Raw genomic sequence first — 57,671 nt, forward strand, 5'->3', positions numbered from 1 at the left:
GGCCCAGGCCCGGCAGCACGACATCGAAATTACCCGCGGCAAGCTCGCGCATCGCCTTGCACATCGCGATCATCGGACGCGAAATGCCGGTGCCGAGCAGGAAAGCGAGGACCGCGCCGAGCAGCGTGCCGCCGACGGCCAGCATCAGCACCAGTTGCTCGGTCTTCCCGATCGTCGCTTCCGATTCGGACTCCAGCCGCTGCTGTTCGGCAACGAGGTCCGCCTTCATGGCGGTAGCACCCTGAAGGATCGCGCCGGCCGAACCGCTCATCTCGGTGACGAGATCGTCGATCATCTTGGCATTGGCGATCAGTTTCTCCAGCGATTCCCGATAGGCACCGAGTAATCCCTTGGCATCCTTCAGGCCGGCGACGATCTTGTCGTCCATGGAATAAACCGCGCCGAGCGAGTTCTCGACGAATTTCAGCCGCGCCAGCGCGCTGGTCGCAATCGCCTGATCGGATGTCAGCACGAAATTGGTCGCCGCCGCGTTCGCGGTCTGGAATTGGGCATTGACCTGCTTGGTCCCGAACTCGATCGCCTGCGCCTCGGAATCGGAGGCATTGTTGCCGATGTCGTCGAGCTTGTATTTCAGGAGGTTGGCGTTGCGCATGAGCTGGTTCTGCACCAGCAGCGCGCTGTCACGCTTGGCCTGGAGGACTTTTGCGAAGGTCGCGGAGAAGTTGGAGAACTCCTTGGCGAGCTTGCCCAGGCTCTCCTGGCGCGCCGGCTTCTTGGCGCTCTTGACCGCCTGGTCGATGGCGCTCTTCAGGCCGGTCTCCGCGTCCAGCGCCGTCTTGGCGTCGTCCTCCTTGCCGGTGACGACGAAATATTTGACGGCCGAGCGATAGGCGAGCAGCTCCCGGTCGATATTACGGGCGAGATCGGCCTCGGTGACGCTGCTGCGGTAGGACCCGACCCCGGACGAGACCCGCTCGAAGCCAAAATAGGAGAAAGCCATGCTGCCGGCGGAGATCACCAGCACGGCGGCAAAGCCCAGAATGATCTTGGCGCGGAACCTGAGGGTCGGCATTATGGTGCGCTTCGACGAAGACGCGATACGTCCGGACATTCCCACCCCCAACCCTCTGTTCTTGCAACGCTCAGCCGGCCCGGAAGCAGCCCTTCCCGAACCTGTGCGGAAAATTAAGGCAGAAACGTCAAGAGGCGGTAAATCCAGCCGGCCTGCACCCCGGGTGGCGAGACTATCCGTCCTCCCGGCGCTCGTTCAGCCTTGCCGGGCCGAGGGGCCGTGTTGCGGCCAACCGGAAAGCGCCTTACTCTTGGGGAACTTGTCGGACACTTATCAGGCACTTGGCGTTAGACCGGGCTGGTCCTCGAGGGGAGAAACGAGTGGGGCAAACCGATTTTCGGTTTGGCGGTGCGTCTGGCGTTGCCGTTGCCAAATCGAAGGCTGCGAGCGTCAATGAAGCCGTGGCCGAGCTCGTCGCCCAGCTCCCGTCCGACGAGCTGGCGCTGATTCTGGTTTTCCTCTCGCCCCGCTACGACCCCCATCACTTCATCGCCGAGATCACCCGGCAGTTCGATGAGACCCGGATCTGCGGTTGCACGACCGCGGGCGAGCTCGCCCCTGACGGCTGGGACGAGAACAGCGTCGTGGCGCTCGCGTTCAGCCGTGCCGATTTCTCGGCCGCGGTGCGGCCGATTTTCAACCTCGACAGTTTCCGCGTCGAGGACGGCCGCAGAATCGGCGGCGAGCTCCGGCACGAGCTGTTGCGGATCACCCCGCAAGTCGATCGCTGCAATGCCTTCGGCCTGGTGTTGATCGACGGCCTGTGCCGCCGCGAAGAGGCAGTTATGTCCGCGATCTATGCCTCGCTCGACGACATTCCGGTTGTCGGCGGCTCCGCGGGTGACGGGATGCGCTTCGAGAAGACCTGGGTGTTCTGCGACGGCACGGCACACACCAATGCCGCCCTCCTGATCCTGTTGAACACCTCGCTGCCGTTCCGGGTTTTCAAGTGCGACAATTTCGAGCCCAGTCCGCAGAAGATGGTGGTCACCGAAGCCGACATCGAAAATCGAACGGTCAGGGAGCTGAACGCGGAGCCAGCGGCCGAGGAATATTCGCGCATGGTCGGGATCCTGGACGCCAAGCTCGATCCGTTCTCCTTCGCGTCCCACCCGGTGCTGGTGCGGGTCGGCGGCGCCTATTACGCGCGGTCGATCCAGCGCGTCGAACCGGACGGCTCCTTGCATTTCTTCTGCGCCATCGACGAAGGCATGGTGCTGACGGCGGCGACGTCGCGCAGCCTGGTCGGCTCGACCCGCGACACCTTCACCGAAATCCGCGACCAGATCGGAGAGGTCTCGCTCTATATCGGCTTCGAGTGCCTGCTCCGGCGGCTCGACGCCGAGCAGCACCAGCTCACCCGCGACATGTCCGAACTGTACCGGCAGAACCGAGTCGTCGGCTTTCACACCTATGGCGAGCAGTTCGGCTCCATGCATGTGAACCAGACCTTCACCGGCGTCGCGATCGGAAGGCGCCCGTCGTGACGGACATGTGGCAGGGCCCTGATGCGACCGACCAGTTGCGGCGCGAGGCGGCGAAGCTGAAGAAGATCAACGCCGCCCTGATGTCGCGCGTCGAGCGCTCGATGGACCAGCAGCTCAACGCCTTCTCGCTGTTCGAGACTGCGATTGCGCTCGACCACAAGGTTCGCGACCGGACTCACCAGTTGCGCGGGGCGCTGCATTCGGTCGAGCGCGCCAATGAAGAGCTCTACCGCGCCAAGCAACAGGCTGAAGCCGCAAGCTCGCTGAAATCATCGGTGCTGATCTCGGTTACCCACGACCTGTTGCAGCCGCTCAACGCGGCGCGGCTGACGCTGTCGGCGCTGACCGAAATGATGGAGTCGCAGGAAGCGGGCCTGCTGATCGACCAGGCCGACCGCTCGCTGCTGATGCTGGAGGACCTGCTGCGGTCGCTGCTGGAGATCGCAAAGCTCGACGCCGGCGCACTCAAGCCCGACGTGCGCGCCATCGCGCTGGCGCCCCTGTTCGAGCAGCTTCGCAACGAATTCGAGCCGGTCGCGGCGCGGCAGGGGCTTGCCCTGCACATCCGCACCTCACCGCACGCGGTGAGGTCGGATGCGATGATGCTGCGACGGATCCTTCAGAATCTGCTTGCCAATGCGATCCGCTATACCCGCAGCGGCGGTGTCGTCATGGGATGCCGGCTGCGGGGCGACCGCATCTGCGTCCAGGTCTCCGACACCGGGCCTGGAATTGCGCAGGCGCAGCAGGAGGCAATCTTCCGCGAATTCCAGCGCGGCGAAGCAACCGCGACCGACCAGGCCGGCTTCGGGCTCGGCCTCTCCATCGTCCGCCGTTTCGCAACCGTGCTCGGTCACGGGGTGCAGTTGTCGTCCCGGATCGGCAAAGGATCGACCTTCACCCTGGAGCTGGAGCCGACCGACCTCGCGGAGGTCGGCGACGAGGTGCACGAGATCAAGCTCGACGAGCGGCACTATAGCGGGCTCGAAGGCGCCAAGATCCTGCTGATCGAGAACGACCCGAACGGCTCGGAGGCGATGGCCGCGCTGCTGGAAGGTTGGGGCTGCGACGTCGCGACCACGCGCTCGGCTGCCGATGCGCTGCTGCGCCTCAGCGAGCTCGGCGGCGCGCCGGATGCCGTGATCGCCGATCTGCACCTCGATCACGGCGAGAGCGGCCTGTCGGCCATCGCCGACGTCCGACAGCATCTGAAGCTCGACACGCCGGCCATGATCATCACCGCCGACTACTCCGACAAGGCTGCAAAGGAAGCGAGCCGCCACGGCCTCGAAGTGCTGAAGAAGCCGATCAAGCCCGCCGAGATGCGGGCGCTGCTATCGTTCCTGCTGAGCTAGTCCCGCGCGGATGGATCGGGCTGTGCCGCCTCGCGCCGGACCGTGGGGCCCTCGGCTGCCAGCGTCGCGAAGTCGATCCTGGACATTTCAACGATCGCCTTGGTGCGGCTGAGCACGTTGAGCTTGCGCAGGATCTCGGAGACGTGGACCTTCACCGTGGTCTCCGAAATCGTCAGCTCGTAGGCGATCTGCTTGTTTTGCAGGCCGCGCTGGAGCATTTCGAGCACGCGCAATTGCTGCGGCGTCAGCTCGTGCAGGCGCTTCAGGAGATCCTGCGCGGGGCCGGACGCCCGTTGCGGCCGGGCCCGTCCGCGATAGGCGGCGGGAACACAGACCGAGCCGCGCAGCACCTCGCCGATCGACTGTGCCAGCTCCTGCTTGGACGACGATTTGGGGATGTAGCCGGACACGCCGAGCGACAACGCGCCGGACACGATCTGCCGATCCTGATGTCCGGATACGATGACGACGGGAATTTTTGGAAACGCCTTGCGGATGCGGATGATGCCCGAAAGACCCGTGGTGCCCGGCATCGACAGATCGAGCAGGATCAGGTCGAGTTCGGTGCTCGCCGCGATCTGCTCCAGCGCGCCGTCGATCGACGTCGCCTGAACAATATCGGCCGCGGGCGCCACCATCCGGAGCGCGCCTTCGAGCGCCTCGCGAAACAGCGGATGGTCCTCGACGATCAGAAATCGCATCACGTAAGAGCCATTGTGAAGACCTTGCTGAAGACCTCGCCCAGGAGGCCGCCAGGGCCGGCGTCGAATTGAACGCGTTGAGAATGGCTCGGCACCGCCAAGCCGGCTTGATCCAGGTCAAGAACGACACTGCGCGTCATTGCGACCTGCCGCGATCGGGCCGCGCATAAGGCCGGCTGCGCGGATCGGGCAGCTCCATCTTGCCGATTTCGATGATCGCCTTGTTGCGGCTGAACAGGCCGAGCTTGCGCAGGATCTCGGTGATATGCGCCTTCACCGTGGATTCCGCGAGCTGAAGCTCCTGGGCGATCTGGCGGTTCGGATAGCCGCGACGCAGGAGGTCGAGCACGCGAAGCTGCTGCGGCGTGAGCTCGTGCAGCTTGACCTCGAGCGCCTTGCTGGCCTCGGCCCGCCGCTGCGGCGTCGCCACGAAATCCTTCGGCACCGACACCGACCCGCTCAGCACGCCCTCGATCGATTGCGCCAGCTCACGCTTCGACGTCGACTTGGGCAGATATCCGGCGGCACCCAGCGCCAGCGCCTCGCGGACGACGCGCTGGTCCTCCTCGCTCGACACGATGGCGACCGGCAGGCGCGGAAAGGCCTCGCGCAAGCGCAGAAAGCCGGAGAAGCCGGTCGCGTCCGGCAGCGAAAGATCGAGCAGCGCAAGGTCGATACCCTGCTCGGCCGACAGGATATGCAGCGCATCCGCGATCGACATCGCTTCGAAGATCCGCGCTTCCGGCAAGGCCAGCCGCACCGCATTGCCGAGCGCCTCGCGAAACAGCGGATGATCGTCGATGATCAGGAAGCTGGTCATGGCGCCTTCCCAACACTGCATCGCACGCGCACCTGCCGCGGCGGCGGAAGCGGCACATCCATGCGATCGCCGTCCGGCGCCGGGATGATGCCGGACGGACGCTACCACATCCTCCCGATCGCGCTCGGTCAAGATCGCTCAGTCGTTCGAGTCGGATTGGACCGTCAGCAGGAAGGAAAAGATGTGGTCGAACTGATCGTCGGTGAAGACCTCTTTCCAGGCCGGCATACCCTTGGTCGGCCGCCCCTCATGCACGGTGGTCCAGAATTTCTCGCGCATATCGTCACCGTAGCGATGACGCAGCAGCCGCAGGTCGATCTTCCGCTCGCTCTGGATCGCGTCCGGACCGTGGCAGTGCGCACAGGTTCCGTTGAATATCTCCTTGCCCGAACCGACGGCCTCGGTGCCGGGCGCGTCGCCCTTGGTCTCGGTGGCGACCACACTGGCGGTCTGCGTCGCGCCGGGCCCGGCCCCGATGGTCGTTCCCGCCGGCATCGCTGGGGCCGCACCGAAGCGAGCCGGCTGGCCGGTCGGCAAGCCATATTTGACCGCGAGCGCGCCGATCGTGGCCTGAAGCTGCGGCAGGACGGCATCGACGCGATCACGCAGCTCGGTGGATGTCTTCGCAAAGCCGATCGCCGCATCCCATGACAGGCCTTCGCCCTCGGTGAGCTGAATCTGATAGCGATCATTGTAGCTGGTCTTGTTCAGCCAGCCGGCGACCGGGCCCCAGATGAAGGCGACGTCGGCCTTGCCCTGATCGAGCGCCTGCATGCCTTCCTCGGGCGACAGCACCGTCACCATCCGGATGTCGGCGCGGCTCGCGAGCAGGTTTTGCGGCGTGCTGGCGAACTGCACGGCAACACGCTTGCCGTGGAGGCTGTCGAGGCTGTTGAGCACCTGCCCCTTGGCCGCCACGAGGCCATAGCCCTCCTTCGCGACCGTGCCGGAGAAGATCACGGCCGGTCCCATGAAATCCTCGGACCGCGGCAGCCCGATCATGGCGTCGCATTGCTTGCCGAGCAGCGTGACACGCACGGTGCGCTTGCCGAAATAGGATTTGTACCAGTCGTAGGCGACCGGCCGGCCGAGCGCCTGCGCCAGGGCCTGCCCGATCTCGACATAGAAGCCCGGCTGAGACGGATTATCGCTTGAGAATGGAAGATTGGTCGGGTCGGCGCAGAGACGCAGCGGCTGCGCCTCGTCCGCATGCAGCAAGGCGGGAACCACCAGCGCGGCGGCACATGCGAGCAGACCTGCGATGGCGCGATTTCGGCTCGCACCGATGCCAGAACGATTCGGACGCATCCTCGTCTCCCGTAGCTCTTGATTGGGCCGGAGCTCTGTTGAGCCAGGCGCTGCGGCACCAGGCATCGGCCGATGCCGCAGCTCGTGTCAGGAAAAGGCGCGCGCGTATCCCGTCACCTCGAGGATGCGCGCGCGAGTGCTCACTGGACGGAGAACACGAAGAGCGAACCGCCCTCGGGGGCTGCGGCCGTCATCTTCTTTCCTATCTCGCCCAGGAACGCCGGCAGCGCAGCGGTGCGGCCGACGACGATGGCGACATATTGCTTGCCGTCGACCTGATAGGTCACCGGACCTGCGCCGATGCCGGAGCCGAGATTCTTGCTCCACAACACCTTGCCGGACTTCGCATCGATGGCGCGGAAATCGCCATGGATGTTGCCGGCAAACACGAGGCCACCGCCGGTGGTCAGCGTGCCGCCGTTGAAGGGCAGGTCTTCCTTGATCGACCAGACCTTCTTCTGCGCGACCGGGTCCCAGGCCACGAGCTCGCCGAGGAAGCCGCCGGGACCTTCCTTGGTCGGGAATTCGGCGCCGAGATAGAACACACCGCGCTTGTAGGCGACGTCCGAGACCGACCAGTCCATGCAGACGTTGTTGGACGGGATGTAGACGAGACCGGTCTGCGGATTGAACGACATCGGCTGCCAGTTCTTGCCGCCGATCAGGTTCGGGCAGATGTCCTTGGCGGGATGATTCGGCCCGGGACGCTTGTCGGGATCCTCGACCGCGCGCATCGTGGCGACGTCCCACTTCTTGGCCCAGTTGGAGAACACGTATTTCTCCGCCGAAAGCACCTTGCCGGTCTCGCGGTTGGCGACGAAGAAGTAGCCGTTGCGATCCGCCTTCATCAGCGCCGGAACGGTGCTGCCGTCGATCTTCAGATCCGCGAGCACGGCTTCGTTGACGCCGTCATAGTCCCAGGCATCGGCCGGCGTGGTCTGGATGTGCCACTTGATCTTGCCGGTGTTGGGATCGAACGCCACCGTCGAGGCGGTGTAGAGGTTGGTCAGCTTGCCGAAATTGCCGTCGCCGGTCGAGCGCACCGCCGTATTCCAGGGTCCAGGATTGCTGGTGCCCCAATAAACCGTGTCGGTCTTCGGATCGTAGGAGCCGACCAGCCAGGGCGCGCCGCCGCCATGCTGGGCGGAGTCGCCCTTCCAGGTGTCGCCGCCGGGCTCATCCGGCGACGGAACGGTATAGGTCTGCCACAACTGCTTGCCGGTGCCGATGTCGAAGGCCTGGAGCGAGCCGCGTACGCCGTATTCGCCGCCGCCGAACCCGGTGATGACCTTGTCGCGCACGACGAGCGGCGGCGAGGTGATGACCGAACCCTGCTTGTAGTCGACCACCTTCGTCGTCCACAGCGACTTGCCGGTCGCGGCATCGAGCGCCGTCAGCTTGCCGTCGAGGCGACCGACGAAGATCTTGCCGTCGGCATAGGAGACGCCGCGATTGTTCACATCGCAGCAGGCGTATTGCAGCACGTCCTCGGGAATATCGGGCTCGTAGGTCCACTTGCGCGCGCCGGTGGCGGCATCGAGCGCGTAGACATATTTCGGGCCCCAGGAGCTCGAAACAAAGAGCGTGTTGCCGACGACGATCGGCGAGGATTCGTTCGAACGCAGCGACGCCAGCGAGAACGAATAGGCGAGCGTCAGCTTGCCGGCGTTCTCGGTGTTGATCTGCTTCAGCGGGCTGAAGCGCGTGTTGCCGTAGTCGTGGCCGGCAACGGCCCACTGGTTCGAATCGGATTGCGCCTTGAGCAGGGAGTCGTTGGCGCGAACGCCCGGCGTAGCGGCGGCGAGCATCGCAATCATCGAGATGCCAGCCAAGAAGCCCTTCGTTCCAAAGGTCATGTATTCCCTCCGCGATGTTGTTGTGCACGCCATGTTGGGCGCTTGAGCGCGCTGCGCTCGTGATGCGCAGTTTGTCTGCGAGCCATCGTTTGAAATTACAGCATCGCCGTTTCGCGCTTAGTATAGGCGGAAGGTAGTAGTGCGGATCATTAGCGAGTTGCGCCGCTCATCTCGTTGTTCAGGCTTGCGTCTTGCCCCTGCTTGCAGCTCGAAACGAGCCGTCGGATTTAGGCGCACCGCGCCGCAATCGGGCCACTCCCATCCGGCTTCGCGTCCGTCTGTCACGATGATGGCGCTACCACCACCGCAAATTTTTCGAAGACGTTCGCGGCAAGTTTTCGCGAGGTCGAGTCGGTCAGCCGCGCGCCGAGATGTGCGAGCTTGCCGCCGGTCTGCGCGTCGGCCTCGTCGTGCAGGATGGTGACGTCGGGCGATCGTTTCCAGCCGGACCGTGGCCCGACCTTGGCAAAGCCCGCGACGCCGCCCGCGCGGCGCCTTCACCGGACCGACCTTCAGCCCCACGGTCGCAGTCCTGGGCGCCCCGGCCGGCACGGCTCGCCGCCGGCATCGGGCCAGCACAGCTGCGCTGCACGGCCACGAACAAAATCAATGACTTAGCTTGCCGCCGTCTACTACCAAGATCGCGATTACAATGGCGCAAGCGCGTGCTCCTATTCATGTCAACGAACAAGACATCAAAGGGAGACATGACGCGCGAGGACCCCACGTCCAGGACCAGCGCCTCGCACCGGCGGTTGAATTAAGCCCGCCGCTGACCGAAGCGTGCATCGTTTTCGAAGGCTCCTTGCAAAGTCGCGCCACGCGCTGGCGGCGGCACGGGGCATCGCGACCGAATCGCCCACCCGCGACAACCGTCACGATGACCTTTCCATGACGCGCCGCCTGTAAAATCCCAGTTGCAAACTTCCGTTCGCGCTGTCTCTAATTGGAATAACTATAAACATTCGGGAGGTACTCACGTGTCTACAGTCAAACTGACGGTGAACGGCAAGGCTGTTGCCGTCGACGTCGAGGACCGCACGCTGCTGGTTCAGCTGCTGCGCGACCACCTCAACCTCACCGGAACCCATGTCGGCTGCGACACCAGCCAGTGCGGCGCCTGCGTCGTCCACATGGACGGCAAGGCGGTCAAATCCTGCACCATGCTGGCGGGACAGGCCGACGGCGCCAGCATCACCACGATCGAAGGCATCGCCAAGGGCGACGAGCTGCACCCGATGCAGGCAGCCTTCCGCGACAATCACGGCCTGCAGTGCGGCTATTGCACGCCGGGCATGATCATGTCAGCGATCGACATCGTGCACCGCTATGGCGGCCAGCTCGACGAGGCCACCGTCCGCCACGAGCTCGAAGGCAATATCTGCCGCTGCACCGGCTACCACAACATCGTCAAAGCCGTACTGGACGCGGCAGGCCGCATGAAGGTCTCGCAGGCGGCCGAGTAATCGGCGCGCCTCGAAACAAAAACCATCGCCGCCGCTTTCGAGGGAAAGCGCGGTCAAGACAAATTCCGGTCGGGAGGACCAGACATGGGTGTTGAAGGCATTGGCGCGCGCGTCGTGCGCAAGGAAGACAAGCGTTTCATTACCGGCAAGGGCCGCTACGTCGACGACATCAAATTGCAGGGCATGACCCATGCCCATTTCATCCGCAGCCCGCACGCGCATGCCAAGGTGAAGGGAATCGATTCCTCCGCCGCGCTGAAGATGCCGGGCGTGGTCGCGGTGCTGACGGGACAGGAGATCGTCGACGACAAGGTCGGCAACCTCATCTGCGGCTGGGCCATCACCTCCAAGGACGGCAGCCCGATGAAGATGGGCGCATGGCCGGCGATGGCGCCGGAGACGGTGCGCTTCGTCGGCCAGGCCGTCGCAGTCGTGATCGCCGAGACCAAAAATCTCGCACGCGACGCGGCCGAAGCCGTGGTCGTGAATTACGAAGAGCTGCCCGCGGTCGCCGACGTCCACGCCGCGATCAAGTCCGGCGCGCCGCAGCTGCATCCCGAAGCTCCCGGCAACCAGGTTTATGACTGGGTGATCGGCGACGAGGGCGCCACCGATGCCGCCTTCGCCAAGGCCGCCAACGTGGTGAAGCTCGACGTCACCAACAACCGCCTCGCGCCGAACGCGATGGAGCCGCGCGCCGCGATCGCCGACTACGATTCGGCGGAAGAGCATTTCACGCTCTACACGACGTCGCAGAATCCGCACGTCGCCCGCCTGGTGCTGTCGGCGTTCTACAACATCGCCCCCGAGCACAAGCTGCGCGTGATCGCGCCCGACGTGGGCGGCGGCTTCGGCTCGAAGATCTTCATCTACCCCGAAGAGATGGTGGCGCTGTGGGCCTCGAAGAAAGTCGGCCGTCCCGTGAAATGGACCGGCGACCGGACCGAGGCCTTCCTCACCGATGCGCATGGCCGCGACCACGTCACCCATGCCGAGATGGCGTTCGACGCCAACAACAAGATCACCGGGCTGAAGGTGAAGACCTACGCCAATTTCGGCGCCTACATGTCGCTGTTCTCGTCCTCGGTGCCGACCTATCTCTACGCGACGCTGCTGTCGGGCCAGTACAACATCCCGGCGATCCATGCCGAGGTGGTCGGGGTCTACACCAACACCACGCCGGTCGACGCCTATCGCGGCGCAGGCCGCCCCGAGGCGAGCTATCTGATCGAACGTCTGATGGAGACGGCGGCGCGGCAGTTGAAGGTCGATCCGGCCGCGCTGCGCCGGACCAACTTCATCACCCAGTTCCCGCACCAGACGCCGGTGATCATGGCTTATGACACCGGCGACTTTAATGCCTCGCTCGATGCCGCGATGAAGGCGATCGACTATGCCGGCTTTGCCGGGCGCAAGGCCAAGGCGAAGGCCGACGGCAAGCTGCGTGGCATCGGCATGTCCTGCTACATCGAGGCCTGCGGCATCGCGCCGTCGAAGGCCGTCGGCAGCCTGGGCGCCGGCGTCGGTCTTTGGGAGTCCGCCGAAGTCCGCGTCAACCCGGTCGGCACCATCGAGGTGCTGACGGGATCGCACAGCCACGGCCAGGGTCACGAGACCACGTTCTGCCAGCTCGTCGCGGAGCGGCTCGGCGTTCCCATCAGCCAGGTCTCGATCGTCCACGGCGACACCGACAAGGTGCAGTTCGGCATGGGCACCTACGGCTCGCGCTCGGCCGCCGTTGGCCTCACCGCGATCCTGAAAGCCATGGAGAAGATGGAATCCAAGGCCAAGAAGATCGCCGCGCATGCGCTGGAAGCTTCGGAAGGCGACATCGTCATCGAGAACGGCGAGTTCAAGGTGGCCGGAACCGACAAGGCGATCGCCTTCCCGATGGTCGCGCTCGCGGCCTACACCGCACACAATCTGCCTGACGGGATGGAGCCGGGCCTGAAGGAAAGCGCCTTCTACGACCCGACCAATTTCACCTTCCCGGCCGGCACCTATATCTGCGAGCTCGAGGTCGATCCCGGCACTGGCAAGACGTCTTTCGTCAACTTTGTCGCGGCCGACGATTTCGGCCGGCTGATCAACCCGATGATCGTCGAGGGCCAGGTCCATGGCGGTCTCGTGCAAGGCATCGGACAAGCGTTGCTCGAGCACGCGATCTACGACGCCAGCGGGCAGCCGGTCACGGCCTCGTTCATGGACTACGCCATGCCGCGCGCCGACGACGTTCCCTCGTTCAACCTCTCCCACACCACGACGCTGTGCCCGGGCAATCCGCTCGGCATCAAAGGGTGCGGTGAGGCCGGCGCGATCGGCGCGTCAGCGGCCGTGATCAACGCGATCACGGATGCGATCGGCAAGAACAATCTGGAAATGCCCGCAACCCCGGACCGGGTGTGGCGCACGATCCACGCGGCTTAAGGGAGGAACGAAGATGTACCAGACCGTTTATCGTCGCGCGTCCTCGGTTGACGAAGCCGTCGCCCTGTTCTCCAAGAGCAGCGAAGCAAAGTTCCTCGCCGGCGGCCAGACGCTGCTGCCGGTGATGAAGCAACGCCTCGCCAGTCCGTCCGACGTCATCGACCTCGGCAAGATCAAGGAGCTGCAGGGCGTCGAGCTCTCAGGCGACGTGCTGACCATCAAGGCCGGCACGACCTATTTCGACATCATGCAGAATGCCGATGTGAAGAAGGCGATCCCCGCAATCGCCTATCTTACCTCGGTGCTTGGGGACCCCGCCGTGCGCTATCGCGGCACGATCGGCGGCTCGATCGCCAACAACGATCCTGCCGCGGATTTTCCGGCCGCGCTGCTCGCGCTCGGCGCCACCGTGAAGACCAACAAGCGGTCGATTACGGCGGATGACTTCTTCCAGGGCCTGTTCACGACGGCGCTGGAAGACGGCGAGCTCATCACCGCCGTGTCGTTCCCGGTTCCGGCGAAGGCAGGCTACGAAAAGATGCGCCACCCGGCGTCTCGCTTCGCGCTGACCGGCGTGTTCGTCGCGCAGACGAAGTCGGGCGAGGTTCGGGTGGCCGCCACCGGCGCCTCGCAAAGCGGCGTGATGCGGGTCCCGGCCATCGAAACGGCGCTGAAGGCGAATTGGTCGCCGTCGGCGATCGACAGCGTGAGCATTTCGGCGAGCAATCTGCTGGCCGACATCCACGGAACGGCGGAGTACCGCGCCAACCTCATCAAGGTGATGGCGCAGCGCGCGGTGGCTGCCGCTCGCTGATCATCGCGCCTTAGCGCCTCAACACAAATTTTCCGCGGCGCGCACTTCGGTGCGCGCCGTTTTATTTGGCCGTGCGGGTGAAAAGCGCTTGCCTCACTGGCGTGGAGGCGAGAAAAGTTAATCGGCCAATTAACTTGCCCCGCAGAGGAACGCCTCGGCGCTTGCCGACCATCGGCAATATGCGCCTTGGATCCGAGGAAACAAACACGTGCTCGATCAATCAGCCCAAAACTCCTCCGTCCGCACCTCCGGCCCGCTCGCAGGTTTCCGCATCGTTGAATTCGCCGGCATTGGACCAGGCCCGTTCGCCTGCATGATGCTGGCCGACATGGGCGCCGAAATCGTCACGCTCGATCGGGTCGGCGCCAGGAAGAACATGAAGTCGGTCGCAGGCCGCGGCCGCAAGGTGGTCGAGCTCGACCTCAAGGACAAGGCGGCGATCGCGGAGGTGCTCGATCTGCTTGCGAATGCCGACGCACTGGTCGAGGGTTTTCGTCCCGGCGTGATGGAGCGGCTCGGCCTCGGGCCTGACGTGGTGCTCGCGCGCAATCCAAAGCTGGTCTACGGCCGCATGACCGGCTGGGGCCAGCAAGGCCCGCTCGCCAACGCCGCCGGCCACGACATCAACTACATCTCCATCACCGGCGCGCTCGCCGCGATCGGCACGAAGGAAGCGCCGGTGCCGCCGCTCAATTTGGTCGGCGATTTCGGCGGCGGCGCGCTCTACCTCGTGGTCGGCGTGCTCGCGGCGCTGCTGGAGGCCTCGCGGTCAGGCAAGGGCCAGGTCGTCGATGCCGCGATGTGCGACGGCGCGGCATCGCTGATGTCGTTCTTCTTCGACATGACCACGCTCGGCCGCTGGACCGAAGGCCGCAACGAGAACTTCCTCGACGGCGGCGCGCATTTCTACGGCGTCTACGAATGTGCCTGCGGCCATTTCGTCTCGATCGGCTCGATCGAGCCGCAGTTCTACGCGTTGCTGCGCGAACACGCCGGCCTGACCGACGCCGACTTCGACGCGCAGATGGACCGCAAGGCCTGGCCCGCGCTGAAGGAAAAATTGAAGACGGTATTCAAGAGCAAGACGCGCGAGGACTGGTGCAAGATCATGGAAGGCACCGACATCTGCTTTGCGCCGGTGCTGACCATGTCGGAAGCGACCGAGCATCCGCACATGGTCGCCCGCAACGTCTTCGTCGAGCGCCACGGCGTGAAGCAGCCGGCGCCGGCGCCACGCTTTTCGCGGACCCCATCGGCGGTGCGAGAGCCGGAAGTGGCCGAGATCGGCGCGGTGACGAGGGCGTGGGCGGAGCGTTAAGGCCTCCGCTGTCGCATCACACTCCGGGTCGTCCTGGCGAAAGCCAGGACCCATAGCCACCAAACGTGGTTTGACGAAGACTCGGAGTTACCAGTCCGCCCACCGAGCGCTCCATGGGGTAATGGGTCCTGGCTTTCGCCAGGACGACGGCTGTGTTTGACGCTGCGGCGTGCCTATAGGTAGCGCGCCTACGCCGCATCCACCTTCAACACCCCACGCCGGATCTGATCCTCCTCGATCGACTCGAACAGCGCCTTGAAATTACCCTCGCCAAAACCGTCGTCGCCCTTGCGCTGGATGAACTCGAAGAAGATGGGGCCGATCGCATTGGCCGAGAAGATCTGCAGCAGCACCTTGGTCTGGCCGCCGTCGACCACGCCCTCCCCGTCGATCAGGATGCCGTTTTTCTGAAGCCGCGCGACGTCCTCGCCATGCTTCGGCAGCCGCGCGTCGATCCGCTCGAAATAGGTCGCGGGCGGCGCCGGCATGAAGGGCAGGCCCGCTTCGCGCAAGTCCTCGATGGTGCGGTGGATGTCGCGGCAGCCGCAGGCGATGTGCTGGATGCCTTCGCCGCGATAGATATTCAGATATTCCTCGATCTGGCCGGAATCGCCGGCGTCCTCGTTGATCGGAATCCGGATCTTGCCGTCGGGGCTCGTCAGCGCCCGCGAGAACAGGCCCGAGGCGCGACCCTCGATGTCGAAGAAGCGGATCTGGCGGAAGTTGAAGAGCTTCTCGTAGAAGCCGGTCCAGACATCCATACGGCCGCGATGGACGTTGTGGGTGAGGTGATCGAGATAGAACAGGCCGGCGCCGGCGGGACGCGGATCGCGCACGCCGAGCCATTCGAACTCGCTGTCATAGGCCGATCCCTTGGCGCCATAGCGATCGACGAAGTAGAGCAGGCTGCCGCCGATGCCCTTGATCGCGGGGACATCGAGCGTCTTCTGCGCGGAGGACACATCGGCAGGTTCGGCGCCGAGCGAAATCGCGCGGCCATAGGCCGCCTTCGCATCGACGACGCGGAACGCCATCGACGGCGCGCACGGGCCGTGCGCGGCGACGAAGTCGAAGCCGTGGGTGCCGGGCTCCTCGTTGACGAGATAGTTGATGTCGCCCTGGCGATAGACCGTGATGGACTTGGTCCTGTGACGCGCGACGGGCGCATAGCCCATCAGCTTGAACAGCGCGTGCAACTCTTTCGGATCGGGATGCGCATATTCGACGAACTCGAACCCGTCGGTGCCCATCGGATTGTCGACGCTGATCGTGGCCGGCGGTGCATCGTGCGGAAACGGACCCATGCTGCTCTCCCAAATGGCTGCTGGAAGGAACTATCCTTCATGGGACGCGCAAGGGGCGTGCAAATGAGACGGCTTTTGACTAACATATGCACAGTCTGTGCATGAAGTGGATGAAACACGCATGATTCCGGTGGACGCCTTCGATCTCAAGATCCTTGCCGCGCTCCAGGACGACGGCCGCCTCACCAACCAGGAGCTCGCCGACCTCGCCGGGCTCTCCGCCTCGCAATGCTCGCGGCGGCGGATGCGGCTGGAGGAGGAGAAGGTGATCGCGGGCTATCATGCCGATCTCTCCAGCGAGGCGCTCGGCTTCGGCGTGATCGCCTTCATCCAGGTCACGCTGGCGACCCACTCGCCGGACAATTCCAAGCGGTTTCGGGCTCTGGTCAACCGCATCGACGAGATCCAGGAGGCGTATTCGCTCACCGGCGACGCCGACTACGTGCTCAAGGCCGTGCTGCGCGATCTGAAGGGTCTCTCCAATCTCGTCAACGACGTGCTGATGCCGCACCAGAGCGTGGCGCATGTGCGCTCCTCGATCGTGCTCGACCGGCTGAAGGAGAGCACGCGGCTGCCGCTGAAGGAATTGAAGGCTGGCTGAAATCGAGGGAACTACGGCATTCGCGCGCCACGCGCTGTCTGCGATGATCGCAGTCAATCTGCGGAGATTCGACTATGGCCCTCCAGCTTCGACCGAACTGCGAGTATTGCGACCGCGACCTGCCCCCGAACGCAACCGATGCGCGGATCTGCTCCTATGAATGCACGTTCTGCGCGGACTGTGTGGAGACGAAACTCTCCAACGTCTGCCCGAACTGCGGCGGCGGTTTTGCGCCGCGCCCGATCAGGCCAACGCAGGAATGGCGACCGGGCGTGTGCACGACCAACCAGGCGCCGTCGGACAAGCGGGTACATCTGAAGTACAGCCTGGAGGACGTCGCGGCGCATTGCGCGCGGGTCAAAGACGTGGCGCCGGAGAGGCGGTGAGCTGCCTCCCCGCCGTCATTGCGAGCGAAGCGAAGCAATCCAGACTGTCTCCGAGGAAGCAGTCCGGATTGCTTCGTCGCAAGGGCTCCTCGCAATGACGGAGAATATGGGGAGAGCTCGGCCCTACTCCGCCGGCAAAATCGTCCCTTCGACATCACCAAAACCGACGCGATAGCCCTTGCCCTGGCACCAGCCGCGCATGACGAGGCTGTCGCCGTCTTCCAGGAACGTCCGTTTGATGCCGCCGGGCAATTCGACCGGCTCGGTGCCGTTCCAGCTGATCTCCAGCAGGCTGCCGCGCTGGTTCTTCTCCGGGCCGGAGATGGTGCCGCTGCCGAGGAGATCACCGACATTCATGGCGCAGCCGGAGGAGGCGTGGTGCATCAGTTGCTGCACCGAGGACCAGTACATGTACTTGAAATTGGTGCGGCTGATGCCGCAAGGCGCGTTGGCGCCGGCGGCGCGCAAGGAGACGTCGAGCTCGAGATCGTAGTTCTGAGGCTTGCCCCGCTTGAGGTAATCAAGCGGCACCGGCTCCTGCTCCGGCCCGCTCAGACGAAACGGCTCCAGCGCCTCGCGCGTCACCACCCACGGGCTGATCGAGGTCGCGAACGCCTTGGCGAGGAACGGGCCAAGCGGCACATACTCCCATTGCTGGATGTCGCGCGCGCTCCAGTCGTTGAGCAGCACGAAGCCGAAGATCATCTCCTCGGCCTGCTGCTCCGTGAGCATCCCGCCCATGGGCGAAGGCTGCCCGACCACGACGCCCATCTCCAGCTCGAAATCGAGCCGCTTGCAGGGCGCAAAGCTCGGCACCTCGACAGAGGGCGGCTTCAGCTGCCCGCGCGGACGCTTCACCTTGGTGCCCGAGACCACGACGGTCGAGGCACGGCCGTTGTAGGCGATCGGCATGTGCAGCCAGTTCGGCTGCAGCGCATTGTCCTTGCCGCGGAACATGACGCCGACGTTGGTGGCGTGCTCCTTGGACGAATAGAAATCGGTGTAGCCGGAGACTGCGAATGGCAGATGCAGTTTCGCATCGCGCATCGGCACCAGAGCCTGCTTGCGCAGCTCCTCGTTGTCGCGCAGCTCGGGATGATCGTGGCGCAACAGCTCGCTGATCCGCGCCCGCGTCTTCGCCCAGACCTTTGGTCCCAGCGTCATGAAAGCATTGAGCGACGGCGTCGAGAACACGCCGAGCGGCCCGACGTCGAGCCGCGAATCCTGCTCGAGTTCCCAGAGATCGAGCACATAGTCGCCGATCGCCACGCCGACGCGCTGAGTCGGATTGGCCGCGGTCGAGAACACGCCGTAAGGCAGGTTCTGGATCGGGAAGTCGGAGGCGGGATCGACGTCGATGAAAGAGCGGAGGCTGGGATCGTTGGGGTGGGTTGTCACTTTTTCACTCGGTCCTTTTTCCTTCTCCCCTTGCAGGAGAAGGTGGCATAGGCGGCCTTTGGCCGCCGTTACTTAAGAGAACGCCGAAGCCAAGCTTCGGCTTTGGCGCCGGATGAGGGGTTGTATCTGCGTGTCCGAATGAGAGAGGCTTGTTCGCGGAGACAGACCCCTCACCCGTCTCGCCGCTACGCGGCGAGCCACCCTCTCCCACAAGGGGAGAGGGGAAGATCGCTACGGCTTGCTCGGATCGAACCGCTTTTCCAGGCCCTTCCAGCAATCCGCGTAGTCGTCCTGCAACGTCGCGGAATTCGCGGCGTGCGCGGTGACGCGCTGCGCGTAGCGGGTCTCGAACATGAAGGCCATGGTGCCAGTTAGCTTGACCGGCTTCAGCTCGCCATTACTGGCGTGCTCGAAAGCGTCGCGATCGGGGCCGTGCGGCAGCATGCAATTGTGCAGGCTCATGCCGCCCGGCACGAAACCTTGCGGCTTGGCGTCGTAGACGCCGTAGATCAGGCCCATGAACTCGCTCATGATGTTCATGTGATACCACGGCGGGCGGAAGGTGTTGTCGGCGACCATCCAGCGCTCGGGGAAGATCACGAAGTCGATATTCGCCGTGCCTGGGGTCTCCGACGGCGAGGTCAGCACGGTGAAGATCGAGGGATCGGGATGATCGAAGCCGATCGCGCCGACCGGCGAGAAGCTGCGCAGATCATATTTATACGGCGCATAATTGCCGTGCCAGGCGACGACGTCGATCGGCGAGTGCGGCAACGTCGTCTTGAACAGTGCGCCGCCCCATTTCACGAATAGCTCGGTCGGTGTGTCCTTGTCCTCGTAGTGCGCGACCGGCGTCAGGAAGTCGCGGGCATTGGCGAGGCAGTTGGCGCCGATCGGCCCGCGCTCCGGCAGGGTGAAGGCGCCGCCGTAGTTTTCGCAGAGATAGCCCCGCGCCGGTCCGCTCGGAATCTCCACCCGGAACTTGACGCCGCGCGGGATCACCACGATCTCGCCGGGCTCGGCATCGATCCGACCGAACTCGGTGACGATGCGAAGATTGCCCTGCTGCAGCACGAACATCAGCTCGCCGTCGGCATTGTAGAAGTGCTGGTCCACCATCGACTTGGTGATCAGATAAACATGGGCGGCCATGCCGGCCTGGGTGTTGACGTCACCGGCGGTGGTCATGGTCTGCACGCCCTGAAGGAAAGTCATGTCCTCCTTCGGGATCGGCGCCGGATCCCAGCGCAACTGCGCGATCGGCAGATCGTTTTCATGGCACGGTGCCGAGCGCCACAGGCCGCCGTCGGCCTTCTCGAAGCGACCCGAATGTTTCACCGACGGGCGAATACGATAAAGCCATGAGCGCTCGTTGCTGCCGCGCGGCGCCGTGAAGGGAGAGCCGGAGAGCTGCTCGGCATAGAGGCCGTAGGCACAGCGCTGCGGCGAGTTGCGCCCGATCGGCAGCGCGCCCGGCAGCGCCTCGGTCTCAAAACTGTTGCCAAAGCCGGACATGTAGCCCGGCGTGACCTGGGCCGTGCTGCGAATGATCTGATCGGGCGAGGTATTGATGTTCATGATGATCCTCCTCCTTGCAGGGCGGCCCACATCTCCTGGTCGCGCTTGTCGGTCCAGATCACGGGGTCGTCGATTCCCGACGCCTCGTCGAAGGCGCGCGACACGTTGAACGGCAGACAGTGCTCGTAGATCGCGAAGCTCGAAAATTTCGGATCCATGACCTCGCGCGTCGCGGCCATCGATTCCTTCAGCGTGCGGCCCTTGGCGACCGAGATTTCGGCGGCGCCATAGAGCGAGGTGACGAAGTCACGCGTCATCGCGATGGCTTCACGCACCGTGGCAACACCTTTGAGCGCATCGCCGCGGCCCGGCGCGATCGCCTTGGGATTGAAGTTGCGGATTTCGTTCAGCGTCAGCGGCCATTCGCGCAAATGCGCGTCGCCGCAATAGCAGGCCGAATGGTATTCGATCAGGTCGCCGGAGAACATCACCTCGGCATCGGGCACCCAGGCGACGATGTCGCCGGAGGTGTGGCCGGCGCCGAGCTGCATCAGGCGCACCTCGCGCTTGCCGAGATAGATCGACATCTCGCCTTCGAAGGTCAGCGTCGGCCAGGTCAGGCCGGGAATGCTCGATGCGTCCTGAAACAGGCGCGGGAAGCGGCCATACTCGGAATCCCAATCCTGCTGGCCGCGCTCCTCGATCAGGCGATAGGTCTCCTGCGAGGCGACGATGCCCTGCGCCTTGTAGGCGGAGGCACCGAGCACGCGCACGGCGTGATAATGCGACAGCACGACATATTTGATCGGCTTATCGGTGACGGTACGGACGCGCTCGATCACCTTGTTCGCCATCGCCGGCGTCGATTGCGCGTCGAACACCAGGCAGCCGTCGTCGCCGACGATGATCGCGGTGTTCGGATCGCCCTCCGCGGTGAAGGCGTAGAGATCGGTGCCGATCTCCGAGAAGGTAATCTTCTTTTCGGAGAGGTCGCCGGTGGATGCGAAGTTCTTCGCCATCAATTCATCCTTCAAGTCTTCGGGGTTATTGTTGTTGCTGTTGTTGTTGCTGCTGGCCGTCGATCATGCGCCGCCTGGCGAGGAGAATCGCCTCCCGCAGCACGTCGATATCGCCGATGTGATTGGCGAGGATCAGCACCAGCGCCGCGTCGAAATCGGCGCTTTGCTCGTCGGTGAAGCCACGATGCGCCTCCACGATGGCGCGAAAGGCGTCGTCGGGCCGCGCGAAGTTGGAACTGGTCGAGAGCGGCATGCGAATCCTCAATTCAAGCCTTGAGACCGCGACAGCGCGGTCGCAATCGCTTCGCGCGTTGGACGCCGGAAGCGCGCCGCAACGTAGCCGTCCGGCCTGAGTAAGTAGGCTGAGCCTGGTTCCGCATCATAGCGCTTTGCGGTGAGCGCTGCCGGATCTGCGAGCCCGTCCTTCCCGCCGATGCGGATATCCTTCACACCAACCGGCGCCTCAATCGCCGCGCCGTTGCTGAACGAAAGCAAGGTGAAGTCTGTCCCACCCTTGCGGAACGCATCCGTCAAATAGGCTTGCTCGCCCTTGGGCGTCGTAACGGGAGCATCGAGCATCGAACAACCCGGGAGCGGACCACCGCGCCACGCATCCGCATCCGGCGATGACAGCGGCGAGTCATAGCTGCACGGCACCGAGAGCCGCCCGCCATTGACCATGCGCTTGCCGAACTCCGTTTCCTTGGCCAGCGACAGCACCGCCTTACGCAGCCGCGCTTCCTGATGCGAGTTCGGTGCCATGAAGTCGGTCGAGCGGGTGGATTCGCGAATGTTCTCGTCGGCAGCCAGGCTGCGCTCGACATGATAGCTCTCGAGCAGGCTCGCGGGTGAAGCGCCGCGCAGCACGCGGTCGAGCTTCCAGGAGAGATTCTCGGCGTCCTCAAGTCCCGAGTTGGCGCCGCGCGCGCCGAAAGGCGACACCTGATGCGCGGAATCGCCTGCAAAGATCACGCGGCCATGGACGAAGCGGTCCATCCGTCGGCACTGGAATTTGTAGAGCGATATCCACTCGAACTCGAACTTGTCGTGGCCGAGCATGCGCGCAATCCGCGGCCGCACGTTCTCGGGCTTCTTCTCGACGATGGGGTCGGCATAGCGATTGAGCTGAAGGTCGATGCGCCAGACATCATCAGGCTGTCGGTGCAACAGCGCCGAACGTCCCGCATGAAACGGCGGATCGAACCAGAACCAGCGCTCCGTCGGGAATTCCGCGGTCATCTTGACGTCGGCGATCAGGAACTGGTCCTCGAACACCTGTCCCGCGAAGTCGGCGCCGACCATCTGCCGCAGCGAAGAGCGCGCGCCGTCGCAGGCGACGACATATTGCGCGTGCAGGCGATAGGCGCCCTCCGGCGTCTCGATTGTCAGCGCAACGGAATCGTTGCGGCGCTCCAGCGCCGTCACCTTGTTGCGCCAGCGCAGGTTGATCTCGGGCAGATCGCCGATGCGGTCGACCAGATAGGCTTCGGCGTAGTACTGCTGGAGATTGATGAAGGCCGGCCGCTTGTGACCGTCCTCCGGCAGCAGATTGAACTGGTAGAGCTGCTGCTCGCCGTGGAAGATGCGGCCGACGCTCCAGACCACGCCCTTGTCGACCATGCGGTCGCCGACGCCGAGCCGGTCCCAATATTCCAGCGACCGTTTCGAGAAGCAGATCGCACGGGAGCCCTCTCCGATACGGTCGGCATCATCCAGAAGGACGACGTGCTGGCCGCGCTGGGCAAGGTCGATCGCAAGCGACAGCCCGACCGGGCCCGCGCCGACGACCACCACGGGATGCTCGGCCGCGCTCTGGCCGGGACGATCCTGATCGGGGTGGCGGCGATAGCCGAACTGGGTTTTGGCCTGATGCGTATTGGCCTTCGCCATGCGCTAACCTCGGCTCTGGTCAGGAGAGGCCTGATCTGCTAATAGTCTCACGTGCAACTATTTTGGACCGGAGCCGGCCGGCCGTCAACTGGAATTCGGAGCGCTCTCCCTTGGCGAGGACATCCAGCGACATCGCGCTGAAGACACGCGAGGCCGACGAGGCCTCAGCGCGGCCAAAAACACGGCTCGACCTATTCAGGTTCGTGCCGTTCCGCCTGAACCGGCTCGCCGCGGAGGTGAGTTCCGCGCTCGCGGTCGAATATCAGGAACGTCACGGCCTCGACATCCCGGCCTGGCGCGTGATCGCGACGCTCGGCTTCCGCAACGATGCCTGCAGCGCGCAGTACGTCGCGCAATGCACCCGCACGCACAAATCCACCATCAGCCGCGCGGTGACCATGTTGCTGCACCAGGGTTTGATCGAGCGCGTCGAGAACGAAGCCGATCGCCGCGAATTCCGCCTGCGATTGACAAGGAAAGGCCGCACGCTCTACGAGGAGCTGTTTCCGCAATTGCTGCGGCGGGAAGACGAGATCCTCGCCTGCCTCTCGGCGCAGGAGCGCAAACAGCTATCGACGCTGCTCGGCAAGATCGAACAGAGCCTCGACCTGATCCAGACCAGCGAAGAGGCCGACGCCAAGCAGGCGTATTGATCACTTCGCAAACGATCGCGACGGCGGCAAATGCAGCGCCCAGACATCGCCGTCGCTGGCGCGCGGATAGATCTCCGTCACGATCGGATCATGCCCGGGAATGAACCGGTCAGGATGGCCGGCGAGACGCTCGATCGTCTCCCAGCCAACCGCCATGTCGCCGACATTGTAGACGATCGGGAATGGGCTTCGGCGCTGGAGATTGGCGTAATAATGCGCGGCATCCGACGCCAGCACCACCGGTCCGCGGGCGGTCTCGACCTTCACCACCTGCAGGCCGTCCGAATGGCCGCCGACGCGGTGCACGGTGACGCCGGGCGCGACCTCGCCGTCGCCGGAATAGAAATTGACGCGCTCGCCATAGACATGGCGGACCATCTGGGTGACGTGCTCGACCGAGAACGGATGTCGCAGCAGTCCGTTGCACATGCAGCGCCCCGTCGCGTAGGCCATCTCGCGCTCCTGGATATGGAAGCGCGCGTGCGGGAAACGGTCCAGATTGCCGGCGTGGTCGTAATGCAGATGCGTCACGATGATATCGCGAATGCTCGACGCCGCGACACCAAAGCGCTCCAGCGCGTCGACCGGATTGAGCGTCAGCTTGCGCGCCCGCGCGGACGCTTCCTCGGCATTGAAGCCGGTATCGACCAGAATGTCGCGGCCGTTGCCGCGGATCAGCCAGACGAAATAGTCGAGGTCCTGCGCCGCGCTGTCGTGCGGGTCGGGCGCGAGGAAGTTCATATTGGGCGTGCGCGGCGACATCGTCGCATAGCGCAGTGCGTAGATTTCGTAGGCGTTTCCCATGATTTTGATCTTGCTCTTTTGTGGATGCACCTTCAGGGGCGATCGCACCAAGCCATCGTCCACCGCAAAGGTCAAACACCGGAGGTTGCGAAGCAGGCCCGTCCGCAATGTGAGACCAATCACATTGTTGTAGCCACGGCTGCCCTAACGTGCAGCCGCAATGACAACCAGAATGCATCGCGTGCAATCGTGACCGCCCGTTTATTCCCCCCGCAACATGCCCATGCGTCGCGTTCAATTGTCGCGATAACGCCGAATCCGCAAGCGGTTGACGCCCCCCTTCCCCGGTTTGATAATGCACATTGCGTAAGTTAAGGTCGCCGCGGCGCAAGCTGGAAACGGCGCCTTTTTGGCTGGATCGCGCTAATTATGAAAATTCGCCTGCTTTTCGTTCTGTCCTTGCTCGTGTCGCTCGTCCCGACCGCTCCGTCACTTGCGGCCGGCGATCGCTTTGCGCTGGTCATCGGCAATGCCAAATATCCGGACGCGGACGCTCCCCTGAAGGAACCGCTCAACGACGCGCGCGACGTCGCAGACGAGCTCAAGCGCGACGGCTTTTCCGTCGAAACCGGTGAGAACCTGACCGGCGACGGCATGCGCCGCGCCTTCGACAAGCTCTACGGCAAGATCAAGCCGGGGTCTGTGGCACTGGTGTTCTTCAGCGGCTTCGGCATCCAGTCCGCGCGGCAGAGCTATTTGCTGCCGATCGATGCGCAGATCTGGACCGAATCCGATGTGCGCCGCGACGGCATCAGCCTCGAAACCGTGCTCGGCGAGCTCAACACCCGCGGCGCCGGCGTCAAGATCGCGCTGGTCGACGCCTCCAGGCGCAACCCGTTCGAGCGCCGGTTCCGCAGCTTCTCGGCCGGCCTCACCCCCGTCATCGCGCCGAACGGCACGCTGGTGATGTATTCGGCGGCGCTGGCGTCAGTGGTCTCGGACGCCGGCGGCGAGCACAGCCTGTTCGTCCAGGAACTCCTCAAGGAAATCCGCGTCCCCGACCTGATGGCCGAGGAGACGCTGAACCGCACCAAGATGGGCGTCACCCGCGCCTCGCGGGGCGAGCAGGTGCCGTGGATATCCTCATCATTGGCCGAGGATTTCTCGTTCATTCCAGGGGCCGGCGGGTCGCGCCCGACAATGACCCCGCCACCCCCGCCTCCCGCGCCGCCGGTCGTCGCCAATAACCCGCCGCCGGCTCCGCCCGCACCATCGCCTGTGCCGCCGAAACCGGCCGACACAGTGGCAGCACCGGCTCCGTCACCGAAGCCGCAGGTCGAGGCTGCCTTGCCGCCGGCACCGCCGCCGCCAGCGCCTGTGATTCCGGCCGATCCCGTCACCGCTCCGAGCATGGAGAGCGGGCCGAGTGCGGCCGTCCTGGCCGAGGACCCCACCATCAAGGGGCTGACCGCCAAGATCGCGGCCAATCCGGACGACGTGAACGCGCTTTACCGGCGCGGCCAGGTCTATGCCAGCAAGGGCGCCTACAGCTTGGCCATCAAGGATTTTGACGAGACGCTCCGGATCAACCCGAAGGACGTCGAGGCGCTGAACAATCGCTGCTGGACCCGCACCGTGGTCGGCGACCTCCAGGGCGCGCTGAAGGATTGCAACGAGGCCCTGCGGCTGCGGCCGAACTTCGTCGACGCGCTGGACAGCCGGGGGCTCGTCAATCTGAAATCGGGGGCGGTCAAGAACGCCATCGCCGATTTCGAGGCAGCCCTGAGGATCAATCCGCGCCTGACCTCCTCGCTGTTCGGACGCGGGATCGCCAAGCAGCGCAACGGCTCGGCCCAGGAAGGTGCACTCGACATCGCCAATGCCAAGGCGATGGACCCGAACATTGTTCAGGAATTCGCAAGCTACGGAGTGCGTTGATATTTTTTTGAATCGAGGCCGGTGTGCCTCGAACCCGCGGCGGCCCCGCGAAGACTAATCGAACGGATGCCGCAGGCCGTCCCTTCGGGGGCTTATTGCAGGGATTTTGGAACGACGCGAGCTGGCTGCGCAGGAGGGACTGGCTATGAGATTGGCTGCAAAGGGACTTACCGCAATCCTGTCCATCATCACCGTTGGCGCCGCGCTGTCGCTGACGATCCCGCCGGCATTCGCGGGCGACGACGGCAACAGCAAGAACGTCACCGAGGACGAGATCGTCCGCGCGCTGGCGCCGCCGCCGAAGAAGCCGCTGACCCGCGGCCTCTCGATCGCTCCGCAGGCCGATCCCGCACCGAGTGCGACGGAGACCAAGCTGATCCAGTCCGTGCGCGGCCGCTCGACAAGGTCGCTTTCATCGACCGAGCGTGAAGAAATCGCGTCGGCGGCCAAGGACAAGCCGAACATCGATCTCGAAATCACGTTCGACTACAACTCGGCCAATATCAGCGCCAAATCGCTTGCCTCGGTCCAGGCGCTCGGCCGCGCGCTGACCAGCCCCGACCTGAAGGGCTCGACCTTCGTGGTCGCCGGACATACTGACGCCGCCGGCGGCGAGAGCTATAATCAGGATCTGTCGGAGCGCCGCGCGGATTCGATCAAGCGCTATTTGGTCGACAAATACAGCATCTCCGCGACCGACCTCGTCACGGTCGGCTATGGCAAGAGCAAGCTGAAGGACCCGGCCCAGCCGATGGCGGAGGTCAACCGTCGCGTGCAGGTCGTCAACATGGAAAACAAGACCACCGCATCGAAGTGAGCACGACGTAATCCTTTGAAGTGACAAGTCGTGATGTGGTGTAAAGTCTCGCTTCCAGCACGCGTCCCGCAGGCTTGCGGGACGCTGCTTTATTTCAGGGAAACGCTCACCATGGGCCGCGCGCGGACGGCCGTGAGCCAGGCCAGGGCGATCCGGCAATGAACCTCTCCCAATATCTCAAGCCGGCCGGAACGGTGGTCTTCGTCGTCGCGCTCGGCGTCGGCTATTATCTGTTCGAGCACCGGCACCGCGCCGAGCCCAAGGAAACGCCGAGCGAGGCGCTGGTCATCGTGACCAAGTCGACCAATGCCTGCTTCTCCGACCTGGTCCGGGTGACCGGCTTCTTCGTGCCACGCCGCGAAGCCGTGGTCGTCGCCGACCAGGAGGGATCCAGGGTCACCGACCTCTTCGTCACCGAGGGCACCCTCGTCACCGACAATCAGGAGCTGGCGCGCCTGACCGCACCGCCCCAGATCCCGGGCCAGCCGCCGCGGCCCGGCCCGCAAGGTCCGGTCTCGCTGAAAGCCTCTGCGCCGGGCCTCGTCACCGAGGTCCGCACCATCGTCGGCGCACCGGCCTCGCCACAGGCCGGCCCGATGTTCCGTATCGCCGTCAACAACGAGATCGAGCTGGACGCGCAGGTCCCGGCGGTGCACATGGCCAAGCTCAGCTCCGGCGCGACCGTGCGCATCAGCCGCGACGACGCGCCCGATTTGATCGGGCGGGTCAGGCTGGTCGCGCCCGAAATCGATCGCGCCACCCAGCTCGGCCGCGTGCGCATCAGCGTCACCAACAATCCCTCGCTGAAAGTCGGCGTGTTCGCCCGCGCCTCGATCGACGCCAAGCGAAGCTGCGGCGTCGCGGTTCCCAAGACCGCGATCGACCATCTCACCGTGCAGGTCGTCAAGAGCAACATTGTCGAGACGCGCAAGGTACGGGTCGGGCTGTCATCGGACAGCGCGACGGAAATCCTGGAAGGCCTCAACGTCGGCGAGATCGTCGTCGCCGACGCCGGCTCTTCGCTGCATGACGGCGACCAGATCAAGACCATGTTCGCCGATGAACTCGATCGCACGCGGGTACGCTGATGGCTCTCAATATCTCGGCATGGTCGATCCGCAATCCGCTGCCATCGGTGGTTTTTTCCATCATCCTCCTGATCCTCGGCTGGGTGTCCTTCACCAAGCTCGCAGTGACGCGGCTACCCTCGGCCGACATTCCCGTGATTTCGGTCGCGGTATCGCAATTCGGCGCGGCACCCGCCGAGCTCGAATCCCAGGTCACCAAGACGGTTGAAGACGCCGTCTCCGGTGTCGAAGGCGTCAGGCACATCACCTCGCAGATCACCGACGGCCTGTCGGTGACGACGATCCAGTTCGCGCTGGAGACCAACACCGACCGCGCGCTCAACGACGTCAAGGACGCGGTGACGCGCGTGCGCTCCAACCTGCCGCAGAACGTCACCGAGCCGCTGATCCAGCGCGTCGACGTCATCGGCCTGCCGATCGTCACCTACGCCGCGATCTCGCCCGGCAAGACGCCGGAGCAGCTCTCCTATTTCGTCGACGACGTGGTCAAGCGCGCGCTGCAGGGCGTGCGCGGCGTCGCCCAGGTCGAGCGCATCGGCGGTGTCGAGCGCGAGATCCTGGTCTCGCTCGATCCCGACCGCCTGCAGTCGATGGGGTTGACGGCCGTCAATGTCAGCCAGAGCCTGCGCGGTACCAATGTCGACGTCGCCGGCGGTCGCGCCGAGATCGGCAAGAACGACCAGGCGATCCGCACCCTCGCCGGCGCCAAGACGCTGAGCGACCTCGCCGGCACCATGATTCCGCTGTTCGGCGGCGGCGAGGTCCGGCTCGACGATCTCGGCACCGTCACCGACACCATCGCCGACCGCCGTACCTTCGCCCGCTTCAACGGCGAGCCCATCGTCGCGCTCGGCATCAAACGCTCCAAGGGTGCCAGCGACGTGAAGGTCGCCGAGGCCGTGCAGAAGCGCATCGACACGCTCAAGGCCACCTATCCCGACGTCGACCTGAAGGTGATCGACACCTCGGTCGAATATACCAACGGCAATTACCACGCGGCGATCTCGACCCTGTTCGAGGGCGCCATCCTCGCCGTCGTCATCGTGCTGTTGTTCCTGCGCGACCTGCGCGCCACCATCATCGCCGCGATCTCGCTGCCGTTGTCGATCTTCCCGGCATTCTGGGCGATGGACCTGCTCGGCTTCTCGCTCAACCTCGTCAGCTTCCTCGCCATCACGTTGTCGACGGGTATTCTGGTCGACGACGCCATTGTCGAGATCGAGAACATCGTCAGGCACATGAACATGGGCAAGTCGCCCTATCGTGCCGCCCTGGAAGCCGCCGACGAGATCGGCCTCGCGGTGATCGCGATCTCGCTGACGATCATCGCGATCTTCGCACCCGCGAGCTTCATGTCGGGCATCGCCGGACAGTTCTTCAAGCAGTTCGGCATCACCGTCTCGGTGCAGGTGTTCTTCTCGCTGCTCGCGGCGCGCTTCGTCACGCCGGTGCTCGCCGCCTACTTCCTCAAACATGGCAATCACGAAGAGCCGCCGCCCGGCCGCGTGCTGCGCTCCTATCACAGGATCGTGGGCTGGTCGGTGAAGCACTATTTCATCACGGTGCTGGCCGGCTTCGGCGTCTTCGCCGCCTCGATCTGGAGCATCACGCTGCTGCCGCAGGGTTTCCTGCCGGCGCAGGACAGCTCGCGCTCGCTGGTTGCCCTCGAGCTGCCGCCGGGCACGCAGCTCGCTTACACCGAAAAAGTCACCGAAGACATCGTGGCGCGCCTGCGCAAGCGCCCTGAGGTGAAGAGCATCTTCGTCGATGGCGGCCGCGTTCCACCAGGGACCCAGGAAGTCCGGCGCGCCGCCTTGATCATCAACTACACGCCCAAGGACAGCCGCGATATCACGCAGCGCGAACTCGAATTCTCGATCAGCCAGGAACTGGAGAACATTCCGGACATCCGCTTCTGGTTCCTCGACGAGAACGGCCTGCGCGCCATCTCGCTGGTCGTGACCGGCGCAGACGCCAACATCGTCAACAACGTCGCCAGCGAACTCGCGACGCAGATGAAGCGGATTCCCACCATCTCCAACGTGATCTCGGAAACCACGCTGGAGCGGCCCGAGTTGCGCGTCGAACCGCGCGCCGATCTCGCCGCACGGCTCGGCGTGTCGACCGAAAGCCTGTCGCAGACCATCCGCGTCGCCACCATCGGCGACGTCGGCCCCGCACTCGCCAAGTTCGACGTTGGCGACCGTCTGGTACCGATCCGCGTGCAGCTCGAGGATGCCGCGCGCGGCAATCTGAAGACGCTCGAACAGTTGCGCGTCCCGCTCGGCGAGCACGGCGAGAAGGGCGGCGTGCCGCTCTCCGTCATCGCCGACGTCAAGCTCGACCAGGGTCCGACCAGCATCAACCGTTACGATCGCGAGCGACAGGCGACCGTGGCGGCCGATCTTGTCGGCTCCGCCGCGCTCGGCGACGCCACCAAGAAGATCTACGACCTCCCGGTCATGAAGAGCCGGCCGAAGGGCGTGAAGGTCTCCCCCTCCGGCGACGCCGAAAGCCTGAACGAACTGTCCGAAGGCTTTGCCACCGCGATCACGGCGGGCCTGATGATGGTCTACGCCGTGCTGGTGCTGCTGTTCGGCACCTTCCTGCAGCCGATCACCATTCTGTTCTCGCTGCCGCTCTCGATCGGCGGCGCGATCGCGGCCCTGCTGATCACCGGCAAGCAGCTCACGACACCGGTGTGGATCGGCATCCTGATGCTGATGGGCATCGTCACCAAGAACGCGATCATGCTGGTGGAATTCGCCATCGAGTCCATTCACGCCGGCACACCGCGCGAAGAAGCCATGATCGACGCAGGCATGAAACGCGCACGCCCGATCGTGATGACCACGATCGCGATGGCCGCGGGCATGATGCCAAGCGCGCTCGCGGTCGGCGCCGGCGGCGAATTCCGCTCGCCGATGGCGCTCGCGGTGATCGGCGGCCTGATCTTCTCGACCATCCTGTCGCTGGTGTTCGTGCCCGCGATGTTCATGGTGATGGACGATCTCGGCGCCCTGATCTGGCGCTTCGCCAAGCGGCTGGTCGTGCACAGCGAAGATGCGGAGGGCGCCGGTCATCACGGAGCGGCGCCGGCCGACGCCATGCCGGGGCCGAAGAACATCGTGCACCCTGCGGCGGAGTAGCTATTGGCCCCAGATCTCGGGCTCGACATCGGTAAGTGAAGTGCTATCTTTCGGGAATGAACCTCATAAGCCGAACGCTTGAGATCGACGCCGACACTGATGCCCGTCTCCGGGAGATCGCGTCCGAGCGGGGAAAGGACATCGCAACGGTTCTCGCAGAGGCCGTCGCATTGCTCGATTCAGTGATCGACGTTTCCAGTCCAGATCTCGCAGAGGACCGCAGTCGTTACGACGACTTCAAGCGCACCGGCCTGGCTGTCCCACTCGACGACGTTAAAGCGTGGGTGGCAAGCTGGGATTCGGCAGACGAACTGCCCAGTCCCCAGCCGCGCAAGGTGAAATGATCCACCTTTCGCCAGCCGCGGTCGAAGACATCGAGCGGCTGCGAACTTTCCTCGATACTGTTAATCCTGGCGCCGCGAAACGCGCCTTGGCCTCGATCTGGAAGGCAATCGATCGGCTGCCGGAATTGCCGGCGCTGGGCAAACCGACTGAGGATGCCGTCATCCGCCAAATCATCGTCCGCTTCGGCTCGTCAGCTTACATCGTGCGATATGTCATCGCTCCCGAGACAGGCGATATTCTCATTACGAGAATCTGGCATGGCCGTGAGGCACGGACCTGACGCCCCTACTCGTTCCGCGCGATCGCCGTCAGCTTGGTCATGTTCCGCAGCAGGATGCGGCCGCGCTGGAGATCGAGGATCGCTTCCTTGCGCCAGGCCTGAAGCTGGCGGTTGACGCTCTCGCGGGCGGCGCCGACGAAGACGCCGAGTTGCTCCTGCGAGATGTGCACCTCCGAGCCGAAATCGGCGGCGAGCGCGCAGAGGCGCCGCGCGAGGCGAACCGGCAGCGGCTGGAGCATGGACTCTTCCATGCGCTCGCTCTGCCAGCGGATGCGCTGGCACAGCAGCGCGATGATCTTGATCCCGACTTTCGGCTCGCGTTCGAGGAAAGCCAGAAAGTCTTCGCGCCGCAGCACGAACAACTCGCTGGCTTCGCCCGCGGTGGCGTCCGCAGTGCGGCTCTGGCCGTCCAGCACCGCAACCTCTCCGAACAGGTCGCCCGGCCCCATGAAGTTCAGCGTCAGGCGGCTGCCGTCGGAGGCGCCGGTCTCGATACGGACCTGGCCTCGGCGCACGCCGAACAGCGCATCGCCCGCGTCGCCCTTCTGGAACAGCACCTCGCCGTTCCCCAGATGCTGGGTGTGGCAGAGATTCGCCAGCCGCTGGAGCTCGTCTGCGCCGAGATCGGCGAACATCGCATTCATCTTGAGGATGACCGCAAATTCGGCCTGCTTGCTCATTTCAATGTCCTTGTGAATTTCGTTGGCAAATCGCTTGGAACCATCAACATCAGGATCGCGTAAAACCGCGCCGGGGAAGTGTGCCATAAGTCACATAACTTTGCAGCACCCCCAGACTATTTTTCCGTGCTTGGAGCCGCTTCCCGTCCCGGGATAAACTCAGGCGCAAAGGACGCGCGCAAATGACGGTCATCTGCCGGATTCGACGCCGATCGTCCGCCGCTGGAAAGTCGACATGAGAGCAGTGAAATTCGCCGGCGCGGCGGTGGCCGCCGTCGTCATCGTGATCGCACTCCTGCTGGTGGTCGGGATCCCCTCGGGCTTCCTGACGTCGACGATTGCCTCGCGTGTTGAGAGCGCGACCGGCTATCGCCTGTCGATCGACGGCACGACCAGAATCAGCCTGTGGCCGACGCTGAACGTAACGCTGAACGACCTCACGCTTGCCGACCCCAAGGACCGCAGCGGCATCACGCGCCTGACCATCGACAGCGTGCAGGCCGACATGTCGCTCTCGAGCGTCTGGTCGGGCCGCCCGAAGATCAGCGAACTCGTCGTCACCCATCCCGTGCTCTACCAGCCGCTGCTGCGTGAACGCCTGCCGAATGCCGGCGGCACGTCGAAGCCGGTCGCGCTCGATACCGACGGCGCCGCCATCGACCGCGTCAAGGTCACCGATGGCGAGATCGCATTCGCGCGCATGCGCGATCGTGTCGAGAGCCGCATCAGCGCCGTCAATGCCGATGCCATCGTCGGTCGCGACCGCAAGGTCAACATCACCGGCACCGCACGGGTCGGCGAGCATCCGACCAAGTTCGACATCCAGGCAATCACGCCGGCGCCGCCGGCCGACCGGCCGACCATTCCGGTGGATTTCGCCATCGACATGCCTGATGTGCTGAAGTCCCGGCTCGCAGGTCATGCCGAGATGCGGCTGAGCGGCGATGTCGTGATGATCAACGGCGTGAGCGGCACGCTCGGCGATGGTGCCTTCAACGGCTGGGCCTCGGTCGATATCGCGAGCAAGCCTCTGGTCAAGGTCGATCTCGACTTCCAGCGGCTCGCGATTCCGCTGGCGAAATCGCCGGAAGGCGCGTCCGGGCAGCCCTGGAGCGATGCGCCGATCGATGTGTCCGCGCTCAACTATGTCGATGCGCAAATCAGGATCTCCGCGCATGAGGCGGTGATCGGCGAGGCAGGCCTCGCGCCGCTGGCGGTCGATGCAAAACTCGCCGGCGGCGTGCTGAAGGCCGGCACCGCCAATCTCGGCGCCTATGGCGGCCAGGTCACGGGCGAATTGATCCTGGATGCCACCAGCGGCGCGCCGAGCTTTGCCATGCATTCCGACCTCGCCGGCGTGCGCGCGCTGCCGCTGCTGCAGGGCCTCGCCGAATTCGACCGGATCGACGGCAAGCTGCAGGCCAAGCTCGCGCTGCGCAGCGCCGGCACCAGCCAGCGCGCGCTGATGGCGAACATGCAGGGCACGGCCTTCGTCAATTTCCAGGACGGCGCCATTCGCGGCATCAACGTCGCACAGATGATCCGCTCGCTGACATCGGGCACGCTGTCCGGCTGGCAGGAAAACGGAGACAGCAATCGGGAGCAGAGCACGGATCTGTCGCAGCTCTCGGCGTCGTTCCGGATCGACAAGGGCCAGGCGGTGACCACCGATCTCAACCTGACCGGACCGCTGGTCCGCGTGACCGGCGCCGGCACGATCGCACTCGACACCAAGATGATGGGCTTCCGCGTCGAGCCGAAGCTGGTGATGACGACCGAAGGCCAGGGTCGCGCCGCCGAGCCGGTCGGCTTCGGCATTCCCGTGATGATCCAGGGCACCTGGTCGCAGCCACGGATCTATCCTGACATGGCCGGCATGCTGGACAATCCGGATGCCGCCTATGCCAAGCTGCGCGAGATGGGCAAGGGGCTGTTCGGCGCTGATGGGGCCGGACTCGGCAATATTTTGGGCAGCCTTGGCCTCGGGGGAGCCACCGCGCCGGGTGGCGGCAATTTGACCGGCAATGCCAATCCGCAAACCCAGCAGCCCGGACAGAACAACCCGCTCGGCGGCCCCTTGGGCGAGGCGATCGGCAATCTGATCCAGCAGGGGCTTTCCGGTGGCGCGGGAAACGGCACGGCGACTGGGACTGGCACCGGCACTGCCACCGGCCGCAGCCGCAGCCTGCCTGCGGCGCCATCCCCATTGACGCCGCAAGCCTCGCCGGCGTCCCCCGCCCTGGAGGACCCGCCGGCGGCGCAGCAGGACAGCCAGCCGATGAACGACGTGCTGCGACAGCTCTTTAATCGATGATTGCAGGACCAAAGCGCTGGACTCCCAGCCCTCCCTTGCCAAGCCCATCCCCTTACATCGGCTTGCCCGGCAGCGGCTTCCTCCAAACGGACGAGACTGCGACAATTCACCATGCTTGCGCCTGCCCAGCGTCCAAGGCGGATAACCAAGACGGGTAACCACGCCGGCTGCTCGGCCGGCCCTTGACCAGTCCCTTCACAGTCCCCTGGACCAAATTGTGCTAGAAGGCTCGCAGGGTCCGTGCGGACCGTAGCGCCGGCGCTGATGGTGGCGCGAGAGGATCGGGATGGCAGGAGCGAACGACAAGACACGGTTTCTGCGCGAGGGTCTGTTCGCCAAATACGTCGTCTCTCTTGTCGGCCTCGTCGTGTTCGTGCTCGCCGTCAACGGCGCGATGGAGAGCTGGATCTCCTACCGCGCCACCAAGACACAGCTGACCGACGGTCTCGAGGACAAGGCGCAGGCAGCCGCGCGGCGGATCGAGCAGTCGATCTCCGAGCTCGAGCGCCAGATCAGCTGGGTGACGCGGGCGAGCCAGGACACGCTCGAGAAGCGCCGCGCCGACTACGCCCAGCTGCTGCACCAGGTCTCGGTCGTCACTCAGCTGTTCCAGCTCAACGGCGACGGCCGCGAGGTGCTGCGCGTCTCGCGCCAGTCGACCACGACCGGCAGCAATGCCGACCTCTCCCGCGACATGCGCTTCACCGACACCGTCGCCCGCGGCGTCAGCTACGCACCGGCCTGGTTCTCCGACCGGACGCCGTTCATGTCGATCTCGGTGGCGCATTCCGGTTTCAACGCCGGCGTCACCGTGGCCGAGCTCGATCTCAGCTTTCTCTCCGAGTACCTCTCCGACGCTCAGGTCGGCAAGGCGGCGTTCGCCTATGTGGTCGATCCGCGCGGCCGCGTGCTGGCGACGTCCTCGAAAGGGCCCGAAATCGGCAAGGACCTCTCGAAGCTGCCGCAAGTTGCGGCCGCGGTTGCGCCCGGCCACGCGCCCGACAATTCGGGCACCGACTTCAACGGCCATGCGGTGATGAGCGCCGCGAGCACCGTGCCGAAGCTCGGCTGGAGCGTGATGTTCGAGCAGCCGACCACGCAAGCCTTGATGCCGATCCGCGACCAGCTGGTGCGCATTGCGCTGCTGATCGGCATGGGCCTGCTGGTCGCGATCCTCGCCGGCACGCTTCTGGCGCGCCGCATGATCATTCCGATCACGGCGCTGCGTGACGGCGCGCACAAGCTCGGCGAGGGTGATTTCAGCCATCGCATCGAGGTGCACACCGCGGACGAGCTGGAAGATCTCGCTGGCCAGTTCAACCGCATGGCCAGCCAGATCCAGGAAACCTATTCGGATCTGGAGACCAAGGTCGAGGAGCGCACCCGCGATCTCGCGCAGTCGATCAACGAGCTCAAGGTGCTGGAAGAGGTCGGCCGCGCGGTCGCCGCCTCGCTCGATCTCAACGCCGTGCTGCCGACGATCGCTGCGCGCGCCATCGAGATCACCCATGCCGACGCGGTGCTGATCTACGGCTATGAGGCCGAGGCGCGCCGCTTCAATCTGGTCGAGGCCAACGGCATCGACAAATCCGCCGACGGCGCCCATGTCACCATCGACGAGGGCCAGGATATCCTGAGCGATGCGGCCGGCAGCGGCGAACCGATCGCGATTTCAGATCTCGACCAGGCCTCCGAGCAGCCGCTGCGCGACGTCGCGATCGCTGCCGGCTTCCATTCGGTGCTCGTGGTGCCGCTGGTGGATCAGCAGGGCACGCTCGGCTCGCTGGTGGTGCTGCGCCGCGCCAGCGGCGAGTTCGCCGCCAGCATCATCGGCCTGATGCGCACATTCGCTAACCAGGCCGTGCTGGCGATGCGCAATGCGCGGCTGTTCACCGAGGTCGACCACAAGGGCCGTGAGCTCGCGGCTGCGCACGAAACCGTGCAGCAGCAGGCCGCCAAGCTCCAGGAGCAGACCGAGCAGCTGCGCAACTGGAACCGCTCGCTGGAAGAGCGGGTCGAGAAACAACTCGGCGAGATCGGCCGCATCAAGCGGCTCGAACGCTTCCTCGCGCCGCAAGTCGCGCAGCTGATCGCCTCGTCCGACGGCCACGATGCGCTGCTCGACAGCCACCGCCGCGAGGTCACCGTCGTGTTCTGCGATCTGCGCGGCTTCACCTCGTTCACGGAGGCGACCGAGCCGGAAGAGGCGATGAACGTGCTGCGCGAATATCACGCCGCGCTTGGCGAGCTGATCCACCGCTATGAAGGCACGCTCGACCGCTTTGCCGGCGACGGCGTGATGATCCTGTTCAATGCGCCCATCCAGTTCGCCGACCACACCAAGCGCGCGGTGAAGATGGCCGTCGAGATGCGCGACACGATCGGCGCCCTGACCGAGAAATGGAAGAACCGCGGCCACTCGCTCGGATTCGGCGTCGGCGTCGCCATGGGCTACGCCACGCTCGGCCAGATCGGCTTCGAGCAGCGGCTCGAATATGCCGCGATCGGGAGCGTCACCAATCTCTCCTCCCGCCTCTGCGACGAAGCCAAGGCCGGCCAGGTCGTCGTCAGCCGCCGCGTCTACGGCATGGTCGAGCCCTGGGTCGAAGCCCGCGCGCTCGACGATCTCGTGCTCAAGGGTTTTAACCACCCCGTGCTCGCGATGGAGATTCTGTCGTGGCGCGAGGAGGTCGAGAACGTGGTGGACGCCGCCGCGGCAAGGCGGCGCGGCTAGCCAAAACAAAAAACTGCGAAAACAACCCCATGCACAGTAGCCGGGGCCTGCAAGATCAATGGCTTACGCGGGCACGGAATGGGCTGGAAGCGGTGCGGGTGATCACGCCCCGCGCTTCGGCCCCATCGCCTCGAACCCGGCCTTCTGCTCGTCGCTCAGGTCCGCCTCGAAATCATCGAGCGCGTCACTGACGCCGTTCACGGCCTGCAGCATCGTCTCCAGCCGCGCCTTCGCGGCGGTGAGGCGGGCCTGTGGTGTCGGTCCGGCCTGTGACGGACAGGCGCTGAGCGTTTCCATGGTGCGCAGCGTGGTGTCCTGGAGCACGTCGAGGCGGGCGCGGCCGGTGTCGTCGAGCTTGAGGATGGACGCGATCTCGGCCGCGGGCCATTGCTGCTGCACGAGCTGCTCATATTGGCGCTGCAGCTTCTCGTCGTAGCGGGGATCGCTGTCCGCCTGGCAGGCCGATGCCGTCTGGGGATTCTTTTGCTGGATGGCTGCAAGCGCGGCGCGGCGGTCCTTGGCCAGGCTGTCGAGCTTGGCCTTCTGGTCGTCGTCGAGGAGATCGACGAATTTGGCGAGCGATGGCGCGACGGCATCCGTTGCCTTGATCATGGCCTCGATGCGCTCGCGCATCAGGCCGAGGCGCTCCATGGCCGTCGCGGGGACCTGCGTCGGACAGGCGGCGCGGATGGTGTCGCGCGCGGATGCCCACGCGGTGGCGAGCTCGTCGAGCGCTGTGCGCTGCAATTCATTCGGCTGCACGATAGCGGCGATGCGGTCCACCGGCAGGCCGCCGGTGTCGCTGGCATCGCAGACCGTCTCCGCGGTCGGGACTCGCCGGCCGCGACGGCCTTGCGGCGTGGTGTAGGCCGCAAGCTCGGTGGCCGCATAGGGCGCGAAGATCGCGGCATAGATGTCGCCATAGCCATAGAGCGAGAGGCTGGTCGCATCGCCGAGGATGATTGCGGTGGTGAGGTCGTCATGCGCGAACGGCCAGAACACCGGGCCGACCCAGCCGTAGCTGCCGTCGGGATGGCGCCACCAGCCCTGCGGACGGCGGCCGCCGCGCCAGCCCGACAGCGCGGCTTGCGCCGTCATCGCGGCACGGAGGACGTAAGGATTGGCAGGCTGGCCGCGCTCTGCGCCGCGAGGATCTTGCGACCTCAACGCTGCGGAGCGGTATCGGCTGCCCCGCACCGCCATGCGGGCATGGCGCAAGCGAGACATGCCGATCATGTGGCCGACGGCAAAGCGCGCGACACCGAGCGGGCCGCCGCGGAAGCCGAACTGCGCCTCGGCGCGGCTTGGCAGCAGGAGCGCCAGAATCGCCAGCGTTGCGCCCGTTAGCGCCAGCCCCAGCTTGGGTCCCAAGCGTGATCTCGACATGACCACTGACCTGTCCACCTTGGCCCTCCTCCGGCGCCAAGCGCGCATCGCGTCGCATCACAATGACGCGCGAGGGAACCAAATGTTCCGGAAGCGTACAGGGCAAAGCGTCGCGGTATTTGCTTAGGACGTCTCGGCGGCGCCTGAGCGAGCGCCTCGCCCTTCGAGACGACCGCTTCGCGGCCTCCTCAGGATGAGGCTTGGCAGCACATCCGTCTGCGTTGAAATTGCCGCCGCAGACTCATCCCTCATCCTGAGGGCCCGCCGCAGGCGGGCGTCTCGAAGGACGGCCGCAGGCGCAGCGGCGAAGCGCCGCCTTCACTCCGCCTTCTGGGGCAGCACGAAAGTCTGGCCAGGATAGATCAAATTGGGATTGTGGATCTTGGCGCGGTTGGCGTTGTAGATCACCGCAAAGCGGGCGCCGTCGCCATAAGCGAGCCGGCTGAGCGCCCATAGGCTGTCGCCGCGGGAGATCACCCGGCTGCCGCCTGTTTCCGCCGGTGCACCGCCGACGACATCCGCCGGCGAGGCCGATGCAACCGCCGTGGCCGCGGGCGCCCGCGCCATCACCCCTGACCCGCCCTTCGGTTTCGGTGCGCCCATCAGTCGGGGGCGGGCCGCAGGCCTGTCCGATAAAGATGCCACGACATCCGACTTGTCGTCGGGCTTCTCGGCCTTCGCTTCCTGCTTCGTCTCTTGCCTCGCGGCGGGTGCAGGGCGTGCGGGCGGTGGCGCGGCTTCGGCGATCGTCACCGGCATGCTGCGGCCGGATTGCGTGACGGTGCCGTCAGGCGATTTCGCCCGCAGGGTCAGCTCGTAGGAACCGGCGGGAAGCTGCGGCGGCGTCATCACGAATTGGCCCGACGCATCCGCGACCACCGTGTCGAGCGGCTTGCCGTCGCGCAGCAGCTCGACCTTGGCGCCCGGCGTCGCCTGGCCCGCGATCACCGCCGCCTCGCCGTGATCGTCGACGCGTGCGACGTCGAAGCGGGGGCCGCTATCGGCAACCGCCGGCGGCGGCTTGACCGGTGCAAGATCGGCAAGCGCGGCCGTGACCTGCTTTTGCGTCTCGGCCAGCGCACCCGCCTTCGGCTCGGGGGCCGGTGCCGGAGACGCAGCTGGCGCCGGCGGCGCGACCGCGGCGAGCTTGGGCTCTTCCGGCTTGGGCTCGACCTTGGGTTCCGGCTTGGCGGCGATGTCGGTCTTCGCCCCCATCGGCAACAGGCGACGCAGCTCGGTGGGGCCGATCACCAGCACGGTGCCGCCCACCGCGAACAGACAGAATGCAATGAAGGCCTTGGATGCGGTCAACATCGGAAACGAACCCTGATCAGGAAGAATTTTGCAAATCAATCGGCCCGGCAAGGTGCGCCGTTTTGGTCACGGCAGCAAGACGGTCGATAGGATGATGAGCCGGCACGGCGATGAACCGACGCACCCCCGCCGGTGTCAAATGCTCAAGGCCGCATCGCGGCATTTTTCTCGAGGAATTGTCCCGTGAACGCATTTTGCCGTCCCGCACAATGGCCTGTTGGGCTGGTGCTTGCCCTGACAATGGCCGCAACTCCAGGGCTCGCCGCGTCCGGCCCGCCGCCGGATTACATCCTCACCGACAATGCCGATCTCGCCTTCACCTCACCCGACGGCGCCACGGGGATCGAGCAGTACATGAAGGACGGCGGCGATTTCGACGTCAAATGGCAGGCCTGGACGAGGCGTGGCGAACAGATGACGGAGCTCAAGCCCGAGCAGGGCTACGGGGCCGGCTTCCGCTTCACCCCCGACTCGCAATGGCTGGTGCGGATGCAGAAGACCGGTTCCGGCGAGCAGGACCTCTATCTCTACCATGCCGAGAAGGGTGCCTTCGTCAGCGCGACGAAGACCTCGCTCAGCGACTTGGCCTGGGCCTATTTCCACGGCCGGCCGGAAACTGGGAAGATGAAGCTCGACTACCACATCTCGGCCAATCTCGTGAAAGGCACCGAAGAGGCCTATCGCGGGCTCGGCGTGCACTGGCCGGACAACCGTTACCTCGTGATCTCGTTGTCGGGCGAAATGGACAAGCATCCGAAGAACGTCGCCGTGAAGGGATTGGCCGACTGGCGCTGCCGCTATGACCTCAAGACCGGGGCCTTCGACGTGCCATCGATGTTCGCCAAGACCAATGCGGAAGCGTTGAGATGGGAAATCCGACGCTGAGGGAACCATGGTCCACCGCGCCTTCAGACAAGCGATGGAACCAACCCTCTGATTCCATTCCGATTCATGTTTTCCTAACCCTCACTGGTAACGCGCTCTTGTCGGTTTTGCCGCATCTTGCATCCCACGGGAGGGCTGCATGGGCACATCGATCCGATGGAGCGCGCGCATGCGCGCGTTGCTGCGCCGTTGGCGCGGAGCGCCGCTGACATGGCTGATCGCAGGCGGCTTCGTGCTGATGGCCGCAATGGCTGTGGGCACCGCGCTCACTGTCGACCGCTTCCGGCAGAATGCAATTGAAAGCGGCCGTGGCAGCGTGGAGAGCGCGGTCCGGTTGCTCGCCCGCCATTTCGACCGCGAGTTCGAGGATTTTGCGGTGCTGCAGAAGAGCATCATCGCGGAACTCGAAAGCCATGGCATCGAATCCGCAGACGTCTTCCGCAGCGAGATGGGCACGCTCGCCATGCACGAGGTGCTGCGCGCCAAAGCCAGCGGCTGGTCCGACGTCGCCGGTGCCAACGTGTTCGACGCCAGGGGCGTGCTGATCAACTCGTCGCGGCGCTGGCCGGTCGCCGATGTTTCGGTCGCCGACCGCGGCTATTTCGATCGCCTCAAGAACGATCCGGCTTCGCAGGAGGCGGTCGAGGTCGTACCCGGACGGTTGGGCAGCGGACCGGTCATCGTATTCGCGCGCCGCGTCTCCGGCCCCCACGGCGAATTCCTCGGGTTGGTCTCGCGCGCGATCGCGCCGGAGCAACTCGAATCCTTCTTCGCCTCGAGCGGGCTCGGCGAGGATTCCTCGATCGCGATGCATCACCAGAACGGCCAGTTGCTCGCGCGCGTTCCGCATGTGGAGGCGATGATCGGGCAGAATTTCCGCAACGGCACGCGCGAGCAGATGGCGGTGTTCGAGCGAACCTTCGTCACGATGCAGCTCGCAAGCCCGATCGACGGCAAGGATCGCATCGTCGCCGCACGCCTCCTGACCGGCGAGCCGCTGGTCGTGGTCGCGACCAAGTCGCTGGATGCGGCGCTGGCGACATGGCACACGCAAACGAAATTCTTCGTGGCCGTCGCCGTGCTGTCGATCGGCCTGCTCGTACTCACGCTCTATTTCATCTTCCGCCAGATGACCCGCCGGCTCGCCGTGGAGAAGCAGCAGCTCGACACCGCGATGAACACGATGACGCAGGGTCTCCTGATGTTCGACCAGGACGAGCGGCTGATCGTCTGCAACCGGCGCTACATCGAGATGTATGGGCTATCGGCCGATGTGGTGAAGCCCGGCGCATATTTCCGCCAGGTGATCCGGCATCGCCACGACACCGGCTCGTTCCACGGCGACGTCGATTCCTATTGCGACCGCATTTTGGGCGATGCCGGGCAGACGCAGAGCACGATCGTCGAGACCTCCGATGGCCGCCTGATCGAGATCAAGAACCAGCCCGGCGCCGCCGGCGGCTGGCTCGCGACCCATGACGACGTCACCGAGCGCATCCGCGCCGACGAGCGCATCGCGCATATGGCGCATTACGACGCGCTGACCGACCTGCCCAACCGCGTGCTGATGCGCGGCCATCTGGAGCGGCGCGTCGCCGAGCTTGCCCAGGGCAAGCCGTTCGCGATCCTCTATATCGACGTCGACGAGTTCAAGGGCGTCAACGATTCGCTGGGACACGAGGTCGGCGACGAGTTGCTGCGCCAGGTCGCGAACCGCCTGCGCGCCTGCGTCAGCGGCAACGACATGGTCGCGCGGCTGGGCGGTGACGAATTCGCCATTGTCAAGGCCGGCACCCGCGATGAGGCCGAGCTGACGGCCCTGGCCGAGCAGATCCTGAAGGCGCTGCGCGCGCCCGTGGACTGCAACGGCCAGGACATCCCGACCGATGCCAGCATCGGCATCGCGATCGCACCCGACCACGGCGACAATCCCGACGATCTGCTCAAGCGCGCCGATCTCGCGATGTATGCGGCAAAATCCGAGGGCCGCCGTACCTTCCGTGTCTTCGCGCCCGAATACGACGCCAAGGCGCGGCTGCGCCGCCAGCTCGAGTTCGATCTGCGGCAGGCGCTGGCCCGCGGCGAGTTCGAGGTGCACTACCAGCCGCTGGTCGATCTCGCGGCCAACGTTGTCACCGGCTGCGAAGCGCTGCTGCGCTGGCATCATCCGGAGCGCGGCATGGTCTCGCCCGCCGATTTCATCCCGGTTGCGGAAGAGACCGGATTGATCGGCGAGATCGGCGAATGGGTGCTGAGGCAGGCCTGTCTCGAGGCCGCCAGCTGGCCCGGCGACATCGACATCGCGGTCAACGTCTCGCCGGTGCAGTTCCGCTCGCGGACATTGGCGCTGAAGGTGGCAGCCGCGCTCGCCGAGTCGGGGCTCGCGCCCGGACGGCTCGAGCTCGAGATCACCGAGACCGTCCTGATCCGCGATGACCAGGAGGCGCTGACGATCCTGCAGCAGTTGCGCGAACTCGGAGTGCGCATCGCGCTCGACGATTTCGGCACCGGCTATTCGTCGCTGAGCTATTTGCATCGTTTTCCGTTCGACAAGATCAAGATCGACCGCAGCTTCATCAGCGACATCGGCGAACCCGAGGATTCCTCGCCGATCGTGCAGGCGGTGGTGCACATGGCCGCCGCCCGCCACATGGCGACGACCGCCGAAGGCGTCGAGACCGAAGCGCAGCGCGCGGTGCTGCTCCAGCTCGGATGCAGCCAGATGCAAGGCTGGCTGTTCAGCCCTGCCGTGCCGGCGGCGAAACTGAAGCAGCTGTTGTCGGCACAGGCGGCCGCGGCGTAGCGGCGCCCCGGTCATCCGGTCCCGCCGTTTGGAGGATGTGTCGCGGAATCGGACAAGGCTTGTCCGCTTCGAAATCCGGCCATCCCGCGCCACAAGCGTGCCCAATCGCGACATCGATGTGACGGCCGTGTGGCGGCCTGCCCCCCTTTTCTTACAAGCACTCCCCTCCCCGCCCGCCCGCCGTGCGTTCGCGAAAGCGCGGGCCGGCTTGGAGCAGGATCGGACAAAGCATGCCGGGTTCAGGAAATACGCACCGCAATCGCGGCGCATAGAACACGCGCCGTTCCGTACAAATGCGGACGACTGATCGAGAGCCCGAGCTGATCAGGAGGAGCCACACCATGACCGGGAACATTGCACTCATGCGCAATCCCTCGCACAAGGGCTTGCCGCCCGCACCCGACGCACAGCCTGACGACCGCTCGACGTCCGAACGGCGCGCCGCCGACGCGGAGATGGCGCGTGTGCTCAGGACCGAGCCGTTTCGCGTGGCGCTGGACTCCTCGGGTGCCGGTATCGCGCACTGGAAGCATGATCCGCTGCACGACGTCGTCGAGCCCATGCGCCACCACGTGGTCATGGCGCATAAAGGCGTGATGCAGCGCATGGAGCGGCGCTCGGGAAAATCGATCTCGATCGGCACGTTTCGTCCGGGGGTCGTGAACATCGTTCCGGAAGGGTCGAGCTCCCGATGGGACATTCCGAAGCCCGTCGACGTCGTGCAGCTTTACCTTCCCGACGCAACGCTGCAGCGCATCGCCGGCGAGGCCGGAACCGCCGGGCCCGCCGAATTGATTGAGCGAACGGCGCATCCCGACACGATCACGTCCCGACTGCTCCTGAGCGCGGCGGATTCGCTGGAGAGCCATGGCGTGCTTGATACGCTGTTCCGGCATCAGCTCACGGATCTTCTGGCCACGCGCCTTTTGGCTGCGCATGCAGGCTCGCCAACCACGTTCCAGCCGACCATGGGCGGACTGGCGCCGAAGGTCCTGCTCCGTGCAATCGAACGATTGCGCTCCGATAGCGAAACGGACGTCTCGCTCGATGCGCTGGCGTCCGATGCCGGGCTATCGCGCTTCCATTTCTGCCGGTCCTTCAAGGAGAGCACCGGGCTGTCGCCGCATGCCTGGCTGCGCCAGCACCGGCTCGAGCAGGCCATGAACATGCTGCGGGAGAGCGACGAATCGATCGTCTCGGTCGCCGCGGCGCTTGGTTACTCCTCGCAGACCGCCTTCGCCGCGGCATTCAAGAAGCTGACGGGCGAGACGCCGAGCGATTGGCGCAGGCGCATGCGTTAGCAGCAATCTCTCGACAACGACGGCAATCGCGCTGGGGCACCGGCAAATCGGGTCAGCTACATCATCTCCATGTCCAGACCAATCGAGGGAGACCAAAGATGACCTGGAAAAACTTCGTCAACCGACGGCTGATTGCCTCACGCCGCCGAAGCCTTGCGACCGCGACCTTGTACGGACTCTCGCTGGCCGTTCGCTTCACGTCGGCGACGGGCGAGGAAGTGGAAATTCCAGCTTACACCATGCACCCGGCACAGCCGCCCGTTTCCATCATGATCCGAAATGGCCCCGGCCTTCCCTATCAGGACTGGAGTCGAAGTGAGCTTCAGCCCGTTGTCCTAGGCTACGGCCGGCCACCGAATTCGCTGCAGGCACGCTGCATCGCGCCCTAAGGCCAGCGACCCAACCAAACCCACGCGCTGACGCGGACGCTGCCCTCAACGCAGCAGCGCGGTCGCGCGCGGTCTTTCGAACAGCAACCAAGGAGAGAATCCATGCGACTCGTCATCATCGGCGCCGGCTTCGCCGGCATGTACGCCGCCCTTTCCGCAGCCCGGCTGCGCGACATCCGAGGCGTCTCGCCGCAAGATCTGCAGATCGCGCTCGTCTCACCGGAGCCGACGCTGGTGGTCCGTCCGCGGCTCTACGAGCCGAAGCCGGAAACCCTGACGGCCCCGCTGCTCGACGTCCTCGAGGCGATCGACGTCGACTACATCCAGGGCAGCGCCGAGACGATCAACACCGAGGCCCGAACGGTGCAGATCACGCCCGCGAAGGGCGCGCGAAAGACGCTGTCCTACGACCGCCTCGTCGTGACCACCGGCAGCCGGCTGTTCCGTCCGAACATTCCGGGCCTCGCCGAGCATGCTTTCAGCGTCGATTCGCTCGACGATGCCGTTGCGCTCGACAAGCATCTGCATGGTCTCGCGAAGCGGCCTGCCGTGAACGGACGCGACACGGTCGTCGTCGCCGGCGGCGGCTTCACCGGGATCGAGGCGGCCACCGAAATACCGGCGCGGCTGCGCGAAATCCTGGGCCCCAATGCCAGGACGCGCGTCGTCATCGTCGATCGCAACACTGCGATCGCACCCGACATGGGTGCAGGCGCCCGCCCCATCATCGAGGAAGCCTTGCGCAAGGTTGGCGTAGAGACACGGCTCGGCGCCGGCGTCGCCGCGCTCGACGAGAGCGGCGTCACCCTTTCCAGCGGTGAGCACATCGAAACCGAGACGGTGATCTGGGCGGCGGGCATTCGTGCGGCGCCGTTGACCGGGCGGATTCCCGCCGAGCGCGACAATTTCGGACGGTTGCTGGTCGATCGCTGCTTGCAGGTGCCAGGCGTTCAGGGTGTCTTCGCCGCCGGCGACGCGGCACGCGCCGCCTGCGACGACGAGGGCAATTACGCACTGATGTCGTGCCAGCACGCCACGCGGATGGGCGCCTTTGCCGGCAACAATGCCGCGGCCGAATTGCTCGGCGTTCCGACCAGGCCCTACCACCAGAAGACCTACGTCACGTGCCTCGACCTTGGCGAAGCCGGTGCGCTGTTCACACGCGGATGGGAGCGCAAGGTCGAGCTGGTCGGCGACGTCGCCAAGAAGACCAAGCGTGAGATCAACACCGTCTGGATCTATCCGCCGAAGGCGGAGCGCGCCCTGGCACTCGCGTCGGCCGATCCGGAACGGTTGACCGAAGTCTAGACGCCCACGTGATGATGGCCGCGCTCCCGCGGGGCGCGCGGCCGCCACTGCAGACCGATCAATCAGGAGCCCACAGCATGAACCAGCAGATCCGCAACCTCGCGTTCGCGATGCCGCTGACGAACCCGGCTTTCCCGCCCGGCCCGTATCGCTTCATCAATCGCGAATATTTCATCATCCAGTACCGGACCGACCCAGAGGCATTGCGCCGGATCGTGCCGGAGCCGCTGGAGCTGACCGAGCCTGTGGTGAATTACGAATTCATTCGCATGCCCGATTCCACCGGCTTCGGCGACTACACGGAAAGCGGCCAGATCATCCCGGTGTCCTTCCGCGGCCAGACCGGCAGCTTCGTCCACCAGATGTTCCTCAACGACCATCCGCCGATCGCCGGTGGCCGCGAGCTGTGGGGCTTTCCCAAGAAGCTGGCCCAGCCGAAGCTGGCCGTCGAGACCGATACCCTGGTCGGTACGCTGGACTACGGTTCGGTGCGCATCGCCACCGGCACCATGGGCTACAAGCATCGCGCCCTCGATCTTTCCGCCGAAGCACGGAAGCTCATCGCGCCAAATTTCCTGCTGAAGATCATTCCGCATGTCGACGGCACCGCGCGCATTTGCGAGCTGGTCCGCTTCCATCTCGAAGACGTGACGGTGAAGGGCGCGTGGACGGGGCCCGCCGCGCTCGATCTCTTCTCCCACGCGCTCGCGCCGGTCGCCGAGCTGCCGGTTCTTCAGGTGCTCTCGGCCAAGCATATCGTTGCCGACCTGACGCTCGGATTAGGCACCGTGGTGCACGACTATCTGGAGCGGTCCGCGGTGGCGCGATCGCGTGGAGCCGAAGCTGAAATCCTGACCGAAACACAGGCCGGCTGACCGAACGGGTCGCATTGCAAGGAGTAGTCGCCATGTTCAACGTGACGCGCGAACAAATCGATTCCGCACGACCGATCAATCCGCTGCCCTACGACGTCGTTGCGCTGGTGCTGCAGGGTGGCGGCGCGCTCGGCGCCTACCAGGCGGGCGTCTACGAAGGCTTGCACGAGGCCGGGATCCGGCCGAACTGGCTGGCGGGCATCTCGATCGGCGCGCTCAACGCCGCCATCATCGCGGGCTCCCCGGAAGACGAGCGCGTGGCGCGGCTGCGCGAGTTCTGGGAGACGATCTGCGCAACCCCGGTGGAATGGCCTGCCGGCGAGGGACTGGCCGGCGCGCTACCCTTCGCGTTCGACTTCAACTCCCTGCACAACACGCTTGCCGCGATGCGCGCGCTGTTCCAGGGCCAGCCCGGCTTCTTCAGGCCGCGCTTCCCCTCGCCCTTGTGGTCGCCCTTCTCGGGCGACGCGTCGACCAGCTTCTATGACACGGCGCCGTTGCAGCGGACGCTGGAACAGCTGGTCGATTTCGACCGGCTGAACTCGGGCGAAGTGCGCGTCAGCGTCGGCGCGGTCAACGTCCGCACCGGCAATCTCACCTATTTCGACACAGCCGAGCGGCGGCTCGGTCCGAAACACTTCATGGCTTCGGGCGCGCTGCCGCCCGGATTTCCCGCCGTCGAAATCGATTCCGAGCATTACTGGGATGGCGGCGTGGTCTCCAACACGCCTCTCTCCCGCGTGCTGTCGGGCGATGCGAAAGACACGCTGACGTTCCAGATCGATCTCTGGTCGGCGCGGGGCCGCGTGCCGCACGACATGATGGAGGTTTCGAGCCGGCAGAAGGACATTCAGTATTCCAGTCGCACCCGCGCCGTCACCGACCAGGCGCTGCGGATGCAGAAGATGCGTCAGGCGCTGCAGCGGACGATCGACAGATTACCGGAGGCCGCAAGAAACGATCCCGAGATGCGCGCCATCGCCGAGCTCGCCCGTCACCGCTCCCACAACATCATCCACCTGATCTACCAGTCCAAGCTCCATGAGGGTCACTCCAAGGACTACGAGTTCGGACCGAAGGCGATGCGGGCGCACTGGCAAAGCGGGCGGGACGACATCCGCCGCACGCTTGCCGACGGACGGCGACTCGAGCCGCCGCCTTCCGAACTCGGCATCGTCACCCACGACATTCACCGCCGCGATTGACGTCGCCGGCAACCATCATCGAAAGGAGTTTTTCATGTTGAAGGGCAAGGTAGCGATCGTCACCGGATCGACCAGCGGCATTGGCCTCGGGATCGCAAGAGAGCTGGCCAGCCTCGGCGCCGATATCGTCCTGAACGGCTTTGGCGAACCGGGAGCGATCGAGAACATCAGGGCCGGCATCGAACGCGAGGACGGCGTGCGCGTCGCGTATGACGGCACCGACATGTCGGATGGCGACGCCGTGCGCGGAATGATCGAGGCGACCATCGAAAAATTCGGACGGCTCGACATCCTCGTCAATAATGCCGGCATCCAGTTCACCGCACCAGTCGAGGAGTTTCCGCCCGCCAAGTGGAAGACCATTCTCGACATCAATCTGTCGGCGGCATTTCACGGCATCGCTGCGGCCGTGCCCCAGATGAAAAAGCAGCGATGGGGCCGCATCGTCAACATCGCCTCCACGCATGGCCTCGTCGCATCCACCCACAAGGCAGCCTATGTCGCGGCCAAGCATGGCCTCGTCGGCCTTACCAAGGTGGTGGGCCTTGAAACCGCCGGCAGCGGCGTCACTTGCAACGCGGTCTGTCCCGGCTGGGTGCGCACGCCGCTCGTGGAGAAACAGATTAGCGACATCGCGGCGGAGAAAGGCATCAGCCAGAAGCAAGCAGCCGAAGAGCTTCTCGCCGAAAAACAGCCGTCGCTGGACTTCGCCTCCCCGAAGCAGATCGGTGGCACCGTCGCCTTCTTGTGCTCGGCCGCGGCCGACCAGATCACCGGGACGACGATCTCCGTCGATGGCGGCTGGACCGCGCGATGAACGCGTGACGAGCCTCTAATCCACCAAGCGATGACGGCCGCGCTCTCCCTGGCGGCGCGGCCTGCTCAACCATGACCAGCCAGAGTCAACACCAACCGAGCGCCCAACCCTTCAAAACAGGAGACCAACATGAATCTGCACAACACCTCATATCCCGTGTCATCGGGACCCGAAGAGCTCGTTCCGTCGCGCTACGCGCTGAAGATCGGCGAGATCGACGTGCTGGTGGTCAGCGACGGCGTGCTGCCGTTGCCGACCAAGATGCTCGCGCACAACGCTGACCCGGCGGTGCGGGCGACCTGGCTGCACGACATGTTCCTGCCGCAGGACGCTTTCGACTGGGCGCTGAACGCCGTCATGGTCCGCAGCGGCGGCAAGACCATCCTCATCGACGCCGGACTGGGCTCGGACCCGAACCTGAACTTGCCGCGCGCCGGACAGTTGATCAGGCGACTGGCGGCCGCCGGCATCGATCTTTCGGCGGTGACCGATCTGGTGTTGACCCATCTGCACATGGACCACATTGGCGGCCTGCTGGTCGACGGCGTGAAGGAGCAGCTGCGCAAGGACCTGCGTATCCATGTCGCGGCCGCCGAGGTCAAATTCTGGGAAAAGCCTGATTTCTCCCGCACTGCCATGCCGGAAGGGTTTCCGGACGCGCTTCGATCGACCGCCAAGCAGTTCCTGAAGGAGTACGGCCCTCAGCTGCGGCTGTTCGATGACGAGCACGAGATTGCGCCCGGCGTCATCGCCCGTCGCACCGGCGGTCACACCCCCGGACACAGCGTGGTTCGCATGGCGTCCGGCGATGACGCGCTGACATTCGCCGGCGATGCCGTGTTTGCCGTCGGGTTCGAGCAACCCGACTGGTTTAACGGCTTCGAGCACGACCCCGAGGAGGCCGCGCGCGTTCGCGTTCATCTGTTGCGACAGCTTGCCGAGACCGGCGAAATGCTGGTGGCGACGCACCTGCCGTTCCCGTCCGTGGGCCGGGTGGCAGCCGACGGCGACGCCTTCCGTTGGGTGCCGGTGTTCTGGGACTACTGACCGCTTGCCGGGTTAGAGCTGAAGCAAGGCGCGGACTCGATAAGTCCGCGCCCTTGAAAATAGGATCAAACATCGACCCTCGCGGTTGCCCTGCTGAGACGGCTGGAACCCGATCAGCGGGCGCCAGCCGGCATTGCGTCACGTGCAGCGCAGGCGGCTCCTCGTCTGCGCTCTTGCGCGCGCGAGATCGAGCGAGGAGATATGGCGATCGCGGCATTCAGGATGATCACTCTCGTAGCGGTTGCTGCCATGATCGGCCCGTCCGTGCAGGCCCGCGACGACGGTCGCTACGCGAACTCTCCCCTCAAGGGCTGGTTCGAGAGCCTGCACAGCAAGGGCGGCGGTCCCTGCTGTGCCGACGCCGACGGCACCGCCCTGGACGACGTCGACTGGGACACGAGCAACGGACATTATCGTGTCAGGCTCCTGGGCGACTGGATCGAGGTGCCGGACGACACCGTGATCACCGAGCCAAACCGCGCCGGCCGCACCATGGTCTGGCCGTATTACGTCAACGGCCGCGCCAAGATCCGCTGCTTCATGCCCGGCAGCATGATTTGAGATTTTGAATTCTAATGTCCCGGGCGCGGCGCAGCATGCAACGATGCGCCTTGAACCGGACGGCGCGGGCTCACTTGATTTGCTTGGCCGCGTGGATCTCGACGAACTCGGCGTCGGGATGGGCGACGATGGTGGCGAACATGATGCCACTGATGATGAGCGACCAGGCGGTGTCCCAATAAATCCAAAACACGTGCCAGCCTCCGTTTCGATCTGCTCCGCCCGCGGGATCAGGGTAACGGCAAGGCGAGGCTGCCGTTCCCAGTCCGCGAGCGGCGCGGGCGAGGTGCTATTTTGGTTTGGTCGGCGCGGCGTTGGTATCGGTTTGGCCGGTGTGGCGCTTTGCCACGACGTCCTCATCGCGCTCGGCCTGACGCGGGCGCGGCGGCGACTTGGGCTGGCCCGCCTGACCGCCATGCTTGCCGCCCATGTCGGGCTTACCTTCGAGATCGTTTTCACGGGGCATGCCGGTTCAATGCGCTCGCGCGGCATTGGTTCGGTTCGCCTGTGAACGAGTTCATAGGATCGCCGCGATTTGCAGCGCACGATCGCCAGGCCCACCCCCGGGAGCATTCTCATTCATATGACTGACGGATTCGGCCTGATGCGGAAACGACTTGTCGCCTGGACGATCCTGACCTGCGCGCTGCTCGCGGTCACCGTGTGGACCGTGCTCGGGCCGCCCCACACCCCGCCCGGGCCCCATCTGCCCTCCCGCACAGCGGCGATACGGTAAGCCTCCCACCGATACCATTTCGGCATCAATCGATCCCAATTGGAATTTGGTGCGGCGGGGCGGCTGCCGCTATCCTCCCGGCAAAACGACAAATGCCGCACCGGCATCCAGGAGGGACCCCATGCTGAGACCGACCCGACGCATCAGATCCGGCGTACCCCGCGCCGCGATCGCCACCACGCTTGCTTTCCTCACTCTCATTTCTGGAGTCCGCGCCGGCATGGCCGAGACCTTCGCCTATGTCGGCAATGCCGACAGTAACGACATCAGCGTGTTCAAAATGGCCGAGAGCGGCGAGATGACGCCCGTGCAGAAGGCCGCCTTCACCGGCGTCGAAAAGCCCGGCTCCTCGACGCCGCTCGCGATCACGCCCGATCATCGCGTGCTGATCGCCGGTGTCCGCTCGCAGCCGTTCGTTGCGGTGAGCTTTGCGATCGATCCCAAGACGGGCCAGCTCAGCCATATCGGCAACGGCCCGCTCGCCGACAGCATGGCCAATATCGCCATCGACCGCGGCGGCAAATTCCTGTTCAGCGCCTCCTATGGCGGCAACAAGGTCGCACTGAATCCGCTGCTCGCCAACCGCGTCGCGGGCGAGCCGAAGCAGGTGATCCCGACCGGACTGAACGCGCACGCCTTCCTGCCCTCGCCCGACAACCGCTTCGCGTTCGCGACCAATCTCGGCTCCGACCAGATTCTTGCCTTCGCGTTCGACGCCACGACCGGCACGCTCACGCCGAGCGATCCGCCGGCTCACAAGGTGCCAGAGAAATCGGGGCCGCGGCATTTCGTGTTCCACCCCAACGGCAAGTTCGTCTATCTCCTCCACGAGCTGAACGGCGACGTCGCGGCGTTCGCCTATGAGGCCAAGGGCGGCGCATGGGACGAGATCCAGCGCACCAGCGCGCTGCCGGAAGGATTTACCGGAAAGCCCTGGGCCGCCGACATCCACATTACCCCCGACGGCCGTTTCCTGTACGCCTCCGAGCGTACCACCAGCACGCTCACCGCCTACAAGGTCGATGCAACCACCGGCAAGCTGACCACCATCGGCAGCGTGCCGACCGAGAAGCAGCCGCGCGGCTTTCACATCGATCCCAGCGGGCGCTACCTCGCCGCAGTCGGCGAGCTCTCCGACAGCATGACGGTCTATGCCATCGACCAGAGCAGCGGCGCGCTCGCCAAGCTGAAGTCCTATGCCACCGGCAAGAAGCCGAACTGGGTGGAGTTCTTGAGCCTGCCGTGAGATTGCTCCGCTGCGGGATGAGTTCGGCCTGCATGGTGCGAGACGCCCGCTTTGGCGGGCTCCTCACCATGAGGGTCTGACATCCCGCCGCGAAGCATGACCTCATCCTGAGGGCCCGCCGCAGGCGGGCGTCTCGAAGGATGGCCGCAGGGACAGTGGAAGACAGCGAACCTTGGCGCCGGTCCCGAAGACTAAATCACGGGCGGCATCGCGCCGCCCGTGCTGCTGCGGCATTCTCATTCGGCCGGCCCTGATGTGCCCTTGGCTCGCAGCGATCGCTTCTGCTAACGATAAGGCCGTCAAGGCCCCAACCGGAATGACCCATGCGTTCATTGCCTGCGCGTTCTGTTTCCAGACATCTCGTTGCGCTCACCGGACTGCTGTTGCTGTCGGCCCAGCCCGCTGCCGCCGCCGATGACGACGCGCCCAAGGGGCCGGCGGTCACGGTGCTGAAGGTCGCAAAATCCTGTTTCTCCGACATCGTCGAGGGCACCGGCACCATCCTCGCGCGCGAGGCAAGCTCGGTGCGGCCGGAGCGGCCCGGCCTGAAGGTGACGGAGGTGCTGGCGGAAGCCGGCGACACCATCACCGCAGGCCAGGTGCTGGCGCGGCTGGCGCTGCCCGAGGGCGGCACACTTCAGGTCACCGCCCCCGTGGCAGGCGTGATCGCGACGTCGACCGCGCAGATCGGCAACCTCGCCTCCGCCAAGGGCGAGGCGCTGTTCACGATCGTGGCGCGCAGCGAGTACGATCTCGTCGCCCTCGTCGCGACCAGCGATATGCGCAAGCTCGCGGTCAACCAGGTGGCGACGGTGCGCATCGCCGGCGCCGGCGACATCGACGGCAAGGTACGCCGCATCGGCCCGACGGTCGAGCCGAACATCCAGCAAGGCATGGTCTATATCGGCATTTCCGCGCAGAAGCGGCTGTTGCTGAATGCGAGCGGCCGCGCGCTGATCAAGTCGGGCCAGAGCTGCAACGTCGCGGTGCCGCTGACATCGGTGCAGTATTCCTCCGCCGGCACCGTCGTGCAGGTGATCCGCCGCAACCGCGTCGAGACCAAGCGCGTCGAGGTCGGACTGATGTCGGGCGGCAATATCGAGATCCGCGACGGCCTCAACGAAGGCGATATCGTCGTGGCCCGCGCCGGCGCGCTGCTGCGCGAAGGCGATCCGGTGCGCACGGTGATGGCTGCGGAAGCGGCGAAGTAGCAGACGGTCTCGTAGGGTGGGCAAAGCGAAAGCGTGCCCACCAGTTCTGTCAGCGATTTTGGAAAGATGGTGGGCACGGCGCGTTGCGCCTTTGCCCACCCTACACGACCTAAGAAAAACTAGCCGCCGGCTTCGCCGAAATGGACGTCCTCAAGCAGCGAGGAGGAGACGGTTGGGACCTGGTCGCCTTCACTGGCGCGGGAGATGGCGAGGCGGGTCTTGTTGAAGACGCTCTCGGCGCTGCCCTGCGCATTGAGGTTGTTGAGGAACTCGCTGACCAGCACGCTGTGCTCGCCCTTGCCGTCGTCGACGACCTTGCCGGGCGAAGCCGAGGAGAGGATCAGCGCATTGTCGGTGGCGCTGATCGGCGCGAGGCCGTGGCTGTAGGAGCGGAAGCGGCGCTCATAGGGATTGCGGCGGGAGGCGTCGACCACGACGAGCTTGGCCTTGGCGCCCTGCTCCTTCATCATGTCGAGCACGCCTTCGATGGAGACGCCCTGACGACGGACATCGTTTTCCTTCCAGATCACGGCATCGACCGGCAGCATGTAGCTCTCGCGGCCGGCCTGGACGCCGTAGCCGCCGAAGAACAGCATGACGACGGTGTCGCGCTTGATCCGGGACTTCAGGCGATTGACGGCGCGGACCATGTCGTCCTTGGTCGCGTCTTCCACCATGTCGACGTCAAACCCGTTCTTGCGCAGCGACGAAGACAGCGCGCGGGCGTCGTTGATCGACTGCGTCAGCGGCGCATTGGCGTCGGGGTAGTGCCCATTGCCGATGACGAGGGCGAGACGCGAGGCCTGGCCGATCGAGCCGGTGACCTGGTCGGTCGAAACGGCCTTGGCGGCATCGAGCGCCCGCATGTTGAGGGCAGCATGGGCGCCGATCACGAGCGAGACCGTGCCGATGAGGGCTGCGGCCAGCGCGATCGTGCGTCGGGAAATGTCGAGCTGCGTTACATTCATCTCGCGTCATTCCTGTCACTGCCAAAGACCAGCCAAGCACGCGCACACTGTTTGAGTAGCGCGATAGCGTCTTTGGGTTTGAGGGATTGGCCGGGGGTGTGCCCCCGAATTGCGCGCAATTTGCGGCGCCGCACCAAACAAAGCCTTAACCGGATATCGCCTCCCCCGCAATAGATCGCCGAAAATTTGAGCTAAGTCACTGGAAGTACGCGCTAATTTGCACCGCCAAAAGTGTGATTTTTTTGCGTCCCCGTAGCCTTCCGGAGCCTGATTATGCAGGCTTCGTGCCGGCTTTTTCTGTGACTGTCATCACATTTGTATTTCCTGCGAATCCGGGTAGCTTTTTCAACGACTTGCAGGGGGTGGCACGCGGCTGGGAGCGTGCCGGCCGGCGCCCTGGGCCAAATTCCCGCGACCAGGTATTTCATGAGCTTTCAATATTTTGCCGGCGCCACCTGCCGGGCGCTGACGGCGCGGAAGGACGGCCCCTCGCTTTACGACGTCTGCGATCCCGTATTGTCCGTTGCGGCCAGCGGCGATCCGCATCTGGCCAAGTTCTACAAGACCGCCCTCGGCAATCCCGCATTGCGGGTGCTGCTCCGCCGGGCCGGTCTGCCCGAACTGCGCGATGAAGGCAAACTGGCCCGGCTGCGCCACGCGCTGGTGCGCGCCCGCGACGAGGCCGAGCCCGATTGGGCGGCGGTCGGCCAGCCCGTTGCCGACCTCGTCGACAGCATCGCGCTGGATCATCCCAAGCCGCCGCCGGCCATGTTCACCGGCGCCATGCCGCAACAATCGCAGATCGACGGCGTGATCCGCGACTGCGCGCAGCATCTGCTGGGCTCGTACCGCAAGAATGGCTTTCTGCCGACCTACGCTGCGTTCAACCTGATCGGCGACCCCGATTTCCGCGGCCGCGAGCTGACCATCGCGCTCTCGGGTCTCAACGCGCGCGGCTACAAGAACTCCTCGCTGCTGTTCAACCTCGCCCGTGTCTTCATCGCGCGATCGCCGGCGCGCGCTGTCGTCAATCCGCCCTGGCGAGGGGTTGCCGAACCGATGTGGGAGCCGGTGCAGATCCGCCACCGCTCGGCCTATTACGACGCGTTCTTCATCGAGGCGCTGCTCGGCTATGTCGAGAGCGGTCTCGCCTCGCCTACCGAGATGACGGCGGCGAAGCGCGCGGTTGCCGACATGGTCGATTTCTGCGTCAACATCAGCCGCGAAGAGGTCGAGGGCATCGACGGGGCGCGGTTCAACGTCATCACCGCGCTCGCGCCGGCGCCGCATCCGCGCTTCTCACGCTATTTCGCCCAGATCAAGCAGGACCTCGGTTTCGGCGTCTACGTGCCGGATTGCGACACCACGGCGTGCTCGATCTCCGCGGCGACGCAGGCCGGCTGCACCGATCCGATCCTCGACCAGCCGCTGCTGGATTTCTATGCCGGCTATCAGGTGCGCGCCGGCGTCAACGAGCCGCGCGTGACCGTGCCGATCAACGACAATATCGACTATGAGGGCGGGGTTGCGACCTGGATCGACAACCTCAAGGGCGAGCGGCCCTATGGCAATGATCTCGATCCGACGCTCAATCTCGACATTCTCGAGGTCAGCTTCCGCAACCTCGTGCGCTGGCAAGTATTGGAGACGCCGGCGCGGCTTGCCACCGTCCATCGCATCCTCGGCTTCCAGAAGCGGCTGGCGGCGAGCGGCGCCTTCGCCAATCCGCGCTCGCACATCTATTATCTGCCGGAGCTCTACAGCGCCTATTTCGGCCGCTGTTATGCCGCCTTCCTGGCGCTGCCGCTGGCGGCGCAGGCGATCATCGATCCCGACGGCGATTTCGATTTCATCCGCCACCGCGTGCTGTCTTACGTCAAGGGCGAGCTGATGGCCGCCGAGATGAACGTGTTCGACGCAGCGCTCGCGCTGATCGCGCTCGGCCATCTCGGTGCGGACCCGCGCGCCTTTGCGCCGGCGCTGAACGTGATCGTCGCGAGCCTCGGCGAAGGCGGCCGCCGCGGCCCGTTCCGTGCCTATGAATGGAACAAGATGAAGACGCCGACGCGGATTTTGGTCGGCGGTCCGGAGGTGACGTCGGCGTTCGTGCTGATGGCGCTGGCGGTGGCCAAGCGGGCGATGACGCGGGGATAGGTTTCGTAGGGTGGATTAGCGA

At 65.0% G+C, this 57,671-nt stretch carries 49 protein-coding genes; 31 read left to right on the top strand and 18 right to left on the bottom strand.

Going from position 1 to position 57,671, the window contains the following annotated elements:
• Positions 1–1,033 (bottom strand): CHASE3 domain-containing protein (locus FXB41_RS23190; protein ID WP_512699621.1); only part of this gene is annotated, 1,033 nt, incomplete at its 3' end.
• 320 nt (positions 1,034–1,353) lie between these two features.
• On the opposite strand from FXB41_RS23190, the gene FXB41_RS23195 reads away from it, so the two are divergent.
• The gene (locus FXB41_RS23195; protein WP_219683350.1) at positions 1,354–2,520 is read left to right on the top strand and encodes an FIST N-terminal domain-containing protein; all 1,167 of its coding nucleotides are present in this window, start codon (positions 1,354–1,356) and stop codon (positions 2,518–2,520) included.
• Positions 2,521–2,525: 5 nt separating this feature from the next.
• Entirely contained in the window at positions 2,526–3,875 is a 1,350-nt protein-coding gene (locus FXB41_RS23200; RefSeq protein ID WP_219683387.1) for a hybrid sensor histidine kinase/response regulator, read from the top strand.
• Here the strand turns inward: FXB41_RS23200 and FXB41_RS23205 are convergent.
• The 4 genes from FXB41_RS23205 to FXB41_RS23220 form a co-directional block, all read right to left on the bottom strand.
• Positions 3,872–4,576 carry a response regulator gene (locus tag FXB41_RS23205; RefSeq protein WP_219683351.1) on the bottom strand — a complete coding sequence of 235 codons (705 nt, stop codon included), beginning with the start codon at positions 4,574–4,576 and terminating at the stop codon, positions 3,872–3,874. The two genes, FXB41_RS23200 and FXB41_RS23205, sit on opposite strands and share 4 nt — an antisense overlap.
• A gap of 136 nt (positions 4,577–4,712) precedes the next feature.
• A complete protein-coding gene (locus FXB41_RS23210) occupies positions 4,713–5,396 on the bottom strand; it encodes a response regulator (protein ID WP_035995389.1) in 684 nt (227 codons plus the stop codon).
• 138 nt (positions 5,397–5,534) lie between these two features.
• Positions 5,535–6,704, bottom strand: a complete 1,170-nt coding sequence (locus FXB41_RS23215) for a c-type cytochrome (RefSeq protein WP_219683352.1) — start codon at positions 6,702–6,704, stop codon at positions 5,535–5,537.
• Between the two features lie 140 nt (positions 6,705–6,844).
• Positions 6,845–8,560, bottom strand: a complete 1,716-nt coding sequence (locus FXB41_RS23220) for a PQQ-dependent methanol/ethanol family dehydrogenase (RefSeq protein ID WP_246649093.1) — start codon at positions 8,558–8,560, stop codon at positions 6,845–6,847.
• A gap of 980 nt (positions 8,561–9,540) precedes the next feature.
• Between FXB41_RS23220 and FXB41_RS23230 the strand changes: the two genes are divergently transcribed.
• The 4 genes from FXB41_RS23230 (at position 9,541) to FXB41_RS23245 (ending at position 14,585) form a co-directional block, all read left to right on the top strand.
• Entirely contained in the window at positions 9,541–10,026 is a 486-nt protein-coding gene (locus FXB41_RS23230) for a (2Fe-2S)-binding protein (RefSeq protein WP_007599059.1), read from the top strand.
• An 84-nt stretch (positions 10,027–10,110) separates the two neighbouring features.
• Positions 10,111–12,453 (top strand): xanthine dehydrogenase family protein molybdopterin-binding subunit, encoded by a 2,343-nt coding sequence (locus FXB41_RS23235; protein ID WP_219683353.1) that lies wholly within the window; start codon positions 10,111–10,113, stop codon positions 12,451–12,453.
• A 13-nt stretch (positions 12,454–12,466) separates the two neighbouring features.
• A complete protein-coding gene (locus FXB41_RS23240; RefSeq protein WP_219683354.1) occupies positions 12,467–13,267 on the top strand; it encodes an FAD binding domain-containing protein in 801 nt (266 codons plus the stop codon).
• A 208-nt stretch (positions 13,268–13,475) separates the two neighbouring features.
• On the top strand, positions 13,476–14,585 hold the full coding sequence (locus FXB41_RS23245; RefSeq protein ID WP_219683355.1) for a CaiB/BaiF CoA transferase family protein: 1,110 nt from the start codon (positions 13,476–13,478) through the stop codon (positions 14,583–14,585).
• Between the two features lie 188 nt (positions 14,586–14,773).
• Here the strand turns inward: FXB41_RS23245 and hppD are convergent, their stop codons facing one another.
• Positions 14,774–15,889: a 4-hydroxyphenylpyruvate dioxygenase gene (gene hppD / locus FXB41_RS23250; protein ID WP_219683356.1), complete on the bottom strand. Its 1,116-nt coding sequence runs from the start codon at positions 15,887–15,889 to the stop codon at positions 14,774–14,776.
• A gap of 121 nt (positions 15,890–16,010) precedes the next feature.
• Between hppD and FXB41_RS23255 the strand changes: the two genes are divergently transcribed.
• Both FXB41_RS23255 and FXB41_RS23260 read left to right on the top strand, forming a co-directional pair.
• Positions 16,011–16,490 (top strand): Lrp/AsnC family transcriptional regulator, encoded by a 480-nt coding sequence (locus FXB41_RS23255; protein ID WP_007604464.1) that lies wholly within the window; start codon positions 16,011–16,013, stop codon positions 16,488–16,490.
• 74 nt (positions 16,491–16,564) lie between these two features.
• Positions 16,565–16,876, top strand: coding sequence for a DUF1272 domain-containing protein (locus FXB41_RS23260; protein ID WP_219683357.1), 312 nt, complete (start codon positions 16,565–16,567; stop codon positions 16,874–16,876).
• A 123-nt stretch (positions 16,877–16,999) separates the two neighbouring features.
• Here FXB41_RS23260 and fahA read toward each other — a convergent pair whose 3' ends face one another.
• The 5 genes from fahA to FXB41_RS23285 all read right to left on the bottom strand — a co-directional run bounded on the left by fahA (position 17,000) and on the right by FXB41_RS23285 (position 22,701).
• Positions 17,000–18,274 carry a fumarylacetoacetase gene (gene fahA, locus FXB41_RS23265; protein WP_219683358.1) on the bottom strand — a complete coding sequence of 425 codons (1,275 nt, stop codon included), beginning with the start codon at positions 18,272–18,274 and terminating at the stop codon, positions 17,000–17,002.
• A gap of 231 nt (positions 18,275–18,505) precedes the next feature.
• Entirely contained in the window at positions 18,506–19,852 is a 1,347-nt protein-coding gene (gene hmgA, locus FXB41_RS23270; protein WP_007599045.1) for a homogentisate 1,2-dioxygenase, read from the bottom strand.
• The gene (locus tag FXB41_RS23275) at positions 19,849–20,811 is read right to left on the bottom strand and encodes an MBL fold metallo-hydrolase (protein ID WP_007599044.1); all 963 of its coding nucleotides are present in this window, start codon (positions 20,809–20,811) and stop codon (positions 19,849–19,851) included. Before FXB41_RS23275 ends, hmgA begins: the two co-directional genes overlap by 4 nt.
• A gap of 25 nt (positions 20,812–20,836) precedes the next feature.
• A complete protein-coding gene (locus FXB41_RS23280; RefSeq protein WP_219683359.1) occupies positions 20,837–21,064 on the bottom strand; it encodes a DUF2783 domain-containing protein in 228 nt (75 codons plus the stop codon).
• A gap of 8 nt (positions 21,065–21,072) precedes the next feature.
• Positions 21,073–22,701 (bottom strand): FAD-dependent oxidoreductase, encoded by a 1,629-nt coding sequence (locus FXB41_RS23285; RefSeq protein WP_219683360.1) that lies wholly within the window; start codon positions 22,699–22,701, stop codon positions 21,073–21,075.
• 110 nt (positions 22,702–22,811) lie between these two features.
• Here FXB41_RS23285 and FXB41_RS23290 point away from each other — a divergent pair, with 110 nt between their 5' ends.
• Positions 22,812–23,354 carry a MarR family winged helix-turn-helix transcriptional regulator gene (locus FXB41_RS23290; protein WP_007599039.1) on the top strand — a complete coding sequence of 181 codons (543 nt, stop codon included), beginning with the start codon at positions 22,812–22,814 and terminating at the stop codon, positions 23,352–23,354.
• On the opposite strand, the gene FXB41_RS23295 is transcribed toward FXB41_RS23290, so the two are convergent.
• A complete protein-coding gene (locus tag FXB41_RS23295) occupies positions 23,355–24,158 on the bottom strand; it encodes an N-acyl homoserine lactonase family protein (RefSeq protein ID WP_219683361.1) in 804 nt (267 codons plus the stop codon).
• A 369-nt stretch (positions 24,159–24,527) separates the two neighbouring features.
• Here FXB41_RS23295 and FXB41_RS23300 point away from each other — a divergent pair, with 369 nt between their 5' ends.
• The 6 genes from FXB41_RS23300 (at position 24,528) to FXB41_RS23325 (ending at position 31,715) form a co-directional block, all read left to right on the top strand.
• A complete protein-coding gene (locus FXB41_RS23300; protein ID WP_219683362.1) occupies positions 24,528–26,036 on the top strand; it encodes a caspase family protein in 1,509 nt (502 codons plus the stop codon).
• 145 nt (positions 26,037–26,181) lie between these two features.
• A complete protein-coding gene (locus tag FXB41_RS23305; RefSeq protein WP_007599036.1) occupies positions 26,182–26,853 on the top strand; it encodes an OmpA family protein in 672 nt (223 codons plus the stop codon).
• Between the two features lie 158 nt (positions 26,854–27,011).
• Positions 27,012–27,941 carry an RND family efflux transporter gene (locus tag FXB41_RS23310; RefSeq protein ID WP_219683363.1) on the top strand — a complete coding sequence of 310 codons (930 nt, stop codon included), beginning with the start codon at positions 27,012–27,014 and terminating at the stop codon, positions 27,939–27,941.
• The gene (locus FXB41_RS23315; RefSeq protein ID WP_219683364.1) at positions 27,941–31,090 is read left to right on the top strand and encodes an efflux RND transporter permease subunit; all 3,150 of its coding nucleotides are present in this window, start codon (positions 27,941–27,943) and stop codon (positions 31,088–31,090) included. The genes FXB41_RS23310 and FXB41_RS23315 overlap by 1 nt, the downstream gene beginning before the upstream one ends.
• Before the next feature lie 35 nt (positions 31,091–31,125).
• The gene (locus FXB41_RS23320; protein ID WP_311985877.1) at positions 31,126–31,434 is read left to right on the top strand and encodes a hypothetical protein; all 309 of its coding nucleotides are present in this window, start codon (positions 31,126–31,128) and stop codon (positions 31,432–31,434) included.
• Positions 31,371–31,715, top strand: a complete 345-nt coding sequence (locus tag FXB41_RS23325) for a type II toxin-antitoxin system RelE/ParE family toxin (protein ID WP_311985878.1) — start codon at positions 31,371–31,373, stop codon at positions 31,713–31,715. Before FXB41_RS23320 ends, FXB41_RS23325 begins: the two co-directional genes overlap by 64 nt.
• A 5-nt stretch (positions 31,716–31,720) precedes the next feature.
• Here the strand turns inward: FXB41_RS23325 and FXB41_RS23330 are convergent, their stop codons facing one another.
• Entirely contained in the window at positions 31,721–32,395 is a 675-nt protein-coding gene (locus FXB41_RS23330) for a Crp/Fnr family transcriptional regulator (RefSeq protein ID WP_007599026.1), read from the bottom strand.
• A gap of 235 nt (positions 32,396–32,630) precedes the next feature.
• Between FXB41_RS23330 and FXB41_RS23335 the strand changes: the two genes are divergently transcribed.
• Together FXB41_RS23335 and FXB41_RS23340 are read left to right on the top strand one after the other, a co-directional pair.
• Entirely contained in the window at positions 32,631–34,709 is a 2,079-nt protein-coding gene (locus FXB41_RS23335; RefSeq protein WP_219683365.1) for an AsmA family protein, read from the top strand.
• 286 nt (positions 34,710–34,995) lie between these two features.
• The gene (locus FXB41_RS23340; RefSeq protein ID WP_219683366.1) at positions 34,996–37,443 is read left to right on the top strand and encodes an adenylate/guanylate cyclase domain-containing protein; all 2,448 of its coding nucleotides are present in this window, start codon (positions 34,996–34,998) and stop codon (positions 37,441–37,443) included.
• Between the two features lie 102 nt (positions 37,444–37,545).
• Here FXB41_RS23340 and FXB41_RS23345 read toward each other — a convergent pair whose 3' ends face one another.
• Positions 37,546–38,829 carry a Spy/CpxP family protein refolding chaperone gene (locus FXB41_RS23345; protein ID WP_219683367.1) on the bottom strand — a complete coding sequence of 428 codons (1,284 nt, stop codon included), beginning with the start codon at positions 38,827–38,829 and terminating at the stop codon, positions 37,546–37,548.
• A gap of 318 nt (positions 38,830–39,147) precedes the next feature.
• Positions 39,148–40,143, bottom strand: a complete 996-nt coding sequence (locus FXB41_RS23350) for a LysM peptidoglycan-binding domain-containing protein (protein WP_219683368.1) — start codon at positions 40,141–40,143, stop codon at positions 39,148–39,150.
• 183 nt (positions 40,144–40,326) lie between these two features.
• Here FXB41_RS23350 and FXB41_RS23355 point away from each other — a divergent pair, with 183 nt between their 5' ends.
• The 10 genes from FXB41_RS23355 (at position 40,327) to FXB41_RS23400 (ending at position 51,334) form a co-directional block, all read left to right on the top strand.
• On the top strand, positions 40,327–41,028 hold the full coding sequence (locus FXB41_RS23355; protein ID WP_219683369.1) for a hypothetical protein: 702 nt from the start codon (positions 40,327–40,329) through the stop codon (positions 41,026–41,028).
• A 139-nt stretch (positions 41,029–41,167) separates the two neighbouring features.
• Complete coding sequence (locus FXB41_RS23360) at positions 41,168–43,831, top strand: bifunctional diguanylate cyclase/phosphodiesterase (RefSeq protein WP_219683370.1); 2,664 nt, start codon at positions 41,168–41,170, stop codon at positions 43,829–43,831.
• A gap of 341 nt (positions 43,832–44,172) precedes the next feature.
• Positions 44,173–45,132 (top strand): helix-turn-helix domain-containing protein, encoded by a 960-nt coding sequence (locus FXB41_RS23365; RefSeq protein ID WP_219683371.1) that lies wholly within the window; start codon positions 44,173–44,175, stop codon positions 45,130–45,132.
• 98 nt (positions 45,133–45,230) lie between these two features.
• Positions 45,231–45,521: a hypothetical protein gene (locus FXB41_RS23370; RefSeq protein WP_007599017.1), complete on the top strand. Its 291-nt coding sequence runs from the start codon at positions 45,231–45,233 to the stop codon at positions 45,519–45,521.
• A 102-nt stretch (positions 45,522–45,623) separates the two neighbouring features.
• On the top strand, positions 45,624–46,829 hold the full coding sequence (locus FXB41_RS23375; protein WP_219683372.1) for an NAD(P)/FAD-dependent oxidoreductase: 1,206 nt from the start codon (positions 45,624–45,626) through the stop codon (positions 46,827–46,829).
• A gap of 77 nt (positions 46,830–46,906) precedes the next feature.
• Positions 46,907–47,704 (top strand): acetoacetate decarboxylase, encoded by a 798-nt coding sequence (locus FXB41_RS23380; protein WP_007599014.1) that lies wholly within the window; start codon positions 46,907–46,909, stop codon positions 47,702–47,704.
• Between the two features lie 32 nt (positions 47,705–47,736).
• Positions 47,737–48,909 (top strand): patatin-like phospholipase family protein, encoded by a 1,173-nt coding sequence (locus FXB41_RS23385; RefSeq protein ID WP_219683373.1) that lies wholly within the window; start codon positions 47,737–47,739, stop codon positions 48,907–48,909.
• Between the two features lie 34 nt (positions 48,910–48,943).
• A complete protein-coding gene (locus FXB41_RS23390) occupies positions 48,944–49,726 on the top strand; it encodes a 3-hydroxybutyrate dehydrogenase (protein WP_219683374.1) in 783 nt (260 codons plus the stop codon).
• A 129-nt stretch (positions 49,727–49,855) separates the two neighbouring features.
• Complete coding sequence (locus tag FXB41_RS23395; protein ID WP_007599011.1) at positions 49,856–50,773, top strand: MBL fold metallo-hydrolase; 918 nt, start codon at positions 49,856–49,858, stop codon at positions 50,771–50,773.
• 201 nt (positions 50,774–50,974) lie between these two features.
• A complete protein-coding gene (locus FXB41_RS23400; RefSeq protein ID WP_219683375.1) occupies positions 50,975–51,334 on the top strand; it encodes a hypothetical protein in 360 nt (119 codons plus the stop codon).
• A 70-nt stretch (positions 51,335–51,404) separates the two neighbouring features.
• Here the strand turns inward: FXB41_RS23400 and FXB41_RS41550 are convergent, their stop codons facing one another.
• The gene (locus FXB41_RS41550; RefSeq protein ID WP_007599008.1) at positions 51,405–51,527 is read right to left on the bottom strand and encodes a hypothetical protein; all 123 of its coding nucleotides are present in this window, start codon (positions 51,525–51,527) and stop codon (positions 51,405–51,407) included.
• A gap of 96 nt (positions 51,528–51,623) precedes the next feature.
• Positions 51,624–51,800, bottom strand: a complete 177-nt coding sequence (locus tag FXB41_RS23405) for a hypothetical protein (RefSeq protein WP_219683392.1) — start codon at positions 51,798–51,800, stop codon at positions 51,624–51,626.
• Between the two features lie 117 nt (positions 51,801–51,917).
• Here FXB41_RS23405 and FXB41_RS23410 point away from each other — a divergent pair, with 117 nt between their 5' ends.
• The 3 genes from FXB41_RS23410 to FXB41_RS23420 all read left to right on the top strand — a co-directional run bounded on the left by FXB41_RS23410 (position 51,918) and on the right by FXB41_RS23420 (position 54,527).
• The gene (locus tag FXB41_RS23410; RefSeq protein WP_210161956.1) at positions 51,918–52,070 is read left to right on the top strand and encodes a hypothetical protein; all 153 of its coding nucleotides are present in this window, start codon (positions 51,918–51,920) and stop codon (positions 52,068–52,070) included.
• Between the two features lie 121 nt (positions 52,071–52,191).
• Entirely contained in the window at positions 52,192–53,316 is a 1,125-nt protein-coding gene (locus FXB41_RS23415; protein ID WP_219683376.1) for a lactonase family protein, read from the top strand.
• Between the two features lie 323 nt (positions 53,317–53,639).
• Positions 53,640–54,527, top strand: coding sequence for an efflux RND transporter periplasmic adaptor subunit (locus FXB41_RS23420; protein WP_219683377.1), 888 nt, complete (start codon positions 53,640–53,642; stop codon positions 54,525–54,527).
• Positions 54,528–54,646: 119 nt separating this feature from the next.
• On the opposite strand, the gene FXB41_RS23425 is transcribed toward FXB41_RS23420, so the two are convergent.
• Entirely contained in the window at positions 54,647–55,495 is an 849-nt protein-coding gene (locus FXB41_RS23425) for a caspase family protein (protein WP_219683378.1), read from the bottom strand.
• A 426-nt stretch (positions 55,496–55,921) separates the two neighbouring features.
• Between FXB41_RS23425 and FXB41_RS23430 the strand changes: the two genes are divergently transcribed.
• Positions 55,922–57,649 carry a hypothetical protein gene (locus tag FXB41_RS23430; RefSeq protein WP_219683379.1) on the top strand — a complete coding sequence of 576 codons (1,728 nt, stop codon included), beginning with the start codon at positions 55,922–55,924 and terminating at the stop codon, positions 57,647–57,649.
• Positions 57,650–57,671 lie beyond the last annotated feature (22 nt).

The organism is Bradyrhizobium canariense (genome assembly GCF_019402665.1).
Classification (GTDB): Bacteria; Pseudomonadota; Alphaproteobacteria; order Rhizobiales; family Xanthobacteraceae; genus Bradyrhizobium; species Bradyrhizobium canariense.

Bases quoted from the DNA above. Each gene is read 5' to 3' on its own strand.
- FXB41_RS23400 (WP_219683375.1), top strand. From the start codon at position 50,975: ATGGCGATCGCGGCATTCAGGATGATCACTCTCGTAGCGGTTGCTGCC.
- FXB41_RS23210 (WP_035995389.1), bottom strand. From the start codon at position 5,396: ATGACCAGCTTCCTGATCATCGACGATCATCCGCTGTTTCGCGAGGCG.
- FXB41_RS23315 (WP_219683364.1), top strand. From the start codon at position 27,941: ATGGCTCTCAATATCTCGGCATGGTCGATCCGCAATCCGCTGCCATCG.
- FXB41_RS23365 (WP_219683371.1), top strand. From the start codon at position 44,173: ATGACCGGGAACATTGCACTCATGCGCAATCCCTCGCACAAGGGCTTG.
- FXB41_RS23240 (WP_219683354.1), top strand. From the start codon at position 12,467: ATGTACCAGACCGTTTATCGTCGCGCGTCCTCGGTTGACGAAGCCGTC.
- FXB41_RS23350 (WP_219683368.1), bottom strand. From the start codon at position 40,143: ATGTTGACCGCATCCAAGGCCTTCATTGCATTCTGTCTGTTCGCGGTG.
- FXB41_RS23205 (WP_219683351.1), bottom strand. From the start codon at position 4,576: ATGCGATTTCTGATCGTCGAGGACCATCCGCTGTTTCGCGAGGCGCTC.
- FXB41_RS23380 (WP_007599014.1), top strand. From the start codon at position 46,907: ATGAACCAGCAGATCCGCAACCTCGCGTTCGCGATGCCGCTGACGAAC.
- FXB41_RS23385 (WP_219683373.1), top strand. From the start codon at position 47,737: ATGTTCAACGTGACGCGCGAACAAATCGATTCCGCACGACCGATCAAT.
- FXB41_RS23275 (WP_007599044.1), bottom strand. From the start codon at position 20,811: ATGGCGAAGAACTTCGCATCCACCGGCGACCTCTCCGAAAAGAAGATT.
- FXB41_RS23345 (WP_219683367.1), bottom strand. From the start codon at position 38,829: ATGTCGAGATCACGCTTGGGACCCAAGCTGGGGCTGGCGCTAACGGGC.
- FXB41_RS23200 (WP_219683387.1), top strand. From the start codon at position 2,526: ATGTGGCAGGGCCCTGATGCGACCGACCAGTTGCGGCGCGAGGCGGCG.
- FXB41_RS23280 (WP_219683359.1), bottom strand. From the start codon at position 21,064: ATGCCGCTCTCGACCAGTTCCAACTTCGCGCGGCCCGACGACGCCTTT.
- FXB41_RS23330 (WP_007599026.1), bottom strand. From the start codon at position 32,395: ATGAGCAAGCAGGCCGAATTTGCGGTCATCCTCAAGATGAATGCGATG.
- FXB41_RS23300 (WP_219683362.1), top strand. From the start codon at position 24,528: ATGAAAATTCGCCTGCTTTTCGTTCTGTCCTTGCTCGTGTCGCTCGTC.
- FXB41_RS23255 (WP_007604464.1), top strand. From the start codon at position 16,011: ATGATTCCGGTGGACGCCTTCGATCTCAAGATCCTTGCCGCGCTCCAG.
- FXB41_RS23260 (WP_219683357.1), top strand. From the start codon at position 16,565: ATGGCCCTCCAGCTTCGACCGAACTGCGAGTATTGCGACCGCGACCTG.
- FXB41_RS23340 (WP_219683366.1), top strand. From the start codon at position 34,996: ATGGCAGGAGCGAACGACAAGACACGGTTTCTGCGCGAGGGTCTGTTC.
- FXB41_RS23360 (WP_219683370.1), top strand. From the start codon at position 41,168: ATGGGCACATCGATCCGATGGAGCGCGCGCATGCGCGCGTTGCTGCGC.
- FXB41_RS23370 (WP_007599017.1), top strand. From the start codon at position 45,231: ATGACCTGGAAAAACTTCGTCAACCGACGGCTGATTGCCTCACGCCGC.
- FXB41_RS23310 (WP_219683363.1), top strand. From the start codon at position 27,012: ATGAACCTCTCCCAATATCTCAAGCCGGCCGGAACGGTGGTCTTCGTC.
- FXB41_RS23305 (WP_007599036.1), top strand. From the start codon at position 26,182: ATGAGATTGGCTGCAAAGGGACTTACCGCAATCCTGTCCATCATCACC.
- FXB41_RS23395 (WP_007599011.1), top strand. From the start codon at position 49,856: ATGAATCTGCACAACACCTCATATCCCGTGTCATCGGGACCCGAAGAG.
- FXB41_RS23215 (WP_219683352.1), bottom strand. From the start codon at position 6,704: ATGCGTCCGAATCGTTCTGGCATCGGTGCGAGCCGAAATCGCGCCATC.
- hmgA (WP_007599045.1), bottom strand. From the start codon at position 19,852: ATGAACATCAATACCTCGCCCGATCAGATCATTCGCAGCACGGCCCAG.
- hppD (WP_219683356.1), bottom strand. From the start codon at position 15,889: ATGGGTCCGTTTCCGCACGATGCACCGCCGGCCACGATCAGCGTCGAC.
- FXB41_RS23335 (WP_219683365.1), top strand. From the start codon at position 32,631: ATGAGAGCAGTGAAATTCGCCGGCGCGGCGGTGGCCGCCGTCGTCATC.
- FXB41_RS23375 (WP_219683372.1), top strand. From the start codon at position 45,624: ATGCGACTCGTCATCATCGGCGCCGGCTTCGCCGGCATGTACGCCGCC.
- FXB41_RS23420 (WP_219683377.1), top strand. From the start codon at position 53,640: ATGCGTTCATTGCCTGCGCGTTCTGTTTCCAGACATCTCGTTGCGCTC.
- FXB41_RS23220 (WP_246649093.1), bottom strand. From the start codon at position 8,560: ATGACCTTTGGAACGAAGGGCTTCTTGGCTGGCATCTCGATGATTGCG.
- FXB41_RS23430 (WP_219683379.1), top strand. From the start codon at position 55,922: ATGAGCTTTCAATATTTTGCCGGCGCCACCTGCCGGGCGCTGACGGCG.
- FXB41_RS23390 (WP_219683374.1), top strand. From the start codon at position 48,944: ATGTTGAAGGGCAAGGTAGCGATCGTCACCGGATCGACCAGCGGCATT.
- FXB41_RS23285 (WP_219683360.1), bottom strand. From the start codon at position 22,701: ATGGCGAAGGCCAATACGCATCAGGCCAAAACCCAGTTCGGCTATCGC.
- FXB41_RS23295 (WP_219683361.1), bottom strand. From the start codon at position 24,158: ATGGGAAACGCCTACGAAATCTACGCACTGCGCTATGCGACGATGTCG.
- FXB41_RS23425 (WP_219683378.1), bottom strand. From the start codon at position 55,495: ATGAATGTAACGCAGCTCGACATTTCCCGACGCACGATCGCGCTGGCC.
- FXB41_RS23235 (WP_219683353.1), top strand. From the start codon at position 10,111: ATGGGTGTTGAAGGCATTGGCGCGCGCGTCGTGCGCAAGGAAGACAAG.
- FXB41_RS23405 (WP_219683392.1), bottom strand. From the start codon at position 51,800: ATGCCCCGTGAAAACGATCTCGAAGGTAAGCCCGACATGGGCGGCAAG.
- FXB41_RS23415 (WP_219683376.1), top strand. From the start codon at position 52,192: ATGCTGAGACCGACCCGACGCATCAGATCCGGCGTACCCCGCGCCGCG.
- FXB41_RS23410 (WP_210161956.1), top strand. From the start codon at position 51,918: ATGACTGACGGATTCGGCCTGATGCGGAAACGACTTGTCGCCTGGACG.